Raw genomic sequence first — 54,098 nt, 5'->3', positions numbered from 1 at the left:
CACTTTTGCCCGCCTGGCCGGTCATACGCTGCTGCATGAGCAGGCCGACGCCGGGGTCTACACCTACTGGCTCAAGAAAGCCTGAACCTTTCTCTTTAAGGATCACCGATGTTCAAAGTGCTTCGTGGCTGGCTGCACCGCTATTTCTCGGATGAAGAAGCGGTGGTGCTGGCGGTCCTGCTGTTTCTGGGGTTCACCGCGATACTGACCCTGGGCGGCATGCTGGCGCCGGTGCTGGCGGGCATGGTGCTGGCGTTCCTGATGCAGGGCCTGGTCAATGCGCTGGAGCGCCTGCGGGTGCCCAGCAAGGTGGCGGTGGGGCTGGTGTTCCTGCTGTTCCTGAGCGCGCTGGCGGTGTTCCTGCTGGTGCTGGTGCCGTTGCTCTGGCACCAGTTGATCACCCTGTTCAACGAACTGCCGGGCATGCTTGGCAAGTGGCAGTCGCTGCTGTTGCTGCTGCCGGAGCGCTACCCGCATCTGGTCTCGGATGAGCAGGTGCTGCAGGCCATCGAGGCGATGCGCGGCGAGATCGGCAAGTTCGGTCAATGGGCGCTGACCTTCTCGCTGTCGAGCCTGCCGTTGCTGGTCAACATCATGATCTACCTGGTGCTGGTGCCGATCCTGGTGTTCTTCTTTCTCAAGGACCGCGAGCAGATCGCGCGCTGGGTCAGCGGCTACCTGCCGCGCGAGCGGGCCCTGATGACCCGCGTGGCCGAGGAGATGAACCGCCAGATCGCCAACTACATTCGCGGCAAGGGCATCGAGATCCTGATCTGCGGCGTGGCCACCTACATCGCGTTCATCGCACTGGGCCTGAACTATGCGGCGCTGCTTGCGCTGCTGGTGGGGTTGTCGGTGGTGGTGCCGTATGTGGGGGCGGTGGTGGTAACCGTACCGGTGACCCTGATTGCCCTGTTCCAGTGGGGCTGGGGCGACCAGTTCATCTACCTGATGGCGGTGTACGCGATCATCCAGGCGCTGGACGGCAACGTGCTGGTGCCGCTGCTGTTCTCCGAAGCGGTCAGCCTGCACCCGGTGGCGATCATCTGCGCAGTACTGCTGTTTGGCGGATTGTGGGGCTTCTGGGGGATCTTCTTCGCGATCCCGCTGGCTACGCTGTTCAAGGCGGTGCTCGACGCCTGGCCGCGGCGTGAGCCGGTGGTGGCGCCGCTGCTCTAGCCGCGGCGCACGCTTCGCCGGCGAAGCGCTTCAGCCCTTGTTCAATGCTTGCGCCTGCGCCAGCACCGCCTCCACATGCCCGGGCACCTTCACGCCGCGCCATTCCTTGCGCAGCACACCCTCGCTGTCGATCAGGAAGGTGCTACGGTCTACCCCCATGTATTCCTTGCCGTACAGCTTCTTGAGCTTGATCACGTCGAACAGCTGGCACAGGGCTTCGTCCTTGTCGCTGATCAGCTCGAACGGGAAGCCCTGCTTGGCCTTGAAGTTCTCGTGGGACTTGAGCCCGTCACGCGATACGCCGAACACCTCGGTGTTGGCCGCCTGGAACGCCGCGTACTGGTCGCGAAAGCCCTGGCCTTCGGTGGTGCAGCCCGGGGTGCTGTCCTTGGGGTAGAAGTAGATCACCACTTGGCGACCCTTCAGGCCGCTCAGGCTGACGGTCTTGGCGCCGGTGGCTTGCGCCTCGAAATCGGCGACGGGTTGGTCGAGTGCTACGGCCATTGCGGGTTTCCTTACATGGGGTTCTGTGGGCGCCACGGTTCGATCAGCGCATCCAGGTTCAGGGCGTCGGAGAAGTCCAGAAACTGGTCACGCAGCCAGCTGATCTGGGTGCCGGCCGGCAGGGTCACGGTGAACGTGGCGTTGAGCATGGTGCCGCCGGTCTGTGGTGCCTGATAGGTGTCGCAGGTCAGGTTCTCCAGCTCGACGTTGTGGTCGATGAAGAACTGGCACAGCTCGTTGATGATGTCGGGGCGGTACGCGGCACTGACATAGGCGACGTAGGGCAGCGACAGCGGGCGCACTTCGAGTTCGGCGCTACGCACCACATTCACGGTGAAGGTGTGCTTCTTGGCCAGGGTCGGCAGCGCCGCTTCGAAACGCGCCAGGGCGTCCCAGCTACCGGTGACCTGCAGCACCAGTGCGCTGCACTCGCCGTGGCGGGTCAGGCGCGAGGTGACGACCGAGCAGCGATTGTCGTTGCTGGCCCGGCACAGAATGTTGGTCAGTTCCATGGGGTTGGCGCCCAGGGCACTGATGACAAGGAATTGTTCGCGAACGGTGGGGGTGGACATGCAGCATTCCTAAAGCGATGAGCGGTCGGTACGTGACGGGGCAAATAGGCTTGTCGGCGTGGTTCCGTGGCTCAGGATCGAGGGCTCGGGCACTGTCGGGGCGCGTTGTCGGCAGCCCGGCGGGCCGCTGTGTACCGATCAAAGAGAGAAGGGTAGCGAAAATGGTCGCCGAGGGGAATGCTCCTGCCGCCTGCTTCGCTTGTGCAAGCCCTGTGGCGCCAGTACCATTACCGCTCTCTTTTTCCGGCAGGAGCAGCTTCATGATTGCGGGCAGTATGGTGGCATTGGTCACACCCATGGATGCACAAGGGCGTCTTGACTGGGACAGCCTCAGCAAACTCGTGGACTTCCACCTGGAAAACGGCACCCACGCCATCGTTGCGGTCGGTACCACCGGCGAATCGGCGACCCTGGATGTCAATGAGCACATCGAAGTCATCAAGGCCGTGGTCAAGCAGGTCAACGGCCGTATTCCGGTGATCGCCGGTACGGGTGCCAACTCCACCAGCGAAGCGGTGCACCTGACCCGCAATGCCAAGGACGCCGGTGCCGACGCCTGCCTGCTGGTGGTGCCTTACTACAACAAGCCGACCCAGGAAGGCCTGTACCAGCACTTCAAGCACATTGCCGAAGCCGTCGACATCCCGCAGATCCTCTACAACGTGCCCGGCCGTACCGCCTGTGACATGCAGGCCGAGACCGTGATCCGTCTCTCGAGCGTGCCGAACATCATCGGCATCAAGGAAGCCACCGGCGACCTCAAGCGTGCCAAGGCGATCCTGGATGGCGTGAGCAAGGATTTCATCGTGCTGTCCGGCGATGATCCGACCGCCGTCGAACTGATCCTGCTGGGCGGTAAAGGCAACATCTCGGTGACCGCCAACGTCGCCCCGCGCGAAATGGCCGACCTGTGCAACGCCGCACTCGAAGGCAAGGCCGACGAGGCCCGCGCCATCAACGAAAAACTGATGCCCCTGCACAAGGACCTGTTCGTCGAAGCCAACCCGATTCCGGTGAAGTGGGCTTTGGTCGAAATGGGCCTGATGCACAAGGGCATCCGCCTGCCGCTGACCTGGCTGAGCGAATCCTGTCACGATACGGTACGCCAGGCCATGCGCCAGTGCGGCCTGAAGTTTTAATTGAGGACGTACACCGCATGAAGCGATTGGCTGGTCTTTCCGCCCTTGCCTTGATCATCTCCAGCACCAGTGGTTGTGGCTGGCTCTGGGGCGAAGAGGGTTACTTCCGTGACCGGGGCAGCGATTATCTGGAGGCCACTCAAAAGCCGCCGATGCAGCTGCCGCCGGATGTCAGCAACGTCAAGCGTCTTGACCCGCTGCTGCCGATTCCGCGCAACGTCGCCGACGACAACGTCAAGGGCGAGTTCGAAGTGCCGCGTCCACAGCCGTTGGCGGCAGGTGCCGACATCAGCGATTTCAGCCTGCAGAAGAGCGGCGCTTCGCGTTGGGTCCTGGCCCAGCGCGCCCCGGCCGAGGTGTGGCCGGTGGCCCACCAGTTCTTCGAGGACAACGGCTTCCGCATCGCCGAAGAGCGCCCGCAGACCGGCGAGTTCAGCACCACCTGGCAGCGTTTCGACGAGTTGTCGGCGTCCATGGCCCAGCGCCTGGGCGGTGTTGCAGGCAGCAGCAACAATGAAATCCGTGCCCGGGTTCGCATCGAGCCGGGCGTACAGCGCAATACCAGTGAAGTCTATGTGGTGACCGTCGAGCGTGCTGCCGGCAGCGCCACCGAACAGGACTTCCCGGCACGTGCCGAGAACACCGGTGTGGACGCTGCACTGGTCGACGAAATGCTTGCCAGCATGACCCGCAGCGCCGAGAAGGGCGGTTCGGTATCGCTGCTGGCGGCCCGTGACTTCGATACCCCGAGCCGTGTCAGCCTGAGCGAAGACGGTAGCGGCAACCCGGTACTGAACCTGGGCGCCGACCTCGATCGCGCGTGGTCCAGCGTCGGCCGTGCCCTGGAACAGGGCGAATGGCGGGTTGAGGACATCAACCGCAGCCTGGGCCTGTACTACATCAACCTTGCCGAAAAAGCCGAGGCCAAGGACCAGGAGCCTGGTTTCTTCAGCCGCCTGTTCGGCAGCGCGCCGAGCAAGGAAGAGCGTGAAGCCCGCGCCGAGCGCTATCAGGTACGCCTGAGCAAGGTGGGTGACAGCGTGCAGGTGACGGTCGAGAAGAACATCAACACCGTGGCCCCGGCCGATGTGGCCCGTCGCGTGCTGAGCGTCATCCAGGACAACCTGGGTTAAGTGCGCTTCGCCGTACTCGGAAGTGGCAGCCAGGGAAATGGCACGCTGATTGTCAGTGGCAGTACCTGCGTACTGGTCGATTGCGGGTTCTCCCTGCGCGAAACCGAGCGGCGTCTGGCGCTGCTCGGCGTGTCGGCGGCGCAGTTGAGCGCGGTGCTGGTGACCCACGAGCATGCCGACCACGTGCATGGGGTGGGTTTGCTGGCGCGGCGCTACAATGTGCCGGTGTACCTCAGTCGTGGCACCTTGCGCGGGATGCGCAAGCCCGTGGAGCCCAGCGGCTTCCTGGCAGCTGGCGATACCCTGCAGCTGGGTGCATTGAGCATTGCCGCCGTTGGCGTCAGCCACGATGCGCTGGAGCCCTTGCAGTATGTGTTCAGCGATGGCCGCCGCCGGTTTGGCGTGCTGACCGACCTGGGCTCGTACGACGCGGCCCTGCTCGACAGCTATCAGGGCCTGGATGCCTTGCTGATCGAAGCCAACCATTGTCGCGACATGCTGGGCCGCGGGCATTACCCGATGTTCCTCAAGCAGCGCGTGGGTGGCGACTACGGACATTTGAACAACCACCAGGCCGCGCGCCTGGTGTCGGAGTTGGGCTGGCAGAACCTGCAGCACCTGGTGCTGGCCCACCTCAGCAGCAAGAACAACCTGCCACAGCTGGCCCGGCAATGTTTCGTCGACGCCCTCGGGTGTGACCCGGACTGGCTGCAAGTGGCGAATCAGGATTACGGGCTCGACTGGCGCGAAATCGCCTAGCCCATTTCAATTTAGCAAGCGGAGCCCATCATGGAAAAACGTGAAGAACTCTACCGCGGCAAAGCCAAGTCGGTGTACAAGACCGACGACGCCGACCGCTTGATCCTGCTGTTTCGCAACGACACCTCGGCGTTCGACGGCAAGCGTATCGAACAGCTCGACCGCAAGGGCATGGTGAACAACAAGTTCAACGCCTTCATCATGCAGAAGCTTGAAGAAGCCGGCATTCCAACCCAGTTCGACAAGCTGCTGGGCGACAATGAATGCCTGGTCAAGAAGCTCGACATGATTCCGGTCGAGTGCGTGGTGCGCAACTACGCAGCCGGCAGCCTGGTCAAGCGCCTGGGCGTGGAGGAGGGCATCAAGCTGGAGCCGTCGACGTTCGAGCTGTTCCTCAAGAACGACGAGAAGGGCGACCCGTTCATCAACGAATCCCACGTGGTCGCGTTCGGCTGGGGCACCGCCGAGCAGCTGGTGAAAATGAAGGCGCTGTCGTTGAAGGTCAACGAAGTGCTGAGCAAGCTGTTCGACGACGCTGGTCTGCTACTGGTGGACTTCAAGCTCGAGTTCGGCGTGTTCCATGGCGAGATCGTGCTGGGTGACGAGTTCAGCCCGGATGGTTGCCGCCTGTGGGACAAGGAAACCCGCAAGAAGATGGACAAGGACCGCTTCCGTCAGGGTCTGGGCGACGTGATCGAAGCCTACGAAGAAGTTGCCAAGCGTCTGGGCGTGCCGCTGTAAGCGCGTGACTGACGCAAGCGCCTGATACCACGCGAATTTTTTTCACAAGAAGCTTTGCGTTTGGGAAAACTGCTGGTATCATGCGCGCCACTGGAGAGATGCCGGAGTGGCCGAACGGGACGGATTCGAAATCCGTTGTACTGGCAACAGTACCTAGGGTTCAAATCCCTATCTCTCCGCCATACATGCAAGAGCCCCTGAAACCTACGGTTTCAGGGGCTTTTTGCTTTTCGCGTGCGCACAGCAATTGTGCGTAGGAAACACTGTTCCCTGTTTCGGCGCATTCTGGCACTCAAGTAACACCCCATAAACCACGTATTCACGCCTGGAGTCAGGACTTTTCCTATGGGCAGTGAAAGTGGCCGGTATTACTCTCGACCTGCACCTGAAAACAAGTGCGCACATGAATCCATCATGAAAAGGATATTTCCATGGGTAAGTACTGCTGCATGTATATCAACGAGTTCAAGGTCGACCAACCTGCTGAAGACGAAGTGGATAGCGTCAAGCTGGAAGAAGAGTTCACGCCAGAAGAAGCTGCTGTACTGGCTGAGTGATGAAAATGAATGAGGCGCTTGCTGCGCCTCATTTTTCTTTCAGCGTATATGGAAATTCCAGCCGATGAACATGATTGCTCCCGAGCGTACGTTGTCATTGCAAGATGCAGAAAGTGTGATAGATCAGCACTTTATCAACGAAGGAATACAGGTAACCCTGAACCGTTACGGTAGCCCGCTGTCCAGCACTGTGGCCACGCTTGAATTCCCCTTTGACAGCCGTGACATGGAGTCTGTCGGCTGCGGAAAAGGGTATGAAGCAGAGGCGCGCATCGGCGCCAAGTATGAAGCGTATGAACATAGCATGGGGCCACTTCAACTACGCTCCCATAGCGCCTTGCAGTGTTTTGATTCGGTTGTTTCCCAACCGGCCCTGCAGGACGTACTGCCGGTGCAGATGCTTCGTCATTCGAAGACTGCACAGATGGCTGTCATCCACTTTGCGGCGCATGAAGCATCAGGCGGCGCTGATCTGCACTACCCGTCATTCCTGATCAATCATCAGTATGCCAATGAAGCCATCGCTGGCGATGATACCGACTATGGCGCTGCGCGCCGATATTCCTGTGGTACGGGTGTGGCAGCAGGCTACGGGTTCGCCGAGGCGGCGATACATGCCGCGAGCGAAGTCATAGAGCGCCACGGTATCGGCCGCTTTATTGCACAGCACTTCTTTTACGAGTGCAAAACACCCATAAGAAAGATCGCTCACGCCTCGATGCCGCAAGCATTGCTGCAAACCTTGCGCGATGCGCAAGGTGCCATCGGGGCCTCGATCGAAGTGTTCGACGCCACCAGCCAGATACCCTATCCCGTTTTCATTGCCTATTGCCCAGACAAGACAATCGCCGATGTGCATGTGGTTGGCGGTGGCTGTTCGCTGTACCCGAGCCACGCCGCAGCACGCGCCATCAAGGAGCTGGTGCAGCAATACAAAGTCGCCGAAGGCCTGGAAGAGGTCACCCGGGAATGGACAGGTTCAAGGAACAACCTGGCACGGCACCCACGGCTGCTGCGGTGCCTGCGCCTGGCGTTTGATTCGACGCAGCGCGCCAGGATGACATCTGCCCCCATGCCACGCGACCCGGACAGAATGCCACTGGATCAACATTTGCTGCACCTGAAGCACGAGTGCTTCAAGGCGGATCATCCCATCTGGGTAAAGGAGCTGCATTGCAGCGCGGCCCAAGTGAGCCTGGCCTGTGCCGTCATGCCGAAAATGGAAAGGTTCTCCATCGTCTCGCTGGGTGGAAAAGTGGTGCCTTGCTACAAGTACGAGTAAACGGCACCACCCTCAGGTCGCCAGGGGCAGGTCATCATCAACGGGCTGGATCAGCCCTCTCTTTCGGAATCAGGCCATTCATGAGCCCAACCAAAAACGTGAGCCCGCGTGAACGGCAGCGCCGTGATTATCTGCTGTCTTCGCCACTCGGCGCTGCTACCCGCGCGATCCACCTGGGGCAACATGAGGCGGGCCTGGATCAGTTTCCAGTGCCCGCACTGATCTGCAATTCCGCGGCACTGTTGGACTCCGTTGAAGCGGGGAGGGACATGCTCGGCAATGCAGAGGGGGAAAACTTTGCCTACCAGCGCTACGCCAACCCCACCGTTTCCGTCCTGGAGGCGAAGTTTCGTGCCATCGAACACTGCGCCTACAGTCTGGCAGTCAACAGCGGAATGACCGCCTGCCTGCTGGTCTTTCGTGCGCTGCTGGGCGCAGGTGACCACGTCATCGTGCCCCGCGGCCTGTTCTATGAAGTGATCGAACAGCTTGAGCATGAAACACGTCAGCGTGGCATGACGCTGTCGGTCATTGAAGCGTACGAAACGGGGGCGTTTCAGGCGGCCCTGCGGCCCGACACCAGAATGATCTTTATCGAGGCACCCACCAACCCGGCTTTTCTGGACATCAATATTGCGGAACTGGCGAAACTTTGCATGAAGAACGCCGTTCTTCTGGTTGTCGACAATACCTTTCTAACGCCACTTTGCCAGAAGCCGTTGTCGCTGGGGGCGGCAGTGACCTTGTATTCCACCACCAAGCATATCAATGGGCACGGTGATGTAATGGGCGGGATGGTAAGTACCAATGACCCGGATCTGTTCAAGGCATTGAAGTCTCACAGGGAAAGTGCCGGGCTGATCCTCGACCCGTTTTCGGCCTGGCTTACGGTGCGTGGTTTGAGAACACTTGCGCTCAGATTGAAAAAGCATGCCGACAATGCACTTGCTGTCATTGCCATGTTGAATCAGGAGTTTCCCACGTTGCAATGGCGTGCCGTATGGTCGACCAGGAGCGCACAGGCCAACGGCATTGACCCGTCATTGCATACAGGTCTTATTGCCATTGTGTTGCCTTCGCAGGAAGCGGGCACAATCTTTGTTAGTCAACTGCAATTGATACGAACAGGTACCACCTTCGGGAACATTGAATCCCTGTGTTATCACTACGGTAGTTTTGCCCGAGCAGGCGGCACCGACCTGGAGCGAATGGGCGTACCTCGCGGGTTGGTCCGGATCTCTGTGGGGCTGGAAGACACCGACGATATCAATGCAGACATCAGGCGCGCACTGCGCCTTGCCATGCCCGCCGAAGCCTCGGCAGCAGGCGAAGTGTCGCCGGTGTGAAGCTCGAGAATCTGAGCCGAAAATCAGAATGACCGTCGAAGTCGATTCGCAGGCCCTGCCCGGGCAACTAGCACGAACGTTCCACAAGACTTTGAAAGGTGTAACAAATCTTTTGATTTATTGTGCTGGCCTCCTTACAATCGCCGCGCCATCAGTAAGACGGCGAATCGTAATTTAAGGGATTTAGAATGAAAAAGTTTATCAAGGCATCGGTCGCAATCGCTGTTGTTTCGGGTGTTGCCCTGCTGTCCGGTTGCACTGGCCAAGTGTACAACCAGCCAAAGAACTGCTCGTACGATTACCTGTTCCACCCTTCGGTTTCCATCTCCAAGGTTATTGGTGGCTGCGGTCCAATCGACAAACTGCCGCAGCAGCAGTAAGTTTGGCGTGATCAGGCCATTGCGGCCTGATCAAGAAACCCCGACACGCCAAGTGTCGGGGTTTTTTTTGGCTTGCCAATTATCTGGCAAAAAAATTGATATCAAAATGATATTAACTGTTGTGGTCAACTAAGATTTATCCAGCACGGCCAGCGGTACAACGCCTAGGCCTTGAGATGGTCGACGATCTCATCCTTGGTCAGCAGCCGTTTCTTGCGCAGTTCCGTCACCTGATCGTCCGTGGCGCTGCCGCTTTCTGCCTCGACCACTTGGGCGTCGATCGCGTTGTACTTCTCGTGCAACGTACTGAGCCGCGGATCGGTTTTCTTTTTTTCGTCGAAGGCTTCCCTGGTCAGATTCAGGTCTGCAAGCAAATCGTGTTTGACCGGCATCTCTTCACCTCTGCTGATAGGTTGGTGGGCATGAACCTTCAGGATAGACGCGTTTGCCGCCCCCCGCAGATGGGGTAGTCTGTCGAATCATTTCCCCCGACGGACGCCCGAGTCATGCCCCATCTGCACCTGGAATACAGCGCCAACCTGCGCGAGCTTGAAGTCGACAAGGTTCTGCTGCGCCTGAATCACGCGCTGGTCGGCAGTGGTCAGTTCGCCCAGGAACTGGATATCAAGAGTCGCGCGCGCGCCTTCGAACATTTTCGTGTGGGCGTGGCCCCGGTCGAGCGGGCATTTGTCTGTGTGCGGCTGTCACTGCTCAGCGGCCGCTCCCCGGAGGTCAAGAAGCAGCTCTCGGGCAGCCTGCTCGAGGTGCTCAAGGATGCGGTGGTCGAGATGAGCGGTCGCGAGCTTCAATTGAGCGTCGAGCTGGTCGACATGGACCGCGACAGCTACGCCAAGGTGCTGTTGCCCGCCTGACCGCTGTTCGGGAGCAGGGCGACAAGGCCCTGTTCCTGAATAAAGGCTGAACAAGAAGTGTTCTGCCCTTCGTTCAATAAAGTGCAATTATTTGTTGGCGTCTTTTTCACGAAAAATTGATGGCACCCTGCCTACAGTCCGCCTTGTTTTTTATTGATGTTGCAATGACATCGTCCCGGACTTTCAAGAAGCGAAGCGCCATGTTCAAGTTAAAGCCCCTGCGTGCCGAATGGGTAACGTTGATTGCCAGCCTGTACCTGTTGATCGGTTTCAACGCGGTACTGTGGCAGCATGTTTTCAGTATCGTGCCGGGGGATGCCCCGGGCCTGGTGCTGCGCCTGGCGTTTGCCGTGCTGGTGTTCTGCGCGTTCAACCTGATGCTGACCCTGGTGGCCTTCCGGCCCGTGTTCAAGCCGGTGCTGGCGGGGTTGTTCCTTGTCAGCGCGGGGGTGGCCTACTTCATGAATCGCTACGGCGTGCTGATCGATGTGGGCATGTTGCGCAATACCATGGAAACCAATGCCACCGAAGTGCGTGATCTGCTCTCGTTCACGTTGGCCGGCTATATCCTGTTACTGGGCGTAGTGCCGAGTATTCTTTTATATAAAACCCCGATTCTTTATCGTACCTTCCCCCGCGAGTTGTTGAGCAAGTTGGTGGTCGGTACGGCCAGCGCAACAGTACTGGGCGCGGTGGCATTGCTCAATTACCAGGGGCTTTCCTCGTTGTTTCGAAATCACCATGAACTGCACCTGATGGTCGTGCCCAGCAACTATGTCGGCGCCGCAGTAGCCTATGTCAGTGAGCAGCTAGGCAGCGCGCATGTACCGTTGCGCCGCGTTGGCGAAGATGCCGTGCGCCCGCTGGCGGTAACGCCCCAGGCCCGCAAGTCGTTGACCGTGCTGGTGGTGGGCGAGAGCGCCCGCGCACAGAACTTCGGCCTGCTCGGTTACGACCGCGATACCACGCCTCAGCTGAGCAAGGAGGCGGGGCTGGTGGCCTTCAGCGACGTGCATTCGTGCGGCACCGAAACGGCGGTGTCGGTACCCTGCATGTTCTCCACCTTCACCCGCAAGCAGTATGACGCCAGCAAGGCCAGGAACCAGGAGGGCCTGCTCGACGTGCTGCAGCGTGCCGGCATCGCGGTGCACTGGCGCGACAACCAGTCCGGCTGCAAGGGCACCTGCGATCGCGTGGCGTTCGAGGATGTCAGCAACCTCAAGGACCCGGCCCTGTGCGCCGACAGCGAATGCCACGACGAAATCCTGTTGAGGGGGCTGGAGGCGATGCTCGACAACCTGCAGCAGGACACCGTGCTGGTACTGCACCAGATGGGCAGCCACGGGCCGGAGTACTTCAAGCGCTACCCCAAGGCCTACGAGCGTTTCACCCCGGTGTGCCGCAGCAATGCCCTGGACAAGTGCGACCGCCAGAGCATCATCAATGGCTACGACAACACCCTGGTGTACACCGACCACGTGCTGGCCACGCTGATCGACGTCCTGCGCAGCCGCCAGGACAAGGTCGACACCGCCATGCTGTACCTGTCCGACCATGGCGAGTCGCTGGGTGAGTACAACCTGTTCCTGCACGGCACGCCCTACATGCTCGCTCCCGAGCAGCAGAAGCACATACCGATGCTGGCGTGGTTTTCCGATGGCTATCGCAAGGACTACGCCGTCGATACCGACTGCCTGCAGCGCTCGCGCAACCAGCCGCTGAGCCAGGACAACCTGTTCCATTCGATGCTCGGCCTGCTGCGGGTGCACACCTCGGTGTACGACCCGCAACTGGACATGTTCGCCAGTTGCCGTCCGGTGGTCGCTACACACTGACCGCGTGCGCAGGCTGGCGAGGGAACGGCGGTCGAGCGGTTTCCCGGCGGTGGCCTGCGCCGTATATACTGCGCGCCATTGTTCGTGGGAGAGCCTTGTGGCCATCGATATTCACTGGATTTGCGACGACCGCAGCCTGGCCGAGCACTGCCGACAGTGGCGGCAGTTGCCTTATGTAGCGCTTGATACCGAATTCATGCGGGTTGACACGTTTTACCCCATCGCCGGTTTGATCCAGGTCGGCGACGGGCAGCGTGCCTTTCTGATCGATCCGTTGCTGATCGGCGACTGGCAGCCGCTGGCCGAGCTGCTCGAAGACAGCGCCGTGACCAAGGTGCTGCATGCCTGCAGCGAAGATCTCGAAGTGCTGATGCGCCTGACCGGCAGCCTGCCGGCGCCGCTGTTCGACACCCAACTGGCCGCCGGCTACCTGAATCTCGGGTTCTCCATGGGCTACTCGCGACTGGTGCAGGAAGTACTCGACATCGAGCTGCCCAAGGGCGAGACCCGTTCGGACTGGCTGCAGCGCCCGCTGTCGGAAACCCAGGTCAGCTACGCCGCCGAAGATGCCGTGCACCTGGCCGAAGTCTACGAGCGCCTGCGCCCGCAGCTGTCCGAAGACAAGAATGCCTGGGTGCTGGAAGACGGCGCCGAGCTGGTGGCCCAACTGCGCCGCGAAACCGACCCCTACGAGCTGTACCGTGATGCCAAGCTGGCCTGGAAGCTGTCGCGTGCGCAACTGGCGGTACTGCGCGAGCTGTGCGCCTGGCGCGAACGCGAGGCGCGTGCGCGCAACCTGCCGCGCAACCGGGTGCTGCGCGAGCAATCGCTGTGGCCTCTGGCCCGTACCCAGCCCGACAATCTGTCGGCCCTGGCCAAGATCGAAGACATGCACCCGCGCACCATTCGCCAGGATGGCGAGTTCCTGCTCGAGCTGATCAAGAAGGCCGCCAGCGTGCCGCCCAGCGAGTGGCCGCCGGCCCTGCCCGAGCCCTTGCCGATCGAGGCTTCGGCGCTGCTCAAGCAGCTGCGTGCCATCGGCCAGGCCGAAGGCGAGCGCCTGGGCATCGCGCCCGAACTGATGCTGCGCAAGAAAACCCTCGAGGCGCTGCTCAAGAGCGGCTACCCCAACGGGCCCTATCAACTGCCTGATTCGTTGCGCGGCTGGCGCCGCGAGCGGATGGGCCAGGCGCTGCTCGATTGCCTGGCCGGCACCGGAGACCAGCCATGAAACGTATCTGCTCGATCTACAAGAGCCCGCGCAAGAATGAAATGTACCTCTACGTGCTCAAGGCCGATGGCCTGGAGCGCGTGCCCGAGGGGCTGCTGCCGGCCTTTGGCAAGCCGGTGCATGCCTTCGACCTGGTGTTGACCCCCGAACGCCAACTGGCCCGCGAAGACATCACCCAGGTGCTGGCCAATCTGGAGAAGCAGGGCTACCACCTGCAGATGCCGCCACTTGAAGACGAGTACATCGAGCATCTTCCCGAAGAGCTGTTGCGGCGCAACGACCCGGTCTGAGCTTTTTTCTGTCTTGCATGGCGCGGCCCGCGCAGTGAGCGGGCCAGCGCCGTGGTTTATGCCAAGGTTATCCAAAACATGCGCGTTCTGATCGTTGAACAGGATCATGCCCTTTACGCTCGCCTGCTGCGCGAGATGGCACCGGACCTCGAGGTAGTGACCAGCGGCGACTCTGCCGAACTGTCGAAGCTGGCAGCAGAGTGCCCGGTGTGGCTCGGCCAGCCCGATCTGCTGGCCACCCTGCTGCGTCAGGGCCACGGCCCTGCCTGGGTGCAGTCGACCTGGGCCGGCATCACCCCGCTGCTGGTCGACGGCTTGCCGCGTGGCTATCGCCTGACGCGGGCGGTGGGCATCTTTGGCCAGGTGATGGCCGAGTACGTGCTCACCTACATGCTCGGCCATGAGCGCGAGGTGCTCGCGCGCGTGCTCAGCCAGGTGGAACGCAAGTGGGACGGGCGCCTGGGGCGCAGCCTGGAAGGGCGGCGCGTGCTGATCGTGGGCACCGGTGACATCGGCCAGCAGGTTGCCGAGTTCCTGCTGCCCTTCGGTGTCACCTTGTATGGCGTGGCCAGCCAGGCCCGCGTACAGGCGCCGTTTGTCGAGGTGGCCGGCCTGGATGAGCTGGGACGGTTGGTGGGCGAGGTGGATTATGTGGTCAACCTGCTGCCCGACACGCCTGCCACCCACGACCTGTACAACGCCGCGCTGTTCGCCAGGTTCAACCCCCAGGCGCTGTTCATCAATGCCGGGCGTGGGGTGTCGGTGGTCGATGCCGACCTGGTCGAGGCGCTGAAGCTGGGGCACCTGGCGGGCGCGGTGATCGATGTATGCCGCCAGGAGCCGCTGCCGCAGCGTCATCCGTTCTGGACCGCCTGGGGCCTGCTGCTGACCGGGCACAGCTCGGCGCCGACCTCGCCGACGGCGATGGTGCGTTTGTTCGTGGAGAATCTGCGGGCATACGAGGCGGGGCAGGCGTTGCGTGGCGAGGTGGATTTCGAGCGGGGCTACTGACTGAAACCGCGTCGCAGCCGTCGTTGGCAAGGCCGGCGCCTACAGGAGATGCCTGCAGGAGCCGGCCTTGCCGGCGAACGGGGCGCCGCGAACTTCAGCCCTACAGGCTGAAATCACCCTCGGCCGCCAGCTCGCTCAACGGCTTGCGCGGGCTTGGAACTTCGCGGGCCTGCAGGTACTCGGCCAGGCTGGCCTTGTCGCCCAGCTTGCCGATGGCGACCATCGCATGCAGTTCATAGCCGTCCGGAATCTTCAGCTCCTTGCGCGCCAGCGCCTGGTCGAACCCGGCCATGCCGTGGGTATGCCAGCCACTGATGCTGGCCTGCAACGCCAGGTGGCCCCAGGCCGAGCCGGTGTCGAAGGTGTGCCACAGCGCCGGGGTTTCTTCGCTGGCGCCAGGGGCGGTAAAGGTGGTCTTGGAAATCACCAGCACCAGCGCCGAGGCGTGCTGGGCCCAGCTGCGGTTGAATTCGTTGAGCAGGCCCAGGAAGCGCTCCCAGTTCGGCGTGTCACGGCGCGCGAACAGAAAGCGCCACGGCTGCGAGTTGTAGGCCGAGGGGGCCCAGCGCGCCGCTTCGAAGAAGCTCAGCAGGGTGTCTTCGGCAATCGGTTCGGCGGTAAACGCCCGGGGCGACCAGCGCTGGATGAACTGCTCGGCAATGGCATAGTCGGCAACGCGAGGGTTGGCACTCATGGAGGGGTTCCTGACAGGGTGGGAAAACACACAGCCTGTCAAACTACTGCGTGGCGCCAGCCCTGACAAGCGGTCTGGCAAAGCCCGGCCACACGCCCTAGACTGGCGCCGCCACGCGCGCGCACTTGAATTGAAACAGGACAAAACGCACCATGCCTGCCACCCAACCCTTCTGGATCAGCAAGCCCCTCGATCAGCTCGATCGCCAGGAGTGGGAGTCGCTGTGCGATGGGTGCGGCCTGTGCTGCCTGCAAAAGCTCGAGGACGAAGACGACAACAGCGTCTACTACACCAGCATTGCCTGCAAGCTGCTCGACCTCAAGACCTGCCAGTGCAGCGATTACCCCAACCGCTTTGCCTCGGTACCCGACTGCATCCAGCTCACCCCGGGCAAGGCCGACCAGTTCAAGTGGCTGCCGCCCACCTGTGGCTATCGGCTGGTCAGCGAGGGCAAGGACCTGCCCAGCTGGCATCACCTGGTCAGTGGCGATCGCGAGCAGGTGCACAAGCAACGCATTTCGTGGTCTGGCCGCATGCTCAGTGAAGACAGCGTGGCCGAAGACGATTGGGAAGACTATCTGATTTTCCGCGCCGGCTGAGGCTGCGGCGCAAGGGGATGTGAATGGAGATACGTCGCTGTTTGCTGGGGGCTGCGCTGTTGCTGGCGAGCCATGGCGCCTGGGCGAAGAAGGTCGACCTGGATTACCACGTGCGCCTGCTGCCCCAGAGCGGGCAGGCCGAGGTGCGCCTGACCCTGGCCGACGGCGCAGCGGTGCGCAGCCTGGATTTCGACCTGGGCAAGGAAGCCGTCTACAGCGATTTCAAGGCCGATGGCGCCTGGCAGTTGCAGGCCGGAGCACGCCGTGGCCTGTGGCAGCCGGGGGCGGGAGTGTCCAGCCTGAGCTACCGGGTACAGCTTAACCATGCCCTGAAGAACGCCGGCTACGACAGCCGCATCACTGCGCAATGGGCCTTGTTCCGGGGCGATGACCTGGTGCCTGCCGCGCGCCTCGACCAGCAGGACGGCACCGAGCTGGTCGCGCGCCTGGTGTTCGAGTTGCCGGGCGACTGGAAGAGTGTCGAAACGCCCTGGCCGCGGATTGGCAAGCAGCGTTTCCGCATCGACAACCCTTCGCGGCTGTTCGACCGACCTACCGGCTGGATGCTCGCCGGCAACCTGGGCAGCCGGCGCACCCGTCTGGGCGAGACCGAGGTCACCGTCGCCGGGCCCCAGGGCCAGGGCCTGCGGCGCATGGACACCCTGACCCTGCTGACCTTCGTGTGGCCACAGCTGCAGAGCGTGTTCCCGCGCAACCCGCCCAAGCTGCTGCTGGTGGGCGCCCGCGACCAGTTGTGGCGCGGCACCCGGGCCGGCTGCCACTCGATCTACCTCAACAGCAATCGCCCGTTGGTCAACGAGAACGGCAGCAGCCCGTTGTTGCGCGAACTGGTGCGGGTGTTCGCCCAGGTCAACGACCAGGAGCGCAGTGACTGGATTGGCGAGGGGCTGGCCGAATACTACGGCATCGAACTGCTGCGCCGTGCCGGCGGCATCACCGAGGACCGCTACCAGGCGGTGCAGGCCCGGCTGGCCAGGCAGGGTGAAAAGGTCACCACGCTGCGCGGCGAGCAGATCACCGATGCGGGGGTGGCCCGTGCGGTGTTGCTGCTGCAGGCGCTGGACCGCGAGATCCGCCTGCACACGCATAACCAGCGTTCGCTGGACGACGTGACCCAGGGCCTGATGCGCCTCAACAGCGTCAGCACCGCGGAGTTCATCCAGCTCAGTGAAAACGTGCTGGGACGTGGCTCCGAGGTGCTGGACACCAAGCTGTTGCGTTAGGCTTTGGGGCTTTTGAGCGAGTCGTTGCCGGTGATCGTGGCGCTGTGGGTGGCCGCTTGCGCATTGGCCTTCAGCACGCTGAGTTCTTCACCGGTGCGTTCGATCTTGCTGCGGATCTGATCCAGGTCGCGGCGCCCGCGCTCGATCAGGCTCTTGGCCGAACTGTGTCCGGTGATGCCCCGGGCCAGCGCCACGCCGCCGATGGCGATCTGGATCAGGCCGAAGAAACCGCCGCGACGCAGCCCCTTGCCGACCATCACCACACCCGTGGCCAGGGAGCCAGCGCGCTCCCAGCCTTGCACGTTGTGTTCGGTCTTGCTCTGAAACGGTGTGGCCAGGGTCAGGGTCTTGTTCTGGGACATGGTCGTACTCCTGTGGGGGCATGGATAGTCAGCAGACCGCCAGGGCCGCCAGGACGTTCCCGCGGATTACTTGAATTTGGGCCCGGAGCGGGTGTTCAGGCCCTTGGCCATGCGGTCGTAGAGCACCACGTTGACGGTGGCAGCGAGGTTCATGCAGCCATTGGTCGGGATGTAGATGGTCTCTTCGCACCAGGCGCGCACGTCGGCATCCAGCGAGCCGTCTTCAGGGCCGAAGATGTAGATCGCGCGGTCGGGGTGAGTGTATTCGGGCAGCGGGCGGGCGCCCTCGACCAGTTCGACGGCAACCGGTGTGCAGCCCAGCGGGATGATCTTCTGCAGGTCGTCGATGCCGATCAGCGGGATGTCATAGTGCACCCGCTTGGTGTCGGTGACGAAGTCGCGGGCGCGCTCGTAGCGCTTGCCGGTGTAGAACACCGAGTTCACGCCATAGCAACCCGCCGCACGCATCACCGAACCGACGTTCTCCGCTGATTTGGGGTTGAACAGACCAATGCAGCTGTACCGTTTGTTCGCCACGTGCCGGGGCCCTTGAGAAAAAAGACGCGATTATACGGGCTTGCCGGCACGGGTGGGGCGCAGGGTCAGTCTTTCTTGAGCAGCCCGGCCAGCCCGGCGAACGGGTTATGGGTGGCCTTGGCGATGCTTGGGCTGGCGGTGGAGCCTTCGCTGAAGTACTGCTGGTCGGTGTAGCGCGAGTGCTCGTTGTCGTGGCAGTACAGGCACAGCAGTTCCCAGTTCGAACCGTCCTGGGGGTTGTTGTCGTGGTTGTGGTCGCGGTGGTGCACGGTCAGTTCGCTCAGGCGCTTGCCGGCGAATTCGCGGGCGCAGCGGCCGCACACGTGGGGGTACATGCGCAGGGCCTTGTCGCGGTAGCCCATTTCCTTGTCGCGCTTGGCATCGGCGAGGATGCGGTCCAGCCGCGCGGTGGCGGCGGCGGAAGAGGTTGCCGAACTCATGGTTGTACCTTTCTCGGGCTTGTTACGGTTATGCCGTGAAGTTTAGCGCCATGACGGGCATTTCGGACAGGCAAACCGCAGCGCTTGCGCGTAGCCTGTAGGCAGCACTCTCCAGGAGCCCGCCCCATGCGCCATGCGAGCATTGCCCTGCTGTTGATTGCCTGGCTCGGCCAGGCCCAGGCTGCGGACCTGCAGCCACGCACCCTCGCACCGGTACCGGGTGCACCGGGTACGCCCACGCCCACCCCTTACCCGCAGGTGGCCCCGTCGACCATCCCCCGTGCAGGGCAGGGCTCGTCGGGTGCGCCGCTGTTGCCGCCGATTCCCTTGCCCAGCCCGCCGAAGGACCAGCCGCTGCCAGGGCTTGCGCCGGATGCCGGCAAGGACAAACCGCGCGAGGGCTAGACCTGCTGCGAGAGACGCTGGCCGTCGAGCATGCGCAGGCGACGCGACAGTGCCACGGCCAGGGCGCGGATGATCTTGGCGGCCACCTTGGGCGTTTCGTTGAGCATTTTTTCCAGTGAGTCCTTGCCCAGGTTGAGCAGTTGACAGTCGCTGGCGGCCACGCAGCTGGCCGATCGGCGTTCGCCGTCCAGCACGGCCATCTCGCCAAAGGCGCGGCCCTTGCGCAGGGTGGCGATCTCCACCTGATGCTCGTCGGGGTCGGTCTTGCGTACCGATACCTGGCCCGCGTGGATGATGCACATGAAGGTGCCGGCATCGCCTTCGTGGAAGATTTCCTCGCCCTGGGCGATGGTGCTGATGCTGAAGTAGCCGGCAGCGGTCTGAAAGTCAGGCGGCAGCAGTTGGTCGAACAGGCCGCAGTCCATGAGCATGTCGCGAATTTCGTTGTTCAGGGAGGTCGGGTCGGGCATCGCGGTTGGTCTTTTTCTTGGAGGTTTGTGGTGTCTGGTTTTCGCCGGCAAGGCCGGCTCCTGCAATGGCCAGTGCATAGCTTGCAGGAGCCGGCGTTACCGGCGAATTGCTGATTCAGACAACAGAAATCCTGAATTACACCAGGCCCAGCACTTTAAATACGAACGCGTACTCCAGTGCCACGTCCTTGAGCCCCTGGTAGCGCCCGCTCATGCCGCCATGCCCGGCGCCCAGCTCGGTCTTGAGCAGCAGCAGGTTGTCATCGGTCTTGTGCACGCGCAGCTTGGCCACCCACTTGGCCGCCTCCCAGTACTGCACGCGGCTGTCGTTGTAACCGGCCACCACCAGCAGGGCAGGGTAGGCCTGGGCCTTCACGTTCTCGTAGGGCGCATACGCCTTGATGCGCGCGTGCACCTCGGGCTCCTGCGGGTTGCCCCACTCGTCATACTCGGTGACGGTCAGCGGCAGATCGGGGTCGAGCATGGTGTTGAGCACGTCGACGAACGGCACCTCGGCAATCGCCGCCTTGAACAGCTCGGGACGCTGGTTGAGCACCGCGCCGATCAGCAGCCCGCCGGCACTGCCGCCACTGATCGCCAGGTGCTCGGCATCGGTCACGCCGGTGGCGATCAGGTGTTCGGCGCAGGCGATGAAGTCGCTGAAGGTGTTGGGCTTGTGCTCCTGCTTGCCGGCCCGGTACCAGGCCTCGCCCAGTTCGCCGCCGCCGCGCACGTGGGCAATGGCGAAGGCCACGCCGCGCTCCAGCAGGCTCAGGCGCGCATGGGAAAACCACGGGTCCAGGCTTTCGCCGTAGGCACCGTAGCCGTACAGATACAGCGGCACCGGCTTGCCGAGGTCCTCACGGCGCTGAACCAGGCTGATCGGTACCTGCGTGCCGTCGCCGGCGGTGGCCCACAGGCGCTGGCTGACGTAGGCGTCGGGGTCGAACGGGCCGAGCACCGGGGTCTGCTTGAGCACCTGCTGCTGACCATCGGCAAGCGTCAGCTGGCGTACCTGCGCAGGGCGGTTCAGCGCCTCGTAGCGCAGGCGGATGCGTGGGCTGTCGAACTCCAGGCTGTCCTGCACGTACAGGCTGTAGGCTGCATCCGGCAGCTCGACGCGGTAGGTGGGCAGGCCGTGGGGGCGCACCTCGATGATCGGCAGGCCGCTTTCGCGCAGGCTCAGGGTCACGGCGCTGGCGTTCAGGGTCAGCCCCTCGAGCATCACGGTGTCGCGGTGCGGCACCAGTACCTGCCACTGCTCGTGGGTTGGCAGGGTGTCGGCCGGGCCGTGGAACAGGGCGAAATTGATGCCTTGCTGGTTGCTGCGGATGAACCAGTGCCAGTGGCCGTTCAACTGGCCATGGTCAGGGTAGTACTCATGGCCTTCGACCCGTGGTGCCAGGCAGGTGAACGCCTGTTCCGGGGTGTGCGCATCCAGTACCCAGGCCTCGCTGGTGGTCTTGCTGTTGAGCAGCAGGATCAGCTGGCGCTCGGAGCTGGCGCGGTAGCAGTGCAGGAAGAAGCGACCGTCGGCCTCCTCGAACACCTGCACCGCCCCTTGGGTGCCCAAGCGATGACGCATCAGCCGGTGCGGGCGGTGGGTGTCGTCCAGTTCGGCGAAGAACAGCGTCTGGCTGTCGTTGGCCCAGGTCATGCTGCCGTCGCAGTCTTCGAACGGCAGCTGTTCGACCGCGCCGCTGGCCAGGTCCTTGACGTACAGGGTGTAGACCTCGTCGCCGCTGGTATCCAGGCTGTAGGCCAGGCGCTGGTGGTCGGGGCTGATGTTGAAGGCGCCCAGGCTGAGGAAGCCGCCGGCGGCCAGCAGGTTGGGGTCCAGCAGCAGCTCTTCGCAGCTTTCATCGACCGTCGGCGAATCGTCGGCCGGGCGTGGGCAGCGGTAATGACGCGGGTACTCGTCGCCGGCGGTGGTGCGGGTGTAGTAAAGGTAGGGGCCCCAGGGCGAGGCCAGCGACAGGTCGGTTTCGAGAATGCGGCCACGGATCTCTTCGAACAGCTGCTCGCGCAACCCGGCCTGGTCGGCCAGTTGCGCCTCCTGATAGGCGTTTTCCGCGTTCAGGTAGGCCAGCACCTCGGGAGTGTCCCGGGCCTGCAACCAGGCATAGGGATCGGTGCCGGCATCCTGGCGGGCGATCGGGGCTTGGGGGGCGTTGGCAGCTGCGGACATGCGGGGTTCTCTTTGCTGGGGCGCGCCTGCGCGCTGAAAAGTCGTTATCATAAGCATCTATTTGCCTAGCTTGCCACGGACGCCATGACCGAGAACGATTATCTGCTCGCCTGGGGACTCTATGCCCTGGCCGCCCTGGGTTGCCTGCTGGTGGGCTTTCGCCTGACCGCGTGGATGTGGCGCTGGTTGCGCGAGCCGCTGCGGGTGATCATGGCAGTGCTGCTGCTGACCCCGACCATCATCGACCCGGTGAAGGAGAAGTTCGCCCCGGCCATTGCCATCACTGCCCTGGACCTGGCCTTCAAGGTCGGCAACAACGTGCTGCGCGCCGCGTCCGACCTGGCCATGTACGGCATGATCGCGTTCATCCTGTATGGCGTGTTCGTGCTGCTGCGCTGGCCGCTGGAGCGCCGTGCCAAGGCCCGCCGCGCCGCTGCCGAAGCCGCCGCCAGGCGCGATGCCGACGAGCCGCTGGACGACCAGCCGTTCGCCGCCGACAGCCGTGACCGCTACCGCAGCGAACCCCCTGAAGCACCCGCCGGCGGCAGCCGCGAGCGCCTCGAACCGCGTTTGTAAGATCCGCCCTGGAGCGACCCCTGCATGTGTGAATTACTGGGCATGAGCGCCAATGTCCCTACCGATATCGTGTTCAGCTTCACCGGGCTGATGCAGCGTGGCGGACGTACCGGGCCGCACCGTGACGGCTGGGGCATCGGCTTTTATGAAGGCCGTGGCCTGCGCCTGTTCCAGGACCCGGCGGCCAGCTGCGAGTCGGAAGTCGCCAACCTGGTGCAGCGTTATCCGATCAAGAGCGAGGTGGTCATCGGCCACATTCGCCAGGCCAACGTGGGCAAGGTGTGCCTGTCCAACACCCACCCGTTCGTGCGCGAACTGTGGGGGCGCAACTGGTGCTTCGCACACAACGGCCAGCTGGGCGACTTCCAGGGGCAACGCACCTTCTACCGCCCGGTGGGCGATACCGACAGCGAGGCCGCCTTCTGCGACCTGCTCAACCGCATCCGCGAGGCATTCCCCGAACCGGTCGAGGTCGAAGAGCTGATCCCGGTGCTGGTGCAGGCCTGCGCCGAGTTCCGTGGCAAGGGCGTGTTCAACTGCCTGCTCAGCGATGGCGACTGGCTGTTCTGCTTCTGTTCGACCAAGCTGGTACACATCACCCGGCGTGCACCGTTCGGCCCGGCGCGGCTCAAGGACGTGGACATGATCGTCGACTTCCAGGCCGAGACCACGCCCAACGACGTGGTCACCGTCATTGCCACCGAGGCCTTGACCGAGGACGAGATCTGGCACCGCTACGAGCCTGGCCAGTGGGGCCTGTGGCGGCGCGGTGAATGCATTGCCCAGGGTCAGGCCAGCTAAGGATCAGCCTTCATGTTCAGAAGTTACCTGCGTTTGCTGTTGTTTACCTTCGGCCTGCTGGTCGGTGTGCAGATCCCCGGGCTGATCAACGATTACACCCAGCGGGTCGAGGCGCACCTGCTCGAATCGCGCGAGGGCCTCAAGGGCTTCAACCAGACCGCGCAGCGCTTTTTCAATGGCGACCTGCAGGCGCTGGTACGTCACTACCGTGCCAGCGACGACCCGGTGTTCAACAGCGATGCCGACAGCATCGACAGCCTGGTGGCGCGCAATCGCCTGCTCGAAGAAGAGTGGCAGACCCTGCAGCGCCCGTGGCTGGTACGCACCTGGCACGTACTGGTGGCGGCCGACCCGGCCTTGCGCGAGGAAACCCTCAAGGGCTACAGCTACCAGATCCTGCTGGCGCCCGAGGCGATGGCCTGGGGCCTGGCCAGCGCCATGCTGCTGGCACTGGTGATCGAGAGCCTGCTGATGCTGATCGGCTGGGCGATCCTCGGCGGTCGGCGCAAGCCGGTGGAGCCGAGCTGGCGCTAGACGGCCTCCGGGCCGCCCCCCCACCCGACACAGGAGCAACGCGCGTGAGCCGCCTGCTACTCAATTGCGACATGGGTGAAAGTTTCGGCAGCTGGAGCATGGGGCTGGATGCCGAAGTGATGCCCTTTATCGATTGCGCCAACATCGCCTGCGGTTTTCATGCTGGCGACCCGGGCATCATGCGCACCACCGTGGCGCTGGCCGTGGCCGGGGGCGTGCTGGTGGGGGCGCACCCGGCGTACCAGGACCTGGCCGGTTTCGGACGCCGCTCGATGGCCTGCAGCAATGAAGAGATTCGCGACCTGCTGCATTACCAGATCGGCGCGCTGGACGGTATCTGCCGTACCCAGAAGACCCAGGTGGCCTACGTCAAACCCCACGGGGCGCTGTACAACGACATGATGGCCGAGCCGGGCAAGCTGCGTGCGGTGATCGAGGCGGTGGCCGCCTACGACCGCAGCCTGCCGCTGATGCTGATGGCCACGGCCGACAATCGCGCGGCCCAGGCACTGGGTGACGAATATGGCGTCACGTTGTGGTTCGAGGCCTTTGCCGACCGTGCCTACGACCCCGCCGGACGCCTGCTGTCGCGGCGCCTGCCCGGTGCCGTGCACCACGACCCGGCCCTGATCGTCGAGCAGGCCCTGCGCCTGGCACGGGGCGAGCCGCTGGTTGCCAGTGATGGCAGCGCACTGCGCCTGCAGGCCCATACGCTGTGTGTGCATGGCGACAATGCCAGCTCGGTGGCTGCGGTGCGGCAGATTCGTCAGGCTCTCGATGCGCAGGCGGCGCCATGAAGTGGCGCGTCGAGGTGGTTGCTGTCGATTGCCTGATGGTGCGCCTGTTCGATGCGATCGATGAGTCCAACATGCCCTGGATGCTCGCTGCCACCCAGCGTCTGCGCGCAGCCTTTGCGGCGCAGCTGATCGATCTGGTGCCGTCGTACACCACCGTGATGGTGCATTTCGACCTGTCGCCCACCCAGGCCCGCGAGCGTATCGCGCAGGCGCTCGAAGGTCTTCGCCCCGACGAGGGCGGGGCAGGGCAGCGCCACGACATTCCGGTGTGGTACGACCCCAGCGTCGGGCCCGAGCTGGCCTTGCTGGCGCAGCGCAGCGGCGACTCCGTGGCGGGGGTGATCCGCCGCCACAGCGCGCGCGAGTACCAGGTGTTCGCCCTGGGCTTCGCCCCGGGTTTCGCGTTCATGGGGCTGGTCGAGGAGGCGCTGGCCGCGCCGCGCCTGGCCACCCCGCGCAAGCGCGTGGCAGCCGGCAGTGTGGGCATCGCCGAGCGCCAGACGGCGGCCTACCCGGCGGTGTCGCCCGGGGGCTGGAACCTGATCGGGCGTACCCCCAGCCGCCTGTTCGATCGCCAGCGCGAGGGCTACAGCCTGCTGCAGCCGGGCGACCGGGTGCGCTTCGTGGCGGTGGAGCGTGCCGAATTCCTTGCACTCGGCGGCAACGACACGCCCCTGCAGGTGTCGCCGTGAGCCGCTTGCTGATCGAGGCCAGCACGCCGCTGTGCCTGTTGCAGGATTCCGGGCGCTTTGGCGTGCGCCACCTGGGCGTGACCCAGGGCGGTGGTCTGGACTGGGTATCGATGCGCTGGGCCAACTGGCTGCTGGGCAATGCACCGCAGGCGGCGGTGGTGGAGATCACCCTGGGCGGGCTGACGCTGGTGGCCGAGCAGGCGTGCTGCCTGGCACTGGCCGGTGCTGACCTGGGCGCACGGCTCGACGACCAGCCGCTGGCGCCGTGGCGCAGTTTCGTGATGGCCAAGGGGCAGCGCCTGCAGTTCACCCAGCCGCTGCAGGGTGTGCGGGCCTACCTGGCGGCGCCAGGGGGATTCGCTGCGCCGCAGGTGCTGGGCAGTTGCGCTACGGTGGTGCGCGAGGAGCTGGGCGGGCTGACGGGACTGGGCAGGGCATTGGCCCGAGGCGAGTGCCTGGGCTACGCCGGCAACGCGCCGGGTGTGCGTGAGGTGCCCGAAGGGCTTCGACCCGTGCCTGGCACCTGCACCGTGCTGGACCTGGTGATGGGGGCGCAGATCGGCGAGTTTGCCGGGCAGAGCCTGTTCGATGCCTTCAACCGCGACTGGACCCTGGACACCCGCGCCGACCGCATGGGCATGCGCCTGCTGGGCCCGGCGTTGCAGTATCAGGGGCAGCCGATGATCTCGGAGGGGATACCGCTGGGCGCGGTGCAGGTACCGCCGGATGGGCAGCCGATCGTGTTGCTCAATGATCGGCAGACGATTGGCGGCTATCCGCGACTGGGGGCGCTGACCCCGCTGGCGCTGGCCGGCCTGGCGCAGTTGCTGCCGGGGCGTGTGGTGCGGTTGCGGGCCGTGGTGCAGGAGATGGCATGGCGAGAGCAGCAGGTTTATCTGCAGAGGTTTGCCGACTGACAGGGCCTCTTCGCCGGCAAGGCCGGCGAAGGGTTCACCGCTACTTGGACAGAGACCGCATCCCTTCCTCCAGCCCGCGCAAGGTCAGCGGGAACATCCGGTCCTCGACCAGCTCGCGCACGATGTTGGTCGAAGCGGTATAGCCCCAGGTGTCCTTGGGGTAGGGGTTTATCCAGATCAGCTTCTTGTACTTCTCCATGAAGCGGCGCATCCACACATACCCGGCTTCCTCGTTCCAGTGCTCCACGCTGCCACCGGGCTGGGTGATCTCGTAGGGCGCCATGGCCGCATCGCCAACGAACACCACCTTGTAGTCGGCGCCGTACTTGTGCAGCAAATCCATGGTCGAGGTGCGCTCGGAGGTGCGGCGCAGGTTGTTCTTCCACACCGACTCGTACACGAAGTTGTGGAAGTAGTAGTACTCCAGGTGCTTGAACTCGGTCTTGCAGGCCGAAAACAGCTCTTCGCAGATCTTCACGTGGGCGTCCATCGAACCGCCGATGTCGAACAGCAGCAGCAACTTCACGCTGTTGCGCCGCTCCGGCCGCATCTGGATGTTGAGCAGCCCGGCATCGCGCGCGGTGTGGTCGATGGTGCCGTCGATATCCAGCTCTTCGGCCGCGCCCTGACGGGCGAACTTGCGCAGCCGGCGCAAGGCCAGCTTGATGTTGCGCGTGCCCAGTTCCACCCCGTCGTCAAGGTTCTTGTACTCGCGCTGGTCCCATACCTTGACCGCCTTGCCCTGGCGCTTGCCGGCATCGCCCACGCGAATGCCCTCGGGGTTGAAGCCGCCCGAGCCGAACGGGCTGGTACCGCCGGTGCCGATCCATTTGTTGCCGCCGGCATGGCGTTCCTTCTGTTCTTCCAGGCGTTTCTTGAACGCTTCGATCAGCTTGTCCAGACCGCCCAGGGACTGGATCTGCGCACGCTCTTCATCCGTCAGGGAACGCTCGAATTCCTTGCGCAGCCAGTCTTCGGGGATCAGCGCCTCCAGGTGGTGGTCGAGGTTTTCAAGGCCCTTGAAGTAGGCCGAGAAGGCCCGGTCGAACTTGTCGAAGTGGCGCTCGTCCTTGACCAGGATGGCGCGCGCCAAATAGTAGAACTCGTCCATGTCGGCGAAGATCACCCGCTGCTTCAAGGCATTGAGCAGGTCGAGCAACTCGCGTACCGACACCGGCACCTTGGCCGCGCGCATTTCATTGAACAGGTTCAGCAGCATGGCAATGACCCCGTTGGCTCAGCGGTTGCCGCGCCGGCTCATGAACGCCAGGCGCTCCAGCAACTGCACGTCCTGCTCGTTCTTGACCAGCGCACCGGCCAGCGGCGGGATGGCCTTGGTCGGGTCGCGCTCGCGCAATACCGCTTCGCCGATGTTGTCGGCCATCAGCAGCTTGAGCCAGTCGACCAGCTCGGAGGTGGAGGGTTTTTTCTTCAGGCCCGGCACCTTGCGCACGTCGAAGAACACGTCCAGCGCCTCGCTGACCAGGTCCTGCTTGATGTTGGGGTAGTGCACGTCGACGATCTGCTGCAGCGTGGCGCGATCGGGGAAGGCGATGTAGTGGAAGAAGCAGCGGCGCAGGAAGGCGTCGGGCAGTTCCTTCTCGTTGTTGGAGGTAATGATGATGATCGGGCGCTGTTTGGCCTTGATGGTCTCGTCGATCTCGTAGACGTAGAACTCCATCTTGTCGAGTTCCTGCAGCAGGTCGTTGGGGAACTCGATGTCGGCCTTGTCGATTTCGTCGATCAGCAGGATGACCCGCTCCTCGGCTTCGAAGGCCTCCCACAACTTGCCCTTTTTCAGGTAGTTGCGCACGTCGTGCACCTTGTCCACGCCCAGCTGCGAGTCGCGCAGGCGGCTGACCGCATCGTACTCGTAGAGGCCCTGGTGGGCCTTGGTGGTGGACTTGATGTGCCAGGTGATCAGCTTGGCACCGAAGGCTTCGGCCAGTTGCTCGGCGAGCATGGTCTTGCCGGTGCCGGGTTCGCCCTTGACCAGCAGCGGGCGCTCCAGGGTGATCGCCGCGTTGACGGCCAGTTTCAGGTCATCTGTGGCGACGTATGCGCTGGTGCCTTCGAACTTCATGTACCGATCCTCAAAAAATGGTCATGCGGTGACTATCATGCGACGACTATAACGCGGGGCTTGCGTGGCTGTGAACGCGGACGGGGTATTCAGTCTGTGGATGATTGGTCATGGAACCGGGGTGGCAGGCCTGGCCTCGTCGCTGGCTTGCCAGCGAAAGGGCCAGTACCGCGATGGATCAGTCAGCTTTCGGCGGCCCCTGTTCATACCGCGCATTGAATGCCTGCACGAAGCCGTTGCGCAGAATCTGCAAAAACGCCTCGAACGCGCTGATATCGCTGTGATGCACGCTGCCGCTAAGCTCCACGCGCGTGGCGAACTGGTTCTTGCGCTGGTTCTTGAGCACCGTTTCGGTACCGCCCACCAGGGCTTCCCAGATCGAGCGCAGAAACCCCTTGTCCTTGTTCTCCACGTCCTGCTGCCAGTTGAACACTTCGACATCGCGCAACAACGGCTTGATGTAGCCCTTGAGCTGGCCCTTGTTCGCCTCGGCCTCGATCACCACGTCGCCGTGCCCGGCATTGAAGTCGAACTTGCCGTAGGCGCTGGCAAAGTCGTTCATCTGGCGCAGCTGGATGCCGGTGGCGCGCAGGCGGAACTGGAAGTCCTCGAAGTTGCTCAGCGGGTCGAAGGTGGCCGTGCTTTCCACCCGCGCGTCGCCCAGCAGCCGGGCCTTGCCCTCGAAGCGGGCGTCGCGCTTGCCTTCGACGTCCACCACGTTGGTCAGGTTGTAGACGCTGGCGTTGAGCTGGGTCGCTTCAAGGCTGACCGGCGGTTTGGAATTGAAGTTGCGAAAGGTCAGGGTGCCGTCGTCTATGCGCAGCTCGTTGAGGGTGATCGGCAGCAGCTTGCTCAGCTGCGCGCGCCAGTCGGTGCCCTTACCGGTCTGCGACGCCTGGGTGTTGCCGCCATCGACGAAGTTCAGTTTCGGGCGCAGGAAGGTCACTTCGGCCACCACGGCATGGTCGTACCACAGTGAATGCCAGCTCACCGACAGGTCGATCAGCGGCGCCTCCAGAAACGGCACCGGCACCTTGCCCGTGGTCTTGACGATGGTCAGGCCGTTGATCTTGTAGGCACCCCGCCACAAGGCCAGGTCGACATCGGTGACCTGGCCGCGGTAGTCGCCCATGTCGGCGAGCTTTTCGTTCAAGTAGTTGCGTACCAGGATCGGCAGCGTCAGGTGCAGGGCCAGCAGCAACAGTGCAATGCCCAGCAGCCCCCATAGGGGCCAGCGGTAGCGGCGTTTCATCGGCGTGGGTTCCGTGATTGAGGATGATCGGTTGACCGCCGCACGGGCGCATCGGTTCGTTCGGGGTGGACGCACCGCAGGGGCAGGCATACCCTTGAAGTTTTCGCACGGTGCCAAAAGGACCCAAGCCATGAGCCGTATCTTCGCTGACAACGCGCACTCCATCGGCAACACGCCGCTGGTGCAGATCAACCGCATCGCCCCGCGGGGCGTGACCATCCTGGCCAAGATCGAGGGGCGCAACCCCGGCTATTCGGTCAAGTGCCGGATCGGCGCGAACATGATCTGGGACGCCGAAAGCAGCGGCCGGCTCAAGCCGGGCATGACCATCGTCGAGCCGACCTCGGGCAACACCGGTATCGGCCTGGCCTTCGTGGCCGCTGCGCGCGGCTACAAGCTGATGCTGACCATGCCGGCCTCGATGAGCATCGAGCGGCGCAAGGTACTCAAGGCGCTGGGCGCCGAGCTGGTGCTGACCGAGCCTGCCAAGGGCATGAAGGGCGCGATCGAGAAAGCCGCCGAAATCGTAGCCAGCGACCCGGCCACCTACTTCATGCCGGCGCAGTTCGACAACCCGGCCAACCCGGCCATTCACGAGAAGACCACCGGTCCGGAAATCTGGAACGACACCGACGGCGGGGTCGACGTGCTGGTTGCCGGCGTGGGCACCGGCGGCACCATCACCGGTGTGTCGCGCTACATCAAGAACACCCAGGGCAAGCCGATTCTGTCGGTGGCGGTCGAGCCGCTGGTGTCTCCGGTGATCACCCAGGCCCTGGCCGGCCAGGAAATCAAGCCCAACCCGCACAAGATCCAGGGCATCGGCGCAGGTTTCGTACCCAACAACCTGGACCTGTCGATGGTCGACCAGGTCGAGCTGGCCAGCGACGAGGAGTCCAAGGCCATGGCCCTGCGCCTGATGCAGGAGGAAGGCATCCTGTGCGGTATCTCCTGTGGCGCGGCGATGGCCGTGGCGGTACGCCTGGCCGAAAAGCCGGAAATGCAGGGCAAGACCATCGTGGTGATCCTGCCCGATTCGGGCGAGCGCTACCTGTCCAGCATGCTCTTCAGCGACCTGTTCACCGAGCAGGAAAACCAGCAGTAACCACCGCCAGGCTCCACCGAGGCTGATCCGCCTCAATGTTCGGCGCACTGCGTTGTTGCACAATTGCCAACACTGAATGTCCGGCCCCGGTTGTTTTTACCGGGGCCGGATCGGTTTATCATGTCCGATTATCCGGCAGCGATGGCCTGATCGAAATTCAAGGAGTGTTGCATGACCTTTTCCTTTGTCGCCAAGGCAGGTGTACTGCTGCTGTTCTTCGGCAGCACCCTGTACGTGCACCTGCGCGGCAAGGCGCGTTTGCCCGTGTTGCGCCAGTTCGTCAACCATTCGGCGCTGTTCGCCCCCTATAACGCCCTGATGTACCTGTTTTCCGGGGTGCCTTCCAAGCCCTACCTGGACCGTAGCCGCTTCCCCGAGCTGGACGTGCTCAAGGACAACTGGCAGGTGATCCGCGAGGAGGCCATGCATTTGTTCGACGAGGGCTACATCCGCGCCGCCGAAAAAGACAACGATGCCGGCTTCGGTTCGTTCTTCAAGAAGGGTTGGAAGCGCTTCTACCTGAAGTGGTACGACAAGGCGCTGCCATCGGCCGAGGCGCTGTGCCCCCGCACCGTCGAGCTGGTCAACAGCATCCCCAACGTCAAGGGCGCGATGTTCGCCCTGCTGCCGGGCGGCAGCCACCTGAACCCGCACCGCGACCCGTTCGGCGGTTCGCTGCGCTATCACCTGGGGCTGTCCACGCCGAACTCGGACGACTGCCGCATCTATGTCGACGGCCAGGTTTACGCCTGGCGCGATGGCGAAGACGTGATGTTCGATGAAACCTACGTGCACTGGGTGAAGAACGAAACCGAGACCACCCGGGTGATCCTGTTCTGCGATATCGAGCGACCGCTGACCAGCCCGCTGATGACCCGCATCAACCGCAAGGTCAGTGCCTTCCTGGGCCGGGCCACCGCGCCGCAGAACACCGACGACGAGCGCGTGGGCGGCATCAACCAGGCGTATGCCTGGAGCAAACGCTTCAGTACCGTGATCAGCAGCCGGGTCAAGACCTTCAAGCGCGCCAACCCCAAGGCCTACCGCGTGCTGCGCCCGGTGCTGGCGGTGCTGGTTGCTTACCTGCTGTACCGCTGGCTGTTCTGACCACACTCGGTGCAAGGTTGGCCCCTGCCGGGGCGGGCCTTGCACCGTGTCGCGAGTGTGGCTATATTCACCCACAGTTCACCTCACCGAAGACCTGCACATGCCAGCTTCCCGCCCCACCACCGTATTCGCTACCGCGCCCGACGCGGTCGTGGTCGTGCGTGGGTCCCAGCAGCCGGTCATGATCAGTCACTACCCACCACCTGTCAGTAGCCCCGTGGCGTGCGTTGTCGCACCACCCGGCGTGGTTGTAGTGCTGGGCTGAGCGGCCACTGGCTGCGCCCCCACCACACCTGAACCCTACTGAATACGGCCGGCTGCACCGCGCAGCTCGACCGTTCGGCTTACTTGCCCGAATACAGGTGGCATTTCATGTCAGTTATCTCGAAACAATCCGTGGCCTCGGCGGCCACCACCAGCCTGTTCGTCCTGCTGTGGAGCAGCGGCGCCATCGTCTCCAAGCTCGGCCTGGCGCAGGCCTCGCCCTTTGCCTTTCTGCTGATCCGCTTTGCGATTGCCTTTGTCGGCCTGCTGCTGCTCGGCCCGTTGCTGCGCCTGCACTGGCCACGCGGTCGCGGCCCGTTGCTGCAAGCCATCGCCACTGGCTGCGTGCTGCTCGGTGCCTACCAGATCTTCTACCTGCTGGCGCTGGACCTGAAGGTGACGCCCGGCATCATGGCCACCGTGATGGGCGTGCAGCCTATCCTCACGGTGGTGCTGATGGAGCGCAAGCGTTCGTTCAGCCGGCTGTTCGGCCTGAGCCTGGGGCTGATCGGGCTGGTGATGGTGGTGTACGAGGGCATCGGCCTGGGCGGCATCTCGCTGGCGGGCATGCTGTTCGCGCTGCTGGCGCTGGCCAGCATGACGTTCGGCTCGATCATGCAGAAGCGCATCACCAGCAACCCGGTGGGCACGCTGCCCTTGCAGTACCTGGCGGGGCTGCTGATGTGCGCGCTGTTTGCACCGTTCCAGCCGCTGGCGGTCAACCCCAATGCCAGCTTTGTGTTCTCGGTGCTGTGGATGGGCCTGGTGGTGTCGTTGCTGGCGACCTTGCTGCTGTACCGGCTGATCGCCAAGGGCAACCTGGTCAATGTCACCAGCCTGTTCTACCTGGTGCCGGCGGTGACGGCGGTGATGGACTACCTGATCTTCGGCAATCGCCTGGCGGCCTTGAGCCTGCTGGGCATGGGCTTGATCGTGGTGGGCCTGCTGTTCGTGTTCCGCAAGCCCGCGACCAAGCCTGACACGGTGGATCAGTCGCTGGCCAGCTGACGGGCCTGGCGGGCCGGCTTGAGCACCAGCCACAAGGCCACGGCAATCAGCAGCCCGCCATACAGGTGCGCCATCGACAGGGGCTCGTCCAGCAGCCACGCGCCCCACAGCACGCCGAAGGCCGGGATCATGAAGGTCACGGTGGTGGATTTTACCGGGCCGATTTCGCTGATCAGGCGAAAGTACAGGATGTAGGCGAAGGCGGTGCACAACAGGCCCAGCCCCAGCAGCGACAACCACACCTGCCAGCCGCCCCAGCTGGCAGGTGGCTGGGTGATCACGCTGAAGCCGAACAGCGGCAGCAACAGCAAGGTGGCGCCCATCATGCTGCCCAGCGCCGACAGGCGACTGTCCAGGCCGCCCTGCTGGTCGAGCCAGCGCCGCGCCAGATACCCCGAGAAGCCATAGCAGGTGGTGGCCGCCAGACACGAGAGGGCGCCCTGCATGAGCCTGGCGTCGAAGGCCACCGGCCCCGCACCACTGAGAATGCCGACCCCGAACAGGCCCAGGAAGATGCCGCCCAGCTTGGGCAGGGTCATGGCCTCGCGAAAGAACAGCGCGCCGATCAGCACGCCCATCAGCGGCGTGGTGGCGTTGAAGATCGCCGAGTAGCCGGCGGGCAGCACCTGTGCGGCCACCGAGTAGAGCGTTGCGGGTATTCCCGAGTTGATCATGCCCAGAAACAGGCAGGCCTTGAGTTTGCCCTGGAAGTCCCAGCGCACGCGCAGCAGGGCGAGAATCACCAGCAACCCGGCGCAGGCGATGGAGACGCGAAAGAAGGCGGTGGGCAGGGTGCCCAGCACCGGCGCAATGATGCGCATGAACAGAAAACTGGCCCCCCACACGGCAGCGAGAATCAACAGTCGGGTGATGGCGATGGGGCTCACGGGGGTTCTCCGGGTAACAGGGGCAGGGGCGGGAGTTTACGGTAAAGCCCGGGCGGGCTCTCTCGCTTTCTTGCGGTGTCAATTCGGGCGCTTTCGCCAGCACCGCTGGCTCCTGCTGTGGGGGCGGCATCTGTAGGAGCCGGCCTTGCCGGCGAAGGGCGCGAAACGGTTCCTAAGTAGGCTATCGCAGCCTTGCGTGACTGGCTAAGCTCAGGTCTTTGAAATTCCCGCAGAGGTCTTACCCATGCCCCAACAATGGCCGGCCGCCGCCATCGCCCGGATGATTCTCGATGGCTTCGACAGCTACCGTGAGCACTTTCGCCAGATCACCGACGGGGCACGCCAACGCTTCGAGCTCGCGCAATGGCAGCAGATCCAGACGGCCTCGGCGGCACGTATCAATCTCTACGAGGAAAAGGTCAGCGAGGTCAGCGGCTGGCTGGCCGGCGCTTTCGAGCCCGAGGTTCTGCTGGATGCGACGTTCTGGCCGCTGGTCAAGAGCGCCTACATCAGCCTGATCGACCCGCGCCTGGACGATGAGCTTTCCGAAACCTGGTACAACTCGATTTTCTGCAGCCTGTTCAGCCATGACCTGATCAGCGACGGCTGCATGTTCATCCATACCACGCGCCCGGCACTGCGCGCCCATGAGCGCGCCGCGCAGACCCGCACCTACCGCCCCCAGGGCGGGCTGGGCGAGATGCTCGCGCAGGTCTTCGCCGACTACGCCTTCGCGGTGCCCTTCGCCGACCTGCCCGGCGACCTGGCGCGCCTGGAGGCGCAGTTGCGCGAGAACCTGCCCGATTGGGTGTGCAAGGACCCGCAACTGCAGGTGGAGCTGTTTTCCTCGGTGCTCTATCGCAACAAGGGGGCCTACCTGGTGGGCCGGCTGTTCACCCACGATGAACAGTGGCCGCTGGTGATTCCGCTGCTGCACCACGAAGGCCACGGCATCGAAATCGATGCGCTGATCACCGATGAAGCCGATGTGTCGATCATCTTCTCGTTCACTCGCTCGTACTTCATGGTCGATGTGCCGGTGCCGGCCGAGTTCGTGGGTTTTCTCAAGCGCATCCTGCCGGGCAAGCACATCGCCGAGCTGTACACCTCCATCGGTTTCTACAAGCACGGCAAGTCCGAGTTCTACCGGGCGCTGATCAATCACCTGGCCAGTACCGACGACCGCTTCATCATGGCCCCCGGTGTGCGCGGCATGGTCATGAGCGTGTTCACCCTGCCGGGCTTCAACACCGTGTTCAAGATCATCAAGGACCGCTTCTCGCCGTCCAAGAGTGTCGACCGCGCCACGGTCATCGAGAAGTACCGCCTGGTAAAGAGCGTCGACCGCGTGGGGCGCATGGCCGATACCCAGGAGTTCGCCGACTTTCGCTTCCCGCTGGGCAAGTTCGAGCCAGAGTGCCTGGCCGAGCTGCTGGAAGTGGCGCCGTCGACCGTGGTGGTGGAGGGCGACACGGTGCTTATCCGCCACTGCTGGACCGAGCGGCGCATGACCCCGCTGAACCTGTACCTGGAAAACGCCAACGAGGCCCAGGTGCGCGAGGCGCTGGAGGACTACGGGCTGGCGATCAAGCAACTGGCGGCGGCGAACATCTTCCCCGGCGACATGCTGCTGAAGAACTTTGGCGTTACCCGGCATGGGCGGGTGGTGTTCTATGACTACGACGAGATCTGCTTTCTGACCGAAGCCAACTTCCGCTATATCCCGCCGCCGCGTTTCCCCGAGGACGAGATGGCCAGCGAGCCGTGGTACTCGATCGGGCCGCTGGACGTGTTCCCCGAGGAGTTCCCGCCGTTTCTGTTTGCCGACATCGGTCAGCGGCGGCTGTTCAGCCAGTTGCATGGCGAGTTGTATGACGCCGATTACTGGAAGGGGCTGCAGGCGGCGATACGGGAGGGGAAGGTGATCGATGTGTTCCCGTACCGGCGCAAGTGCCGGGAGAACTGAGCAGCTTCGCCGGCCTTGCCGGCGAATCGGTTCAGGATTGCAGGCACTTGAGCTTGCTGAAGTCCTGCTGCACCTTGGCCAGCCTGCCCTGCAGGTGCTGACGTTGCTGCTCGCTGCTCTGCGCCATCAGGTCCACCAGCAGGCTGCGCGCCTCCTGTTCGGTACGCTGGTAGGCCGTGCGGTACTCCGGCGTCCACAGGCTTTCGCGCTGCTTGAGCAGTTGTTCCAGCCTTGGTTCGAATGCCTCGCTGCGCCGTTGCTCCATCGCCGCAGTGAACTGCGCCTGCCAGTGTGCGCGGTTGGCGATCCACTGACGGTTCTGTTCGCCCAACGCCTGTGACCACTGCGCCACGCGCAGGCGCTGCTGCGGGTTCAGTTCGCCCAGCCATGGCGTCAGGCGTTTTTCCATGCGTTGCTGGCGCTGCTCGATCTGCCTGGCCAGCGGCGTCTTCACGTACTTGGCCTCGCGCTCGCGAATGTCTTCGGCAAACGCCTCGCGCATGTCGCTGACCTGTTCGTCGTCCATGCCGCGCAGCAGCAGCGTGGCCGACGGCATGATCTGGTCGGCCACCTCGGCGATGGCCTGCTTGGCCTGCTCGGTGCGCAGCCTTAGCTGCGCGTCGGTGACCTCGTTGTGCGCGACCATCTGTCGAATATCGCCCAGCCATGTCAGATAGCCCGGCAGCTGTGTACGACAATGCCATGCCAGGTGCGCCTTGAGTCGTTCGTCCAGCCAGCCTTTCTGCTGGCGATTCATGCTCAGGTAGTCGCTCAGCGACCAGGGCACCAGTACATCGAGGTTGCGGTAGGCGAGGTCCATGCGGTTGCAGCCGACCAGCAGCAGCGTCGACAGCACCAGCAGCGAAAGGCAGCGAAACAACGTGGACAGGCAGGCATCCATGGGTGCATATCCTTGCAGGGGCGTGCTTGTGTTTATAGAACAACGGCGCGCCTGGCGGTTCCCGTAGCGTGTAGAATGCCAGCCTCGCAACGAGGATTTCAGCAAATGGCTTTAGTTGGGCGTTACAACACTTTGCAAGTGGTCAAGCACACGGATTTCGGTCTGTACCTGGACGGCGGGGCGGACGGCGAGATTCTGCTGCCCAACCGTTACATCCCCAAGGACACGCCCACCGAGGTCGAGGACTGGCTCAACGTCTTCGTCTACCTCGACAGCGAAGACAAGCTGATCGCCACCACCGAGAAGACCAAACTGCAGGTGGGCGAGTTCGCCAGCCTCAAGGTGGTGGAAATCAACAGCATCGGCATCTTCCTCGACTGGGGCCTGCCCAAGGACCTGTTGATGCCGTACTCCGAAGAAAAACGCCAGATGAAGGCGGGCGAGTACTGCGTGGTGCATGCCTACCTCGACAAGCGCACCCGGCGCATCACCGCCACCGCGCGCCTGGACCGCTACCTCGACAAGCTGCCGGCCAACTACAGCGTGGGCCAGGAAGTCGACCTGCTGGTGGTCGAGGAAACCCCGATGGGGTTCAAGGCCATCATCAACAACAAGCACTGGGGCCTGATCCACAAGAACGAAGTGTTCAAGTTCTTGCGTTCGGGCAAGCAGGAGAAGGGCTACATCAAGGAGCTGCGCAGCGACGGCAAGATCGCCCTGAGCCTGCAGCCGGTCGGCCAGGCCCTGGCCAGCACGCTGAACGACAAGATCCTCGACAAGCTCAAGGCCGCCAACGGCGTGCTGCCGGTCAGCGACAAGAGCGACCCGCAGGTGATCAGCGACCTGTTCGGGGTGAGCAAGGGCAATTTCAAGAAAGCGATCGGCGCCCTGTACAAGGACGGGCGCATCGTGATTCACGCCGACCGCATCGAACTGGTCTGATCAGACCTGCACGAAGGCGGCAAAGCTCAGGTTTTCGCCGCCCGGACGCAAGTCCTGCAGCAGCGAGTCGCGGTCGGCGCTCAGCGCCAGGCTGATGGTCGAGCGACGCTTGCCCGGCTTGCGTACTTCCATCTTCTCCAGGTGCGCACGCAGGAAGTTGACCGGCACCTTGAGGTGCTGCAACTGGTCGGTTTCCGGGGTGTAGAGCAGCAGGTTGACCCAGTCGGCCACGCTCTTGGGCAGCACCAGCTTCACCGGCACATCGAACCACCACAGGCTGCGCTTGGTATCGAGCACGGCAAACAGGGTGTTGTCGCTGTTGAGCACAGGGCGTTCCAGCGCCTGGTTGCGACGGGCGATGGCGGTGGGTTTGTCGAGTTTCATGCAGGTTCCTACGGGTGACGCTTGAAAGGTCGGCCATTGTGCTGGGATTGCGCTGAAAACTAAAGCGGGGCCTGCTGACAGGGCCGACCATTCGCAGACAATCCCTGCCGACGAATGGCCACCCCGCGGTCCTCAGCGCGCCAGCGCCTTGCTCAACTCCGAGGTGGCCCCGTCGGTCCGGGTGACCGTTGCGGTGAACGCCTGCAGCCCATCTGCTTGCGGCAATACATACTCGAACTGCGCCTGACCCTTGGCATCCGTCGCCACCATCACTTCGCCCAGATACTGCTCCGCTTCACCGGCCTTTGAGTCAGCATTGCCGAACACCTCCACCCGCAACAGGCTGTCGGGCTCGCCACTCACCTGGCCCAGCAAGTGGTCACCTTTGACTGCCTTGAGCAGCGGGGCCGCCTGATCGTGATTGGGTACCGGCTGGCAACCCTGCGGTGCGGCCTTGTCGGTGCAGATGATCGCCCGGTTGGTGCCCGACGGGTCGACACCGATGCCACGCGAGCCCACATAGATCGCATGCTCCAGCGCCGGCACCGAAAACACGATGGCACCGGTGCGCTGATCGGGCACGCACGAACCGCCCGCTTCGCAGCGCCGGATATCCTGGCTGTTGTTCCAGATGCGGTTGGCGGTCAGGCGGTTGCTGGTGGAGGTCGGCTCCGGGCGCAGCGCCACGCCGATGCGGTTGCCGTGGATCAGGTTGCCATCGAGGATGTTGCCCGCACCGCTGACGCTCACGCCGATGGAGTTGCCGGTAAAGGTGTTGGCCCCCAGGTAATTGCGCTGGCCCCAGTTGATCTGCAGCCCGTCGGAATAGTCCTCGAAGCGGTTGCGCACCACCGTGTTGTCATTGCCCCACAGGATCTCGATGCCCTGGGAGGGCTCCGCGTTGGCCGGGGTGGAGCGAAACAGGTTGTCGGCCACCAGGTTGAACGCCGCGCCGCGGGTCAGCTCCAGGCCGTCGCCGTTGTCCACCAGCTGGTTGCGCAGCACCTTGTTGTTCACCGTGGTGGTGGCGGTCGAATTGCCCTGGCCGTCGTCGCCGGTCAGCATGATGCCGGCGCCACCCTTGTTGGCGGTGATGCGGTTGTCCTGGATGACGTTGTGGCTGGCGCGGTTGACCAGAATGCCGATGCAGAAATTACGCACATCCAGGCCGGAAATCTCCACGCCCTGGGTATCGCGTATCACCAGCCCCGGGCCGGTGGTGGTGCGCACATTGGTGCCGAACTGTCCGGGCACGGCGCCAGGGCATGCGCGCGTGCCGTTGCCGACGATATAGGCCGAACCGTCGATGGCGATGTACTCGCCGTTGCGCTTCCAGGCCGCACCTTCGAGGCTTACCGGGCCGAGAATCGGCGGCAGGGCCGAAGCGGGCTTGATCACGTAGGGCGGCTGGCCGACCGGGCGGATCTCGATCCGGTAGGTGCCGGGCGCCTGGTTGTTGCGCTCGATGGCCCAGCGCAGGCTGCCGGGCTGCTCGTCGTCGGCATAGCGATCGACCACCAGGGTGGTCAGGGCGGCGGGCTGTACGGCAGGTGCTGCGTGCAGGGCATGGGCAGGTACGGCCAGCAGCAGGGCTGCCAGCAAGGGGGAGATACGCATGGGTAGTGATCGCTGTGTCTGTTGTTTTTATCGCGCCCGGGCTGCAGGGCGCTGGTGCCCGATTCTAGGCAAAGCCGACAGCCCCTGGCGCAGGCCAGGCACGATTGGGTGCGATATTCGCCCGCTGTTTATCCATTGTGGGAATACACACCGCCCAAAAATATTTGAAACTCTCGCAGAAGCGGGCGGGTCCACTGACTGTCGACACTGACAGCTATCTGTTCCCCTTCAGGAGAAATGCCATGAGCAGCACTTCGGACAAAGCAAAAGGCTTGGCCAACGAAGCGGTAGGCAACATCAAGCAAGGCGTGGGCAAGGTGACCGATAACGATAAACTGCGCGCCGAGGGCAAGGCCCAGGAAGTCAAGGGCGAAACCCAGCAGGCAGTGGGCAAGGCCAAGGATGCGGTCAAGGATGCTGTGAAAAAGCCCTGACCGGCTGCGCGTGTAGCCGATAACGGCCATCTTCGGGTGGCCGTTCTGCTGTCTGTGGCAATCAATCGTAACCTCACAGACGTGGTCTACTAGACTACCGTCAGGTAAAACACCCCCCCAACGCTTGGATTACTGCCTATGACAGTGGAGCGGCGAAAGGAGACGCTATGATTTTCCCCAACTTGCACGGCCTGCCGTTGCATCGTGTTCTGGTGCGCACGGTAAGCGAGTTTCTCGATGACGAGATGTCCACCTATGCGTCGGCCCTGGCCTACCAGATGCTGTTTTCGCTGTTCCCCTTCCTGCTGTTCCTGATCGCCCTGATCGGGTTTCTGCATCTGCCCGACTTCTTCACCTGGCTGCGCCTGCAGTCGGAACTGGTGTTGCCGCCCCAGGCGCTGGAGCAGGTCAACCCGGTGATCGACCAGTTGCAGCAATCCAAGGGCGGGCTGCTCTCGGTAGGTATCGTGATCGCCCTGTGGACCGCGTCGGCGGGCGTGCGCCTGATGATGAGCGCGATGAACGCCGCGTATGACGTGGTGGAAGGGCGCCCGGTGTGGAAGCGCATCCCGCTGTCGGTGCTGTATACCGTCGGAATCGCCGGCATGCTGCTGGCCGCCGCCGCCTTGATGGTGCTCGGCCCGCAGGTGATGGAATGGATCGCCTCGCAGGTAGGCATGCAGGAGTTCATCGTCACGCTGTGGACCATCCTGCGCTGGCCGGCCATCATCATCCTGATGATGGTGGCGGTGGCATTGATCTATTACGTGATGCCCGATGTGGAGCAGGAATTTCGCTTCATCACCCCCGGCTCGGTACTGGCGGTGGTGGTGTGGATCATCGCGTCGCTGGGGTTTGGCTACTACGTCAAGACGTTTGCCGACTACAACGCGATGTACGGCAGCATCGGTGCGATCATCGTGCTGTTGCTGTACTTCTATATTTCTGCCGCAGTATTGCTGCTGGGGGCGGAGATGAATGCGGTGATCGAGCACATGTCGGCCGAAGGCAAGGACCCTGGCGAGAAGGAAATGCCCGACGACGATGCGCCGGAACATGATAAAAAGCATGTTTCCGGGTTGGGGCGCGATCACTCCATCCCGTCCGATTCCGCGCCTGAACCCGTGAGCCGAGCCCCGCATGATTCGTGACATCCTGAAGATGGGCGACGAGCGCCTGTTGCGCGTTGCACCGCCCGTACCGGCCCGTCTGTTCGGCACTGCCGAGCTTGAGCAGCTGATTGCCGACATGTTCGACACCATGCAGCACGTGGGCGGCGTGGGGCTGGCGGCGCCGCAGATCGGGGTCGACCTGCAACTGGTGATCTTCGGCTTCGAGCGTAGCGAGCGCTACCCGGATGCCGAGCCCGTGCCGCAGACCATTCTGCTCAACCCGGTGATCACCCCGGTGGGCACCGAGGTCGAGGATGGCTGGGAGGGCTGCCTGTCGGTGCCCGGCCTGCGCGGCGTGGTCAGCCGCTACCGGCACATTCGCTACAGCGGGGTCGACCCGCAGGGCCAGCCCATCGAGCGCTCGGCAGAGGGTTTTCATGCGCGGGTGGTGCAGCACGAATGCGATCACCTGGTCGGTCGCCTGTACCCCTCGCGCATTCATGACTTCAGCAAGTTCGGTTATACCGAGGTGCTGTTCCCGGGGCTGGACCCGGCCAGCGACGACTGATCCCGCGCCAACGCGATCAACGATTTGCTGCGCTGATAGCGCGCCAGACGCTCATTGAGCTGCAGCGGCAGTGCGCCGGCAGGGCTGAACCCCAGTGGCTGGTAGAAGGCCAGCAGGTCCGGGTGGCAGAACAGCCACACCGTGCCCGGCTTGCCGGCGCAGGCATGCTCGATCAGTTGTCGTGCAATGCGCCGGCCGCGCCAGGCGGGTGCCACCAGCAAGCCGGTCAGCCAGAACCCCTCGGGTACCGCGCTCATGTTCACTGCGGCGACAAGCTCACCCGCACGCGCCACCCAGGCCTCGCCCTTGGCACTGGCACGCATGGCCGTACCTTCGGCGCGATAGAATTTGTTCAGCAAAGGGCGCTCGGCAGCGCTTAGCAGGCTGTAGCGTATTTCACTCACGGCGGTTTCCAGCAAGGGCTCTGGCACGGGCTTTTACACGGGCTTGGGTAGGCTGTCGAGGGCTTGCCGTGCGGTTATTGTTACCGAGGCGGTAACAGTGAATGTCCGGCTTCGGGCTTCAACCACCTTCGCAACCTTATAAACTTGACCCATCCCAGCAACTAGAAGCGTAACGGGATCGGTACTTCGTGTTATGTCCATTCGTTGATATGACAACTTCTCCGCGCCAACTTGGCTGATGAAGTCAAACACTTCGTTTGATTGCTTTGCAGGCCTAATACCATGAAAACCTTACTTGCACTTGTATTGGTGGGTGTCTCTTCGTTCGCCCTGGCGGACGAGGTCAAGACCGCTGCTGCGCAGCCGGTGGTCGAGCAATATGACTATTCGACCAACCTGGACATCGCCCGGGTGATCAGCCTCTCGACCCTGCCCAATGTCTGCGAAGTGGTGCCGGCCACCATGACCTATGAAGACCATCAGGGCCAGCGCCACACCATCGAATACCGCGCCATGGGCGATGGCTGCAGCCAGGGCTGATCATCACAGGTCACTGGGCTGTTGTTCCCGGGCCAGGAGCGCCTGCTTGCGCTCCACGCCCCAGCGGTAGCCGGACAGGTTGCCATCACTGCGTACCACCCGATGACAGGGCACTGCCACCGCCAGGCTGTTGGCGGCGCACGCCTGGGCCACCGCCCTGACTGCCCTGGGCGCGCCAATGCGCTGGGCGATCTCGGCGTAGCTGGCGGTGCTGCCTGCCGGGATGCTGCGCAACGCCTGCCACACCCGCTCCTGGAAGGCCGTGCCGCGCAGGTCCAGTGGCAGGTCCAGGCCCAGGGCGGGCGCTTCTATGAACCCCACCACCTTGGCCACCCACTGCTCGAATTCGGCGTCGGCGCCAATCAGTTCGGCTTTGGGAAACTTGTCCTGCAGGTCGTGCAGCAACGCCTCGGGGTCGTCGCCGAGCAGGATGGCGCACACCCCGCGCTCGCTTTGGGCCACCAACAGCGCGCCGAGTGAGCACTGGGCAATGGCAAAGCGGATCGAGGCATTGGCGCCGCCCGCGCGATAGGCGGCCGGGGTCATGCCCAGCCGGGCGTTGCTGTCTTCGTAGAAACGGCTGTTGGAGTTGTAGCCAGCCTTGTACAGGGCGTCGGTGATCGAGCCCGGCTGCTCAAGCTGCCGGCGTACCTTGTGCGCGCGTCTGGCATTGGCGTAGGCCTTGGGGGTGAGGCCGGTCGCGGCCTTGAACACCCGGTGGAAGTGATACGGGCTCATGCCGACATGGGCGGCCACTTGCTTGAGGCTGGGCTCGACCTCGGCCGTTTCGATCAGCTGGCAGGCCCGGGTGACCTGGGTGGCATGCTGCTCGGCCAGTTGGCGCGGGTCGGCGGCGTAGTGCCGGCTGGGGCGATAGCCGGCGGCCTCGGCCTGGGCGGCAGTGTCGAAGAACTCGACGTTCTCCGGGCGCGGCAACCGTGACGGGCTGGAGGCGCGGCAGTAGACCCCGGTGGTGCGAACCCCATAGACGAAAGCATCATCCGCTGCGGCGTCGCGGGCCAGCACGGCTTGCCAGCGTGGTTCGTTGACATCGATCGAAGGTGTGCGGGGCATGGCGTGTGGCTCTTGGCTGAGGGCGATGTGGTGAGGGTAGGTGGCGCCGTGCGGGGCGGCACTCCGGGTCTTGCGGTGGAATTCGCCCGGGTTTCAGCCGGTGGCGGGAACGCGCCACAGGTACCAGGCGGCCACGGTGCGATACGGGCTCCACGGGGCGCCGAGTTCCAGCATCTGCTTGCGCGTGGGCTGGGCGGGCAGGGCGAACAGGCGACGGTAGCCTTCGCGCACGCCAAAGTCATCGGCGGGCAGGGTGTCCATGTGTTCAAGGGTGTAGATCAGCAGCATCTCCACGGTCCAGCGTCCAACCCCGCGCAGTTGCGTCAGGCGCTCGATCAGGCTGGTTTCGTCGAGACGGCGGGCCAGCTCATGGTCGGGTACCAGGCCGTCGAGGCGAGCCTGGGCGATGCCCTGGATAGTGGCCAGCTTGCTCGCGGAAAACCCGCAGGCACGCAGTTGCTCGGGCGCGGTGGCCAGCAGTTGCTCGGGGCTGGGGAAGGCCTGCCCGGGGTACAGCGCCAGGAACCGCCGCAGGATCGCTTCGGCGGCCCTGGCGTGCAATTGCTGGTAGGCAATCGACCTGACCAGCGCCTGATACGGGTCGCGGGTGGGCAGCGTTTGGTGCAGGCATGGGCCGATGCGCTCGATATGCGCGGCCCACTTCGGGTCGAGGCTGGCCAGGTGGGCGCAGGCCTGGGTGTAGAACAGCGGGTTCATGCCGGTTTCCGTGGGTAAGGGAGCAGGTTCAGTGTAGAAAAGGTGACTGGGGTTTCACTCCGGATGTTGCGATTGAATTGGAGGGCCTCTTCGCCGGCACCGGTACCGCTTTCTCTGCAGGAGCCGGCCTTGTCGGCGAAGGGGCGGCCCGCTCACCCTGAAACCACTTCCGCCACCCTTTCCAGCGCCTGCTTCAACTGCGCCCGGCTCTGCGCCGCCGACAGGCTGATGCGCACCGCTGCCCGGTCGCCCTGGCGCACCGCGAACACCTCGGCTGGCACCACTGCCACGCCGGCATCACGGCACGCTGTGGCGCGCACACCGTTGACCCAGACATGCGGCGAAGGCACATCCCCCACCAATGCCTTGCCCAGTATCCGCCTGGCCATCCGCCAGCGCTGACCCACTTCTTCACGCTGCCAGGCCACGCGTCGCGTCGCGGTGCCGTCATCGATCCAGCGGCAGGCGATCTCCAGGTCCAGCGGCGACACCGGCCAGTGTGTTGCCTGGGCATGCGGGTCGATGCGCGCCAGCAACTCGGCGCTGCCGACGATCCAGCCCAGGCGCAAACCGGCCGCGACGCTCTTCGACAGGCTGGTGACCAGCACGCCGCGCCCGCCCACCTGTGCCAGCAGCGCCGGGGTATCGGCCAGGGCACCGTAGACATCATCTTCGATCAAGGTCAGGGCATGGCGCTCGATCACTGCGGCAATGGCGGCCTGGCGCGCAGCGCCCATGCAGGCGCCGGTGGGGTTCTGCAGGGTCGGCGTCAGCACCACGACCCGCGCGCCGGTGGCACGTGCGACACGGTCCAGGTCGTCGGGCAGGATGCCCTGGCCGTCCAGCGCAACCTCGTGCAACGGCAGGCGCAACTGTCGACAGGCCGCCTTGATACCGGGTGCGGTCAAGGCCTCGACCATCACGGCGTCTCCGGGCTGGCACAGCGAAAGCAGCACGTTGAACAACCCCAGCTGGGCACCGCCGCACAGCAGCACCTGGCGCTCGTCCAGTTGCAGGCCGCGCCGGCGCAGCCAGGCGGCGCCCTGAAGGCGCCCGCGCAGCAACTGTTCGGCACCCAGGTAATGCTCGAGCTGGCCGGCAGGGCCTTGTTCCAGCAGATGGCGCAAGGCATGCGCCAGGTCGGGGCTGCTGTCGTCGGCCACCGGCACATTGGTCGACAGGTCGATCTGCGTCGCTTGCTGGCCGGGTTGCTTGAGGCGGAACAGCGTTGCTTCCTTGCTGCCCGCCAGCACGTAGGTGCCTCGCCCTACCTCCCCGGACACCAGATGCCGGGCCGCTGCCTCGCGGTACGCCTGCTGGGTGGTGCTGGGGTTCAGGCCCAGGTTCCAGGCCAGGCGCCGCTGCGGCGGCAGGCGCTCGCCCACTTTCAGCTCGCCGCTTTCGATCGCCCGCGCAATCGCCTCGACCAGTTCGAGGTAGCGGGGCAGGGAGGTGTCGCCTAGGGTGGGGGTCCACATTTATTGTTGGCCATGCAATATAAGGGTTCACCCATACAATGCGGCGCGACTAGGATCAGGTCAATTCCCCTGGCCATCGAGGTGCCTCATGTTCGACCTGTCCGCCCTGCGCGACGCTGCCCGCCTGGTACACACCCGCGTTCCTGCCACGCCCCAGTACGCCTGGCCGCGCCTGGCCGAACGCGTGGGCTGCCAGGTGTGGGTCAAGCACGAGAATCACGCGCCCACCGGTGCCTTCAAGGTTCGCGGCGGGCTGCTTTACGTGCAGGCGCTGCTGGCGCGCTCACCCACGGTGCGCGGGCTGGTCACCGCCACCCGTGGCAACCACGGGCAGAGCCTGGCGCTGGCGGCGCGCAGTGCCGGGTTGCCGATCATCATCGTGGTGCCCGAGGGCAACTCGCGGGAAAAGAATGCCGCCATGCGCGCGCTGGGTGCGCAGTTGGTGGAGCATGGCGCCGATTTCGACCTGGCGCGGGCCGAGGCGGCGCGACTGGCGCAGGTGCACGGCTATGAAAGCGTGCCGCCGTTCCACCCGGACCTGATCCGCGGCGTGGCCACCTACGCGCTGGAGCTGTTCGAGGCCGTACCGGCGCTGGACTGCGTGTACGTGCCGATCGGCATGGGCTCGGGCATCTGCGGGCTGATTCGTACCCGTGACCTGCTGGGGCTGCACACCGAGATCGTCGGGGTGGTGTCCACCGAGGCCGATGCCTTTGCCTCGAGTTTCGAGCAGAACCGCATCGTCACCACCGAAACCGCCAACACCTTCGCCGACGGCATGGCATGCCGCATGCCCTTGCCCGAGGCGTTCGAGATCATCCGCCAGGGCGCGGCGCGGGTGGTGCGCGTCAGCGACCCTGAAATCGCCAACGCCATGCGCATCTTCCACGAAGACACGCACAACACCGCCGAAGGTGCCGGTGCGGCGGGGCTGGCGGCGTTGTTGCAGGAGCGCGAGCGCCAGCAGGGGCGCAAGGTGGCAGTGGTGCTCAGTGGCGCCAATATCGACCGGGAGCGGTATGCGCAGGTGCTGGCTGGGAATGTTGAACGGTTCGAATGAGCCTGATGGCAATTTCTTCCAATACACCACCCTCCCTCACTGAGTCTAATGGCGCCTGCCCTTCATCGTCGGTAGTCGAGCGTTCATGCCATTTTCCAACGGATTTCTTCTCAGCCTGTCGTTGTGCCTGGATATCGGCGTGGCCAATATCGCCATGATCACCCTGGCCATGCAGCGCGGCTTTCTGCAGGGCTTCTGGCTGGGGCTGGGCACCTGTGTGGGGGATCTGATCTATGCCGTGGCGGCATTGCTCGGCATGACCGTGCTGCTGCAGTTCACCAGCGTGCGCTGGGTGTTGTGGGTGGGCGGTTCGCTTTTGCTGGTGTGGTTTGCACTGAAGATGCTGCTGGCCGCCTGGCGCGGCAATGCGCATATGGACACCAGCCAGCAGGTGGTGCGCGAATCGCCCTGGCGCGAGTTTCTGCGCGGCATCTTTCTGGCCATGTCTTCGCCCAGCGCGATCCTGTGGTTTGCCGCGGTCGGCGGGGTGCTGATCTCGCGCTCCGGCGCAGGCGGCATGCTCGAGGCCGGGTTGTTTCTCAGCGGGTTCTTCATTGCCGGGCTGCTGTGGTGCGCGTCGCTGTGCACCTTGGCCAGCCACGGCGGGCGCCTGCTGGGCGACCGTCTGCTGACCTGGTCGTACCTGGCCTCGGCGGGCATCTTCTGCTATTTCGCGGTGTACGTGATCGTATCGGGCTACCGCGAATTCATCCTCGCCGCGCCGGTCGCCGGGGCGGGTCTATAATAAGTCAGTCACCGGCAAGCAGGTGTCGCGCTCAGCGGAGGGCCTGTCATGAAAGGTCTGGATGCGAAAAAATCGGTCAAGAAGAAACCCGCCAAAACCGCCAAGGAAAAACGCACGGCAAAACGTTCCAAGGACGGGACGGCAGGCTTTTTGCCGCATTGACCGGTCAGGGCTGCGCCAGCAGCTCTTTTGCTTATGAAGGCTTGAACGCCTGCCAGTAATGATGGGGCGTGGCGCCCATTACCCGGCGAAAACTGTTGATGAAATGGCTCTGGTCGTAGAAGCCCAGAAGCTGGGCCACGTCCAACGGGTGCAGGCCGGCGCGCAGGCAACGGCGTGCCTCGATCAGGCGCAGTTGCATGTGGTACTGCAGCGGTGCCAGCCCTGTGGCCTTCTTGAAGCTGCGCACGAAGTGGTACTTGCTCAACCCGGCCACCTGCGCAAGCTCGTCCAGCTCAAGCTTGTGCCCCAGGTGCTGGCGCATGAACTGCAGCGCCTGGGCCAATGCGTGGCTGTATTCGCCGGGCCTGCCGGGCGACTGCTCCAGCCATTGCGCCAGCAGGGCCAACAAGGCTTCCTCCTGATGGCCGGAGTGTGCCGGCGCACGGGCGAAGGCCACGATCGCCTGGCACAGCGCAGGCTGGTCGAACACGCCTTGCTCGAACAGCGGGCTGTTCAGGTTGTTCTGGCTGACCAACCGGGCTATCGCCTCGGGTGCCAGGTGCAGGCTGATGTACTCCACGCCTGCCGGGTCGAAGGTGGAGGCCTGCACCGCCAGCGGGTTGTACAGGGTCACCTGACCCGGCGCCGCCTGCAGCTCACGTCCGTCCAGCCAGATCTGCTCGCAACCGCTCAGGTTAACGCCCAGCACATACTCGTCATGGGCATGACGCGGAAAGCTGGCGGCGCTGGCCCTGACCCAGTAGGCCTCGACCAGGCCGCCCGCCTGCAGGTGCTCGGTAACCAGCGCCATGGGACGCTATCAGCCGATGGTGATCGGCGGCGGGCTCACCAGATCGACGCTCTGCTGCTTGCGCGGGGCGAGGATCTCGGCTTCGCCGTCCACCACCAGTTCGTCGTGCTGGTTGAACACGCGGGTGGCAATGCGCACGCGGAACTTGGGCAGCTTCTCGAGGATTTCCAGGCGCACGGTCAGGGTGTCGCCGATCTTCACCGGCTTCTGGAAGCTCATCTGCTGGCCCAGGTAGATGGTGCCGGGGCCGGGCAGTTCGCAGGCCACTGCGGCACTGATCAGCGCGCCGCTGAACATGCCGTGGGCAATGCGTTCCTTGAACATGCTCCTGGCCGCGAATTCGGCATCCAGGTGCACCGGGTTGTGGTCACCGGACATCGCGGCGAACAGCTGGATGTCGCGTTCTTCGACCGTCTTGCTGAAGCTGGCGGTCTGGCCCACTTCGAGGGCTTCGTAAGGCGTGTTGGTGACCTGGGTCATGCAGGCTGTTTCCTTCAAGGTTCGGACAAGGTGCGTACTGTATCACTCGCTGCGGGCCGGGCGGCCCTGGGTCAGCGCCTGCTCGAGCCAGGCGATGAGCGCCGCCGTCACCTCGTCACGGTTGGTTTCGTTGAGCAGTTCATGGCGTGCCTGCGGGTAGAGCTGCAATTGCACGCGCTGATTGCCGGCAAGGCGCAGGGCGCCGACCAGATCCTTCAGACGTTTGCCGGCGCTCACCGGATCACATTCGCCGCCCATCACCAGGATCGGCAGGTTGGGATCGATCTGTGCCAGGTGCCGCGGCTGGCTGATGTGTTCCAGGCCCATCAGCAGGTCGACCCACAGGCGGTTGGTGCAGCGAAACCCGCACAGCGGGTCGGCCACGTAGGCGTCGACCTCGGCGCTGTCGCGGCTGAGCCAGTCGAAGGCCGTGCGGTTGGGCTTGAACGCCTTGTTGAACGAACCGAACGACAGCCAGTCGATCAGGGCGCTGCGTCCCAGCGGGCCCTGGCGCCAGGCTTCGAGGCGGGCGATCACGCAGGCCGCGCGGTACAGCGCCGGTGGCTGGAAGTTGGAGCCGCTGAGCACCGCCCCCTGCAGGCTGGCGCTGTGGTGCAGCAGGTAGGCCTGGACGATGTAGCTGCCCATGCTGTGGCCGAACAGGAACAGCGGGGCGCCCGGGTGCTGCTGGCCGATGTGCTGGGCCAGGCTGGCCAGGTCGTTGACCACGCTGTCCCAGCCCTGGTGGCTTGCGAACAGCCCCAGGGTGCCGTGTTCGGCGGTGCGCCCGTGGCCGCGCTGGTCGTGGGCATACAGCGCGAAGCCGGCAGCGCTCAGTGCCTGCCCGAGGCGCTGGTAGCGCCCGGCATGCTCGGCCATGCCATGGGCCTGCAGCACCACGGCCCGGATCGGCGCGGCGGGCAGCCATTGATACACATGCAGGCTGCAATGGTTGCTGGCCGGCAGCCAGAACACGTCGTGGTTCATGGCGGTTCCCTTGCGCAAGTGGCTGATCCTGCAAGTGTATAGCCCATTTGTGTAATTGAACGGATGATGGCAACAAGATTCAGAATGTTAATGACAGGTCTTGGCATGTTTGCCCCCTGCGGCTTAACTGCTAACGTCGGCACACGATGCGATTTTCTGCATGCAGGCAGCCCACAGGCTCAGGAATGAGGACAAGAATAAATGCAAGCTGACTTCTGGAATGACAAGCGCCCCGCGGGCGTGCCCTCACATATCGACCTGACTGTCTACAAGTCGGTGCTGGAGGTGTTCGAGCGCTCCTGCAAGCGCTTCGCCGACCGCCCGGCGTTCACCAACCTGGGCGTCACCCTGACCTACGCCGATCTGGATCGCCAGTCCGCGGCCTTTGCCGGCTACCTGCAACAGCACACCGACCTGGTCCCGGGTGATCGCATCGCGGTGCAGATGCCCAACGTGCTGCAGTACCCGATTGCCGTGTTCGGCGCGATGCGCGCCGGGCTGATCGTGGTCAACACCAACCCGCTGTACACCGCGCGCGAGATGCGCCACCAGTTCAAGGACTCCGGCGCCCGTGCCCTGGTGTACCTGAACATGTTCGGCAAGCTGGTGCAGGAGGTGCTGCCCGATACCGGCATCGAGGTGCTGATCGAGGCGAAGATGGGCGACCTGCTGCCGCTGGCCAAGGGCTGGCTGGTGAACACCGTGGTGGCGCGGGTCAAGAAGATGGTGCCGGCGTATCACCTGCCCCAGGCGGTGCCGTTCCGGCAGGTGATGCGCCAGGGCCGTGGCCATGCGCTCAAGCCGGTGCAGGTGACGCTCGATGACGTGGCGGTGCTGCAGTACACCGGCGGCACCACCGGCCTGCCCAAGGGCGCGATGCTCACCCACGGCAACCTGGTGGCCAACATGCTGCAGGTGCTGGCGTGCTTTTCGCAGTTGGGGCCGGACGGGCAGAGAATGATCAAGGAAGGCCAGGAGGTGATGATCGCGCCGCTGCCGCTGTATCACATCTATGCCTTCACCGCGAACTGCATGTGCATGATGGTCACCGGCAATCACAACGTGCTGATCACCAACCCGCGCGACATACCGGGCTTTGTCAAAGAGCTGAAAAAGTGGCGCTTCTCGGCATTGCTGGGCCTGAACACGCTGTTCGTGGCACTGATGGAAAATCCGGATTTCAAGCACCTGGATTTCTCCTCGCTGAAGGTCACCAACTCCGGCGGCACGGCGCTGGTCAAGGCCACTGCCGAGCGCTGGGAGAGCATCACGGGGTGTCGCATCGTCGAAGGCTATGGCCTGACCGAAACCTCGCCGGTGGCCAGCACCAACCCCTACGGCCAGCAGGCGCGCCTGGGTACGGTCGGCATACCGCTGCCCGATACCGCATACAAGGTGATCGATGATGACGGCAACGAGCTGGCCCTGGGCGAGCGCGGTGAGCTGTGCATCAAGGGGCCGCAGGTGATGAAGGGCTACTGGCAGCGTCCGGACGCCACCGCCGAGGTGCTCGATGCGCAGGGCTGGCTCAAGACCGGCGATATTGCAGTGATCGACCCGGACGGCTTCACGCGCATCGTCGACCGCAAGAAGGACATGATCATCGTGTCGGGCTTCAACGTGTACCCCAACGAGATCGAGGACGTGGTGATGGCGCACCCCAAGGTGGCCAACTGCGCGGCCATCGGAGTGCCGGACGAGCGTTCCGGCGAGGCGGTGAAACTGTTCGTGGTGCCACGCGATGGCGGCGTGAGCGTCGAGGAGCTCAAGGCCTACTGCAAGGCCAACTTCACTGGCTACAAGGTGCCCAAGCAGATCGTGCTGCGTGATTCGCTGCCGATGACCCCGGTGGGCAAGATCCTGCGCCGGGAATTGCGCGATATCGCCTGAAAGCCATTCGCTGGCAAGGCCGGCTCCTACTTTGCCGTGTAGGAGCCGGCCTTGCCGGCGAAGCTTTTGCTGAATAGACCCTTTACTCTAAAAATGACTACTGGGTATTCGTTAGTCATTTATGTGACTTTGCGGCCCACTTTGGCTCTAGGCGCCCTCTGGCAAAGCTGCTACTCTCGGCGCGCTTCTGATGCTTCGGTTTGTAGCAATCCGTCATCACATATCAATAATAATCGCGTCGACTGCGGAGAAGATTTCGCTGTTGCTGGAGGAGTGGGCTTCCATGATCGAACACTTTTGGAAGGATAAGTACCCAGCCGGGGTTGCCTCGCAAATCAATCCTGATGAGTATCCGAACATTCAAGCGGTATTGAAGCAGTCCTGCCAGCGTTTCGCCGACAAGCCGGCGTTCAGCAATCTGGGCAAGACCCTCACCTATGGCGAGCTGTATGAGCTGTCGGGGGCGTTTGCCGCCTACCTGCAGCAGCATACCGACCTGCAGCCCGGTGACCGTATCGCGGTACAACTGCCAAACGTATTGCAATACCCCGTGGCCGTCTTCGGTGCGATGCGCGCCGGGCTCATCGTGGTCAACACCAACCCGCTGTACACCGCGCGGGAGCTGGAACACCAGTTCAACGATTCCGGTGCCAAGGCGCTGGTGTGCCTGGCCAACATGGCCCACCTGGCCGAAAAGGTCGTTCCCAAGACCCAGGTCAAGCACATCATTGTCACCGAAGTGGCCGACCTGCTGCCACCGCTCAAGCGTCTGCTGATCAATAGTGTGATCAAGTACGTGAAAAAGATGGTGCCGGCCTACCACCTGCCCAAGGCCGTCAAGTTCAACGATGCGCTGGCCAAGGGGCAGGGCAAGGCGGTCAACGAAGTCAGCCCCGACAGCGGCGATGTCGCCGTGCTGCAGTACACCGGTGGCACCACGGGTGTGGCCAAGGGTGCGATGCTGACCCACCGCAACCTGGTGGCCAACATGCTGCAATGCCGTGCGCTGATGGGCTCGAACCTGGGCGAGGGCTGCGAGGTCCTGATCACGCCGCTGCCGCTGTACCACATCTATGCCTTCACCTTCCATTGCATGGCGATGATGCTGATCGGCAGCCACAACATCCTGATCAGCAACCCGCGCGACCTGCCGGCGATGGTCAAGGAACTGTCCAAGTGGAAGTTCACCGGCTTCGTCGGCCTGAACACTCTGTTCGTGGCCCTGTGCAACAACGAGACCTTCCGCAAGATGGACTTCTCGGGGCTCAAGCTCACCCTGTCGGGCGGCATGGCCCTGCAGGTGGCGGTGGCCGAGCGCTGGAAGAGCGTCACCGGTTGCTCCATCTGCGAAGGCTACGGCATGACCGAGACCAGCCCGGTGGCGGCGGTCAATCCGGCCGAGCACAACCAGATCGGTACCATCGGCATTCCGCTGCCGTCGACCCTGTGCAAGGTGATCGACGACAATGGCAAGGAGCTGGCGCTGGGCGAGATCGGCGAGCTGTGCATCAAGGGCCCGCAGGTGATGAAGGGCTACTGGCAGCGCGAAGAGGCGACCACCGAGATCCTGGATGCCGACGGCTGGCTCAAGACCGGTGATATCGCGGTGATCCAGACCGATGGCTACATGCGCATCGTCGACCGCAAGAAGGACATGATTCTGGTGTCTGGCTTCAACGTTTACCCGAACGAACTCGAAGACGTGCTGGCGACCCTGCCGGGCGTATTGCAGTGCGCCGCCATTGGCGTCCCGGACGAGAAATCGGGCGAACTGATCAAGATCTTCATCGTGGCGCGGCCGGGTGTGACCCTGACCAAGGACCAGGTGATGGAGCACATGCGCGCCAATGTCACGGCGTACAAGGTGCCGCGCCTGATCGAGTTCCGCGATGCCTTGCCGACCACCAACGTGGGCAAGATCCTGCGGCGCGAGTTGCGCGATGAAGAGTTGAAGAAGCTGGGCCTCAAGAAGATCGCCTGAGGTTTAACCTTCGGGCCTCATCGCGGGTCAAGCCCGCTCCCACAAGGACAGT

General features: G+C 63.7%; 60 protein-coding genes and 1 tRNA gene (1 of these 61 only partly in view). 38 read left to right on the top strand and 23 right to left on the bottom strand.

Translation table 11 applies throughout. The features are described 5' to 3' along the window. Nucleotides 1–85, top strand: partial view of a sulfurtransferase TusA family protein gene (locus DN388_RS04320; protein ID WP_043864226.1) — the final stretch only. It extends 155 nt beyond the left edge of the window; only the last 85 of its 240 coding nucleotides appear in the window; the start codon falls outside the window, past its left edge; it ends in the stop codon at nt 83–85. A gap of 23 nt (nt 86–108) precedes the next feature. Further along, a complete protein-coding gene (locus DN388_RS04315) occupies nt 109–1,179 on the top strand; it encodes an AI-2E family transporter (protein ID WP_043864225.1) in 1,071 nt (356 codons plus the stop codon). 30 nt (nt 1,180–1,209) lie between these two features. On the opposite strand, the gene DN388_RS04310 is transcribed toward DN388_RS04315, so the two are convergent. Next, on the bottom strand, nt 1,210–1,683 hold the full coding sequence (locus DN388_RS04310) for a peroxiredoxin (RefSeq protein WP_043864224.1): 474 nt from the start codon (nt 1,681–1,683) through the stop codon (nt 1,210–1,212). Between the two features lie 11 nt (nt 1,684–1,694). Further along, the gene (locus DN388_RS04305) at nt 1,695–2,255 is read right to left on the bottom strand and encodes a glycine cleavage system protein R (protein WP_043864223.1); all 561 of its coding nucleotides are present in this window, start codon (nt 2,253–2,255) and stop codon (nt 1,695–1,697) included. Nucleotides 2,256–2,515: 260 nt separating this feature from the next. Between DN388_RS04305 and dapA the strand changes: the two genes are divergently transcribed. From dapA to DN388_RS04260, 9 genes are all read left to right on the top strand, one after another. After that, nucleotides 2,516–3,394 (top strand): 4-hydroxy-tetrahydrodipicolinate synthase, encoded by an 879-nt coding sequence (gene dapA, locus DN388_RS04300; protein WP_043864222.1) that lies wholly within the window; start codon nt 2,516–2,518, stop codon nt 3,392–3,394. A gap of 17 nt (nt 3,395–3,411) precedes the next feature. Then, nucleotides 3,412–4,527, top strand: a complete 1,116-nt coding sequence (gene bamC, locus DN388_RS04295) for an outer membrane protein assembly factor BamC (protein WP_213607179.1) — start codon at nt 3,412–3,414, stop codon at nt 4,525–4,527. Continuing rightward, entirely contained in the window at nt 4,528–5,286 is a 759-nt protein-coding gene (locus tag DN388_RS04290; RefSeq protein ID WP_043864220.1) for an MBL fold metallo-hydrolase, read from the top strand. Between the two features lie 30 nt (nt 5,287–5,316). Next, on the top strand, nt 5,317–6,027 hold the full coding sequence (gene purC / locus DN388_RS04285) for a phosphoribosylaminoimidazolesuccinocarboxamide synthase (RefSeq protein WP_010223163.1): 711 nt from the start codon (nt 5,317–5,319) through the stop codon (nt 6,025–6,027). 92 nt (nt 6,028–6,119) lie between these two features. Next, a tRNA-Ser gene (locus DN388_RS04280) sits at nt 6,120–6,209 on the top strand. Between the two features lie 249 nt (nt 6,210–6,458). Beyond that, nucleotides 6,459–6,584 (top strand): hypothetical protein, encoded by a 126-nt coding sequence (locus DN388_RS04275; protein ID WP_254996984.1) that lies wholly within the window; start codon nt 6,459–6,461, stop codon nt 6,582–6,584. A gap of 64 nt (nt 6,585–6,648) precedes the next feature. Then, on the top strand, nt 6,649–7,866 hold the full coding sequence (locus tag DN388_RS04270) for a YcaO-like family protein (protein WP_054914966.1): 1,218 nt from the start codon (nt 6,649–6,651) through the stop codon (nt 7,864–7,866). An 80-nt stretch (nt 7,867–7,946) separates the two neighbouring features. Then, nucleotides 7,947–9,212, top strand: a complete 1,266-nt coding sequence (locus DN388_RS04265) for a PLP-dependent aspartate aminotransferase family protein (protein ID WP_254996980.1) — start codon at nt 7,947–7,949, stop codon at nt 9,210–9,212. A gap of 188 nt (nt 9,213–9,400) precedes the next feature. Then, nucleotides 9,401–9,592 (top strand): YhfL family protein, encoded by a 192-nt coding sequence (locus tag DN388_RS04260; RefSeq protein WP_043864211.1) that lies wholly within the window; start codon nt 9,401–9,403, stop codon nt 9,590–9,592. A gap of 164 nt (nt 9,593–9,756) precedes the next feature. Here DN388_RS04260 and DN388_RS04255 read toward each other — a convergent pair whose 3' ends face one another. Then, the gene (locus tag DN388_RS04255) at nt 9,757–9,984 is read right to left on the bottom strand and encodes a YdcH family protein (RefSeq protein WP_043864210.1); all 228 of its coding nucleotides are present in this window, start codon (nt 9,982–9,984) and stop codon (nt 9,757–9,759) included. Nucleotides 9,985–10,098: 114 nt separating this feature from the next. On the opposite strand from DN388_RS04255, the gene DN388_RS04250 reads away from it, so the two are divergent. The 5 genes from DN388_RS04250 to DN388_RS04230 all read left to right on the top strand — a co-directional run bounded on the left by DN388_RS04250 (nt 10,099) and on the right by DN388_RS04230 (nt 14,831). Then, on the top strand, nt 10,099–10,464 hold the full coding sequence (locus tag DN388_RS04250; protein WP_043864209.1) for a 5-carboxymethyl-2-hydroxymuconate Delta-isomerase: 366 nt from the start codon (nt 10,099–10,101) through the stop codon (nt 10,462–10,464). Between the two features lie 200 nt (nt 10,465–10,664). Further along, the gene (locus tag DN388_RS04245) at nt 10,665–12,299 is read left to right on the top strand and encodes a phosphoethanolamine transferase (RefSeq protein ID WP_254996972.1); all 1,635 of its coding nucleotides are present in this window, start codon (nt 10,665–10,667) and stop codon (nt 12,297–12,299) included. A 97-nt stretch (nt 12,300–12,396) separates the two neighbouring features. Beyond that, nucleotides 12,397–13,530 carry a ribonuclease D gene (gene rnd / locus DN388_RS04240; RefSeq protein WP_254996969.1) on the top strand — a complete coding sequence of 378 codons (1,134 nt, stop codon included), beginning with the start codon at nt 12,397–12,399 and terminating at the stop codon, nt 13,528–13,530. After that, entirely contained in the window at nt 13,527–13,820 is a 294-nt protein-coding gene (locus DN388_RS04235; RefSeq protein ID WP_043864206.1) for a YcgL domain-containing protein, read from the top strand. The genes rnd and DN388_RS04235 overlap by 4 nt, the downstream gene beginning before the upstream one ends. Nucleotides 13,821–13,898: 78 nt before the next feature. Next, entirely contained in the window at nt 13,899–14,831 is a 933-nt protein-coding gene (locus tag DN388_RS04230; protein WP_043864205.1) for a D-2-hydroxyacid dehydrogenase, read from the top strand. 100 nt (nt 14,832–14,931) lie between these two features. Here the strand turns inward: DN388_RS04230 and DN388_RS04225 are convergent, their stop codons facing one another. Further along, nucleotides 14,932–15,525: a nitroreductase family protein gene (locus tag DN388_RS04225; RefSeq protein ID WP_043864204.1), complete on the bottom strand. Its 594-nt coding sequence runs from the start codon at nt 15,523–15,525 to the stop codon at nt 14,932–14,934. Nucleotides 15,526–15,677: 152 nt separating this feature from the next. Here DN388_RS04225 and DN388_RS04220 point away from each other — a divergent pair, with 152 nt between their 5' ends. Continuing rightward, the gene (locus tag DN388_RS04220) at nt 15,678–16,124 is read left to right on the top strand and encodes a YcgN family cysteine cluster protein (protein ID WP_043864203.1); all 447 of its coding nucleotides are present in this window, start codon (nt 15,678–15,680) and stop codon (nt 16,122–16,124) included. Nucleotides 16,125–16,147: 23 nt separating this feature from the next. Next, a complete protein-coding gene (locus tag DN388_RS04215) occupies nt 16,148–17,368 on the top strand; it encodes a hypothetical protein (RefSeq protein WP_254996964.1) in 1,221 nt (406 codons plus the stop codon). On the opposite strand, the gene DN388_RS04210 is transcribed toward DN388_RS04215, so the two are convergent. The 3 genes from DN388_RS04210 to DN388_RS04200 all read right to left on the bottom strand — a co-directional run bounded on the left by DN388_RS04210 (nt 17,365) and on the right by DN388_RS04200 (nt 18,707). Further along, the gene (locus DN388_RS04210) at nt 17,365–17,730 is read right to left on the bottom strand and encodes a DUF2892 domain-containing protein (protein ID WP_254996961.1); all 366 of its coding nucleotides are present in this window, start codon (nt 17,728–17,730) and stop codon (nt 17,365–17,367) included. The genes DN388_RS04215 and DN388_RS04210 overlap by 4 nt on opposite strands. 66 nt (nt 17,731–17,796) lie before the next feature. Next, nucleotides 17,797–18,267, bottom strand: a complete 471-nt coding sequence (locus tag DN388_RS04205; RefSeq protein WP_043864200.1) for an RNA methyltransferase — start codon at nt 18,265–18,267, stop codon at nt 17,797–17,799. A 65-nt stretch (nt 18,268–18,332) separates the two neighbouring features. Next, nucleotides 18,333–18,707, bottom strand: coding sequence for a YajD family HNH nuclease (locus tag DN388_RS04200; RefSeq protein ID WP_043864199.1), 375 nt, complete (start codon nt 18,705–18,707; stop codon nt 18,333–18,335). A 126-nt stretch (nt 18,708–18,833) separates the two neighbouring features. Between DN388_RS04200 and DN388_RS04195 the strand changes: the two genes are divergently transcribed. Then, the gene (locus tag DN388_RS04195; protein ID WP_043864198.1) at nt 18,834–19,112 is read left to right on the top strand and encodes a hypothetical protein; all 279 of its coding nucleotides are present in this window, start codon (nt 18,834–18,836) and stop codon (nt 19,110–19,112) included. On the opposite strand, the gene DN388_RS04190 is transcribed toward DN388_RS04195, so the two are convergent. Together DN388_RS04190 and DN388_RS04185 are read right to left on the bottom strand one after the other, a co-directional pair. Next, entirely contained in the window at nt 19,109–19,582 is a 474-nt protein-coding gene (locus DN388_RS04190) for a cyclic nucleotide-binding domain-containing protein (protein WP_043864197.1), read from the bottom strand. The genes DN388_RS04195 and DN388_RS04190 overlap by 4 nt on opposite strands. A gap of 136 nt (nt 19,583–19,718) precedes the next feature. Further along, a complete protein-coding gene (locus tag DN388_RS04185) occupies nt 19,719–21,770 on the bottom strand; it encodes a S9 family peptidase (RefSeq protein ID WP_254996951.1) in 2,052 nt (683 codons plus the stop codon). 84 nt (nt 21,771–21,854) lie between these two features. On the opposite strand from DN388_RS04185, the gene DN388_RS04180 reads away from it, so the two are divergent. From DN388_RS04180 to DN388_RS04155, 6 genes are read left to right on the top strand one after another with little or no spacing between them, the layout of a single operon-like run. Continuing rightward, nucleotides 21,855–22,346, top strand: a complete 492-nt coding sequence (locus tag DN388_RS04180; protein WP_043864195.1) for a hypothetical protein — start codon at nt 21,855–21,857, stop codon at nt 22,344–22,346. A gap of 24 nt (nt 22,347–22,370) precedes the next feature. Further along, entirely contained in the window at nt 22,371–23,147 is a 777-nt protein-coding gene (locus tag DN388_RS04175) for a class II glutamine amidotransferase (RefSeq protein WP_043864194.1), read from the top strand. Between the two features lie 12 nt (nt 23,148–23,159). Continuing rightward, on the top strand, nt 23,160–23,681 hold the full coding sequence (locus DN388_RS04170; protein WP_054914961.1) for a DUF2937 family protein: 522 nt from the start codon (nt 23,160–23,162) through the stop codon (nt 23,679–23,681). Between the two features lie 44 nt (nt 23,682–23,725). Further along, on the top strand, nt 23,726–24,478 hold the full coding sequence (locus tag DN388_RS04165; protein WP_043864192.1) for a 5-oxoprolinase subunit PxpA: 753 nt from the start codon (nt 23,726–23,728) through the stop codon (nt 24,476–24,478). After that, nucleotides 24,475–25,170 carry a 5-oxoprolinase subunit PxpB gene (gene pxpB, locus DN388_RS04160; protein WP_254996945.1) on the top strand — a complete coding sequence of 232 codons (696 nt, stop codon included), beginning with the start codon at nt 24,475–24,477 and terminating at the stop codon, nt 25,168–25,170. Before DN388_RS04165 ends, pxpB begins: the two co-directional genes overlap by 4 nt. After that, nucleotides 25,167–26,087 carry a biotin-dependent carboxyltransferase family protein gene (locus tag DN388_RS04155; protein WP_253087234.1) on the top strand — a complete coding sequence of 307 codons (921 nt, stop codon included), beginning with the start codon at nt 25,167–25,169 and terminating at the stop codon, nt 26,085–26,087. Before pxpB ends, DN388_RS04155 begins: the two co-directional genes overlap by 4 nt. Before the next feature lie 40 nt (nt 26,088–26,127). Here the strand turns inward: DN388_RS04155 and DN388_RS04150 are convergent, their stop codons facing one another. The 3 genes from DN388_RS04150 to DN388_RS04140 all read right to left on the bottom strand — a co-directional run bounded on the left by DN388_RS04150 (nt 26,128) and on the right by DN388_RS04140 (nt 29,422). Further along, complete coding sequence (locus DN388_RS04150; RefSeq protein WP_254996940.1) at nt 26,128–27,306, bottom strand: VWA domain-containing protein; 1,179 nt, start codon at nt 27,304–27,306, stop codon at nt 26,128–26,130. A gap of 18 nt (nt 27,307–27,324) precedes the next feature. Continuing rightward, nucleotides 27,325–28,170: a MoxR family ATPase gene (locus DN388_RS04145; RefSeq protein ID WP_043864188.1), complete on the bottom strand. Its 846-nt coding sequence runs from the start codon at nt 28,168–28,170 to the stop codon at nt 27,325–27,327. 178 nt (nt 28,171–28,348) lie between these two features. Then, complete coding sequence (locus DN388_RS04140; protein ID WP_054914958.1) at nt 28,349–29,422, bottom strand: DUF748 domain-containing protein; 1,074 nt, start codon at nt 29,420–29,422, stop codon at nt 28,349–28,351. A gap of 130 nt (nt 29,423–29,552) precedes the next feature. On the opposite strand from DN388_RS04140, the gene cysK reads away from it, so the two are divergent. The 3 genes from cysK to DN388_RS04125 all read left to right on the top strand — a co-directional run bounded on the left by cysK (nt 29,553) and on the right by DN388_RS04125 (nt 32,906). Continuing rightward, nucleotides 29,553–30,527 (top strand): cysteine synthase A, encoded by a 975-nt coding sequence (gene cysK, locus DN388_RS04135; protein ID WP_043864186.1) that lies wholly within the window; start codon nt 29,553–29,555, stop codon nt 30,525–30,527. A 171-nt stretch (nt 30,528–30,698) separates the two neighbouring features. Next, nucleotides 30,699–31,634, top strand: a complete 936-nt coding sequence (locus tag DN388_RS04130) for an aspartyl/asparaginyl beta-hydroxylase domain-containing protein (protein ID WP_043864185.1) — start codon at nt 30,699–30,701, stop codon at nt 31,632–31,634. A gap of 372 nt (nt 31,635–32,006) precedes the next feature. Continuing rightward, on the top strand, nt 32,007–32,906 hold the full coding sequence (locus DN388_RS04125; protein ID WP_254996922.1) for a DMT family transporter: 900 nt from the start codon (nt 32,007–32,009) through the stop codon (nt 32,904–32,906). Here the strand turns inward: DN388_RS04125 and DN388_RS04120 are convergent. Further along, entirely contained in the window at nt 32,888–33,793 is a 906-nt protein-coding gene (locus DN388_RS04120) for a DMT family transporter (protein WP_054914956.1), read from the bottom strand. The two genes, DN388_RS04125 and DN388_RS04120, sit on opposite strands and share 19 nt — an antisense overlap. A 244-nt stretch (nt 33,794–34,037) precedes the next feature. Here DN388_RS04120 and aceK point away from each other — a divergent pair, with 244 nt between their 5' ends. Continuing rightward, nucleotides 34,038–35,759, top strand: coding sequence for a bifunctional isocitrate dehydrogenase kinase/phosphatase (gene aceK, locus DN388_RS04115; RefSeq protein ID WP_043864182.1), 1,722 nt, complete (start codon nt 34,038–34,040; stop codon nt 35,757–35,759). A gap of 31 nt (nt 35,760–35,790) precedes the next feature. Here aceK and DN388_RS04110 read toward each other — a convergent pair whose 3' ends face one another. Next, nucleotides 35,791–36,579 (bottom strand): DUF6279 family lipoprotein, encoded by a 789-nt coding sequence (locus DN388_RS04110; RefSeq protein ID WP_254998140.1) that lies wholly within the window; start codon nt 36,577–36,579, stop codon nt 35,791–35,793. 186 nt (nt 36,580–36,765) lie between these two features. Here DN388_RS04110 and DN388_RS04105 point away from each other — a divergent pair, with 186 nt between their 5' ends. Beyond that, nucleotides 36,766–37,602, top strand: coding sequence for a S1 RNA-binding domain-containing protein (locus DN388_RS04105; protein WP_043864180.1), 837 nt, complete (start codon nt 36,766–36,768; stop codon nt 37,600–37,602). Here DN388_RS04105 and DN388_RS04100 read toward each other — a convergent pair whose 3' ends face one another. Together DN388_RS04100 and DN388_RS04095 are read right to left on the bottom strand one after the other, a co-directional pair. After that, nucleotides 37,603–37,986: a hypothetical protein gene (locus DN388_RS04100; protein ID WP_043864179.1), complete on the bottom strand. Its 384-nt coding sequence runs from the start codon at nt 37,984–37,986 to the stop codon at nt 37,603–37,605. A gap of 132 nt (nt 37,987–38,118) precedes the next feature. Then, the gene (locus tag DN388_RS04095; protein ID WP_254996914.1) at nt 38,119–39,603 is read right to left on the bottom strand and encodes a nitrous oxide reductase family maturation protein NosD; all 1,485 of its coding nucleotides are present in this window, start codon (nt 39,601–39,603) and stop codon (nt 38,119–38,121) included. A gap of 242 nt (nt 39,604–39,845) precedes the next feature. On the opposite strand from DN388_RS04095, the gene DN388_RS04090 reads away from it, so the two are divergent. From DN388_RS04090 to def, 3 genes are all read left to right on the top strand, one after another. After that, nucleotides 39,846–40,037, top strand: a complete 192-nt coding sequence (locus DN388_RS04090; protein ID WP_043864177.1) for a CsbD family protein — start codon at nt 39,846–39,848, stop codon at nt 40,035–40,037. A gap of 167 nt (nt 40,038–40,204) precedes the next feature. Beyond that, complete coding sequence (locus DN388_RS04085) at nt 40,205–41,188, top strand: YihY/virulence factor BrkB family protein (protein WP_043864176.1); 984 nt, start codon at nt 40,205–40,207, stop codon at nt 41,186–41,188. After that, on the top strand, nt 41,178–41,717 hold the full coding sequence (gene def / locus DN388_RS04080) for a peptide deformylase (RefSeq protein ID WP_254996911.1): 540 nt from the start codon (nt 41,178–41,180) through the stop codon (nt 41,715–41,717). The genes DN388_RS04085 and def overlap by 11 nt, the downstream gene beginning before the upstream one ends. Here def and DN388_RS04075 read toward each other — a convergent pair. Next, on the bottom strand, nt 41,669–42,121 hold the full coding sequence (locus DN388_RS04075) for a GNAT family N-acetyltransferase (RefSeq protein WP_043864174.1): 453 nt from the start codon (nt 42,119–42,121) through the stop codon (nt 41,669–41,671). The genes def and DN388_RS04075 overlap by 49 nt on opposite strands. Before the next feature lie 282 nt (nt 42,122–42,403). On the opposite strand from DN388_RS04075, the gene DN388_RS04070 reads away from it, so the two are divergent. Continuing rightward, the gene (locus DN388_RS04070) at nt 42,404–42,661 is read left to right on the top strand and encodes a DUF2790 domain-containing protein (protein ID WP_043864173.1); all 258 of its coding nucleotides are present in this window, start codon (nt 42,404–42,406) and stop codon (nt 42,659–42,661) included. Nucleotides 42,662–42,664: 3 nt separating this feature from the next. Here DN388_RS04070 and ada read toward each other — a convergent pair whose 3' ends face one another. The 3 genes from ada to DN388_RS04055 all read right to left on the bottom strand — a co-directional run bounded on the left by ada (nt 42,665) and on the right by DN388_RS04055 (nt 45,930). Continuing rightward, a complete protein-coding gene (ada, locus tag DN388_RS04065; RefSeq protein ID WP_254996907.1) occupies nt 42,665–43,735 on the bottom strand; it encodes a bifunctional DNA-binding transcriptional regulator/O6-methylguanine-DNA methyltransferase Ada in 1,071 nt (356 codons plus the stop codon). A gap of 93 nt (nt 43,736–43,828) precedes the next feature. After that, on the bottom strand, nt 43,829–44,452 hold the full coding sequence (locus DN388_RS04060; protein WP_054914952.1) for a DNA-3-methyladenine glycosylase: 624 nt from the start codon (nt 44,450–44,452) through the stop codon (nt 43,829–43,831). A gap of 152 nt (nt 44,453–44,604) precedes the next feature. Then, nucleotides 44,605–45,930, bottom strand: coding sequence for a PLP-dependent aminotransferase family protein (locus DN388_RS04055; RefSeq protein ID WP_254996905.1), 1,326 nt, complete (start codon nt 45,928–45,930; stop codon nt 44,605–44,607). A gap of 88 nt (nt 45,931–46,018) precedes the next feature. On the opposite strand from DN388_RS04055, the gene DN388_RS04050 reads away from it, so the two are divergent. Both DN388_RS04050 and DN388_RS04045 read left to right on the top strand, forming a co-directional pair. After that, nucleotides 46,019–46,990, top strand: coding sequence for a threonine dehydratase (locus DN388_RS04050; protein ID WP_104572192.1), 972 nt, complete (start codon nt 46,019–46,021; stop codon nt 46,988–46,990). An 85-nt stretch (nt 46,991–47,075) separates the two neighbouring features. Further along, complete coding sequence (locus DN388_RS04045) at nt 47,076–47,735, top strand: LysE family translocator (RefSeq protein WP_078481629.1); 660 nt, start codon at nt 47,076–47,078, stop codon at nt 47,733–47,735. 193 nt (nt 47,736–47,928) lie between these two features. Here DN388_RS04045 and DN388_RS04040 read toward each other — a convergent pair whose 3' ends face one another. Genes DN388_RS04040 through DN388_RS04030 form a run of 3 tightly spaced genes read right to left on the bottom strand, consistent with a single transcriptional unit; the run spans nt 47,929 to nt 50,175 of the window. Continuing rightward, nucleotides 47,929–48,708 carry an AraC family transcriptional regulator gene (locus tag DN388_RS04040; protein ID WP_088514502.1) on the bottom strand — a complete coding sequence of 260 codons (780 nt, stop codon included), beginning with the start codon at nt 48,706–48,708 and terminating at the stop codon, nt 47,929–47,931. A gap of 9 nt (nt 48,709–48,717) precedes the next feature. Continuing rightward, a complete protein-coding gene (locus DN388_RS04035) occupies nt 48,718–49,188 on the bottom strand; it encodes a MaoC family dehydratase (protein WP_043864165.1) in 471 nt (156 codons plus the stop codon). Nucleotides 49,189–49,230: 42 nt separating this feature from the next. Continuing rightward, nucleotides 49,231–50,175: an alpha/beta hydrolase gene (locus DN388_RS04030; protein WP_254998105.1), complete on the bottom strand. Its 945-nt coding sequence runs from the start codon at nt 50,173–50,175 to the stop codon at nt 49,231–49,233. 201 nt (nt 50,176–50,376) lie between these two features. Between DN388_RS04030 and fadD2 the strand changes: the two genes are divergently transcribed. Both fadD2 and fadD1 read left to right on the top strand, forming a co-directional pair. Then, on the top strand, nt 50,377–52,065 hold the full coding sequence (gene fadD2, locus DN388_RS04025) for a long-chain-fatty-acid--CoA ligase FadD2 (protein ID WP_058541533.1): 1,689 nt from the start codon (nt 50,377–50,379) through the stop codon (nt 52,063–52,065). 283 nt (nt 52,066–52,348) lie between these two features. Beyond that, nucleotides 52,349–54,046, top strand: a complete 1,698-nt coding sequence (gene fadD1, locus DN388_RS04020) for a long-chain-fatty-acid--CoA ligase FadD1 (protein WP_043864162.1) — start codon at nt 52,349–52,351, stop codon at nt 54,044–54,046. The last annotated feature ends 52 nt before the right edge of the window (nt 54,047–54,098 follow it).

The sequence above is a fragment of the Pseudomonas sp. S12(2018) genome (assembly GCF_024355235.1).
Taxonomy (GTDB): domain Bacteria; phylum Pseudomonadota; class Gammaproteobacteria; order Pseudomonadales; family Pseudomonadaceae; genus Aquipseudomonas; species Aquipseudomonas palmensis.
This window is presented reverse-complemented; position numbering and strand designations above follow the sequence as displayed.

Coding starts and splice junctions, on each gene's coding strand:
- DN388_RS04315 (WP_043864225.1), top strand. CDS start 109: ATGTTCAAAGTGCTTCGTGGCTGGCTGCACCGCTATTTCTCGGATGAA.
- DN388_RS04310 (WP_043864224.1), bottom strand. CDS start 1,683: ATGGCCGTAGCACTCGACCAACCCGTCGCCGATTTCGAGGCGCAAGCC.
- DN388_RS04305 (WP_043864223.1), bottom strand. CDS start 2,255: ATGTCCACCCCCACCGTTCGCGAACAATTCCTTGTCATCAGTGCCCTG.
- dapA (WP_043864222.1), top strand. CDS start 2,516: ATGATTGCGGGCAGTATGGTGGCATTGGTCACACCCATGGATGCACAA.
- bamC (WP_213607179.1), top strand. CDS start 3,412: ATGAAGCGATTGGCTGGTCTTTCCGCCCTTGCCTTGATCATCTCCAGC.
- purC (WP_010223163.1), top strand. CDS start 5,317: ATGGAAAAACGTGAAGAACTCTACCGCGGCAAAGCCAAGTCGGTGTAC.
- DN388_RS04275 (WP_254996984.1), top strand. CDS start 6,459: ATGGGTAAGTACTGCTGCATGTATATCAACGAGTTCAAGGTCGACCAA.
- DN388_RS04270 (WP_054914966.1), top strand. CDS start 6,649: ATGAACATGATTGCTCCCGAGCGTACGTTGTCATTGCAAGATGCAGAA.
- DN388_RS04265 (WP_254996980.1), top strand. CDS start 7,947: ATGAGCCCAACCAAAAACGTGAGCCCGCGTGAACGGCAGCGCCGTGAT.
- DN388_RS04260 (WP_043864211.1), top strand. CDS start 9,401: ATGAAAAAGTTTATCAAGGCATCGGTCGCAATCGCTGTTGTTTCGGGT.
- DN388_RS04255 (WP_043864210.1), bottom strand. CDS start 9,984: ATGCCGGTCAAACACGATTTGCTTGCAGACCTGAATCTGACCAGGGAA.
- DN388_RS04250 (WP_043864209.1), top strand. CDS start 10,099: ATGCCCCATCTGCACCTGGAATACAGCGCCAACCTGCGCGAGCTTGAA.
- DN388_RS04245 (WP_254996972.1), top strand. CDS start 10,665: ATGTTCAAGTTAAAGCCCCTGCGTGCCGAATGGGTAACGTTGATTGCC.
- DN388_RS04235 (WP_043864206.1), top strand. CDS start 13,527: ATGAAACGTATCTGCTCGATCTACAAGAGCCCGCGCAAGAATGAAATG.
- DN388_RS04230 (WP_043864205.1), top strand. CDS start 13,899: ATGCGCGTTCTGATCGTTGAACAGGATCATGCCCTTTACGCTCGCCTG.
- DN388_RS04225 (WP_043864204.1), bottom strand. CDS start 15,525: ATGAGTGCCAACCCTCGCGTTGCCGACTATGCCATTGCCGAGCAGTTC.
- DN388_RS04220 (WP_043864203.1), top strand. CDS start 15,678: ATGCCTGCCACCCAACCCTTCTGGATCAGCAAGCCCCTCGATCAGCTC.
- DN388_RS04215 (WP_254996964.1), top strand. CDS start 16,148: ATGGAGATACGTCGCTGTTTGCTGGGGGCTGCGCTGTTGCTGGCGAGC.
- DN388_RS04210 (WP_254996961.1), bottom strand. CDS start 17,730: ATGTCCCAGAACAAGACCCTGACCCTGGCCACACCGTTTCAGAGCAAG.
- DN388_RS04200 (WP_043864199.1), bottom strand. CDS start 18,707: ATGAGTTCGGCAACCTCTTCCGCCGCCGCCACCGCGCGGCTGGACCGC.
- DN388_RS04195 (WP_043864198.1), top strand. CDS start 18,834: ATGCGCCATGCGAGCATTGCCCTGCTGTTGATTGCCTGGCTCGGCCAG.
- DN388_RS04190 (WP_043864197.1), bottom strand. CDS start 19,582: ATGCCCGACCCGACCTCCCTGAACAACGAAATTCGCGACATGCTCATG.
- DN388_RS04185 (WP_254996951.1), bottom strand. CDS start 21,770: ATGTCCGCAGCTGCCAACGCCCCCCAAGCCCCGATCGCCCGCCAGGAT.
- DN388_RS04180 (WP_043864195.1), top strand. CDS start 21,855: ATGACCGAGAACGATTATCTGCTCGCCTGGGGACTCTATGCCCTGGCC.
- DN388_RS04175 (WP_043864194.1), top strand. CDS start 22,371: ATGTGTGAATTACTGGGCATGAGCGCCAATGTCCCTACCGATATCGTG.
- DN388_RS04170 (WP_054914961.1), top strand. CDS start 23,160: ATGTTCAGAAGTTACCTGCGTTTGCTGTTGTTTACCTTCGGCCTGCTG.
- pxpB (WP_254996945.1), top strand. CDS start 24,475: ATGAAGTGGCGCGTCGAGGTGGTTGCTGTCGATTGCCTGATGGTGCGC.
- DN388_RS04150 (WP_254996940.1), bottom strand. CDS start 27,306: ATGCTGCTGAACCTGTTCAATGAAATGCGCGCGGCCAAGGTGCCGGTG.
- DN388_RS04145 (WP_043864188.1), bottom strand. CDS start 28,170: ATGAAGTTCGAAGGCACCAGCGCATACGTCGCCACAGATGACCTGAAA.
- DN388_RS04140 (WP_054914958.1), bottom strand. CDS start 29,422: ATGAAACGCCGCTACCGCTGGCCCCTATGGGGGCTGCTGGGCATTGCA.
- cysK (WP_043864186.1), top strand. CDS start 29,553: ATGAGCCGTATCTTCGCTGACAACGCGCACTCCATCGGCAACACGCCG.
- DN388_RS04130 (WP_043864185.1), top strand. CDS start 30,699: ATGACCTTTTCCTTTGTCGCCAAGGCAGGTGTACTGCTGCTGTTCTTC.
- DN388_RS04125 (WP_254996922.1), top strand. CDS start 32,007: ATGTCAGTTATCTCGAAACAATCCGTGGCCTCGGCGGCCACCACCAGC.
- aceK (WP_043864182.1), top strand. CDS start 34,038: ATGCCCCAACAATGGCCGGCCGCCGCCATCGCCCGGATGATTCTCGAT.
- DN388_RS04110 (WP_254998140.1), bottom strand. CDS start 36,579: ATGGACCTCGCCTACCGCAACCTCGATGTACTGGTGCCCTGGTCGCTG.
- DN388_RS04105 (WP_043864180.1), top strand. CDS start 36,766: ATGGCTTTAGTTGGGCGTTACAACACTTTGCAAGTGGTCAAGCACACG.
- DN388_RS04100 (WP_043864179.1), bottom strand. CDS start 37,986: ATGAAACTCGACAAACCCACCGCCATCGCCCGTCGCAACCAGGCGCTG.
- DN388_RS04095 (WP_254996914.1), bottom strand. CDS start 39,603: ATGCGTATCTCCCCCTTGCTGGCAGCCCTGCTGCTGGCCGTACCTGCC.
- DN388_RS04090 (WP_043864177.1), top strand. CDS start 39,846: ATGAGCAGCACTTCGGACAAAGCAAAAGGCTTGGCCAACGAAGCGGTA.
- DN388_RS04085 (WP_043864176.1), top strand. CDS start 40,205: ATGATTTTCCCCAACTTGCACGGCCTGCCGTTGCATCGTGTTCTGGTG.
- def (WP_254996911.1), top strand. CDS start 41,178: ATGATTCGTGACATCCTGAAGATGGGCGACGAGCGCCTGTTGCGCGTT.
- DN388_RS04070 (WP_043864173.1), top strand. CDS start 42,404: ATGAAAACCTTACTTGCACTTGTATTGGTGGGTGTCTCTTCGTTCGCC.
- ada (WP_254996907.1), bottom strand. CDS start 43,735: ATGCCCCGCACACCTTCGATCGATGTCAACGAACCACGCTGGCAAGCC.
- DN388_RS04060 (WP_054914952.1), bottom strand. CDS start 44,452: ATGAACCCGCTGTTCTACACCCAGGCCTGCGCCCACCTGGCCAGCCTC.
- DN388_RS04055 (WP_254996905.1), bottom strand. CDS start 45,930: ATGTGGACCCCCACCCTAGGCGACACCTCCCTGCCCCGCTACCTCGAA.
- DN388_RS04050 (WP_104572192.1), top strand. CDS start 46,019: ATGTTCGACCTGTCCGCCCTGCGCGACGCTGCCCGCCTGGTACACACC.
- DN388_RS04045 (WP_078481629.1), top strand. CDS start 47,076: ATGCCATTTTCCAACGGATTTCTTCTCAGCCTGTCGTTGTGCCTGGAT.
- DN388_RS04040 (WP_088514502.1), bottom strand. CDS start 48,708: ATGGCGCTGGTTACCGAGCACCTGCAGGCGGGCGGCCTGGTCGAGGCC.
- DN388_RS04035 (WP_043864165.1), bottom strand. CDS start 49,188: ATGACCCAGGTCACCAACACGCCTTACGAAGCCCTCGAAGTGGGCCAG.
- DN388_RS04030 (WP_254998105.1), bottom strand. CDS start 50,175: ATGAACCACGACGTGTTCTGGCTGCCGGCCAGCAACCATTGCAGCCTG.
- fadD2 (WP_058541533.1), top strand. CDS start 50,377: ATGCAAGCTGACTTCTGGAATGACAAGCGCCCCGCGGGCGTGCCCTCA.
- fadD1 (WP_043864162.1), top strand. CDS start 52,349: ATGATCGAACACTTTTGGAAGGATAAGTACCCAGCCGGGGTTGCCTCG.